Source organism: Pseudomonas sp. MYb13 (assembly GCF_002980075.1).
GTDB classification, from domain to species: domain Bacteria; phylum Pseudomonadota; class Gammaproteobacteria; order Pseudomonadales; family Pseudomonadaceae; genus Aquipseudomonas; species Aquipseudomonas lurida.
The window spans coordinates 170,732-227,436 of record NZ_PCQI01000003.1 but is presented as its reverse complement, the minus strand read 5'-3'; the positions used below and the strand labels follow the sequence as shown (position 1 = coordinate 227,436).

The window sequence follows — 56,705 nt, the reverse complement described above, 5'->3', positions numbered from 1 at the left end:
AATGGGGATGATCCTGAAATGACGATGGTGCGTTCACTGCCGTTACCCGAGCTATCAAGTGAAGAAGGGCTGTACATGGCCTTCAGTCCAGCTACGCCAGACGCAACCGTAGAACGGTTTAGGGCAGAATTGGATCGGATCAAGCAAGATGGCACATATCACGCTATCGTCAAAAAATGGCTCCAAGGTCCTTCACATTGAACGCATCGACTGCTGCCTCTCACGAAGGTCCCACATCGGCCATTAGCCGCCATTTACTAAAAGCCGCTTTCGACGCAAAGCTGGCAATGGCGATACCCCAGACTGATTCCGGCCCGATACGATAGAAGCATTTACAACACTTGGTCGTGCCCAGCCCCATTGTTCGGGAACCTTCTGGCCACTTAATAAGAACTAATGCTGATCGTCTGGAGGGACGGTAACGGGATTAAGAAAAGAGTTCCAGGCCTTGTATGCTTCATGATGCTTTTTGACTTCCTCATCCCAATCAGGCCCTGAAACTCTCTTCGAGACCACCATCATCATCATTTTGGTGTTGGCGGCATCAAGCTCAACTAGTAGCTCGTGGCATCTAAATCTAAAATCATCTATGTCTTCCATATACTCACCTTGCGACAGGTCTAGCCGGATATACCGGGTCATGCCCATTTTCGTAATGACAAGTCCCCAAAGACAAAGGTTCATTGAGCAGCCGAGTTTCTATTCGGCATGTTTTGAACAGACTGCATCGCACAGCAGCTCCAACAACTCATTCGCCAGGACCGCCGCTTCTTGTCGATAGTCGGTGTTCCAGCGGCACGACCAGTTATCAGGTTTTCCCTCATCCTCCCATTGCGCCAATGCAAGCCCGTTGAGTATTTCCAGCTCGAACCAAACACGCTGCCAAGCGACGGCGTCCTGGACTGACGCCGTGTCTTGCCATAGGAATTCTGTTTGCACGACAAATGCCGACCATGCAAACAGATCCTCTGAGGCTCGCTCACCGATCATTCGGAAGTATTTTGCGCTAGCCAATCAACGATTCCTTGTAGTCGTTTACCTGTTTAGTAAACGTCTATCCCCGGATAGAGATCCGCGGGTGGACGATAATTGGGGTTCTCAAAGCGGCTGTTCTCGTAATGGGTTTTGGCCGTCGGTCCATCGCCGTTATAGGTCACCTGCGGGTTTGGCGTGAGATGCCAACCGCTTCCTTCCTTGTCGCGCTCGATCAGTGATGCGTACAAGCTACAGTTGCCTGATGAGCCGGATGTCAGCCTGAACTGGTAATAGCGTCCGGCTTGGGGCGTGAACTTCGTCGAGACATAGCAGGAACGAGTGCGTGTCCCCTCCCAGAATAGATCCACTTGCGTTTCGATACCGGGTCGGATCTGCGTTTCGTAATAGTCCCATGTAAGGTCTTGCCCTGCCTTTGGCATGCCCACGTCCTGTGTGTGGGTGAACGGCAGGGGGCCGGTGCGAACGGCGCCGCCCGAACGTTTGCCGTTTTCGTATTGGTAAATTTCGGCGTGCTGCGTGTAGTCGACGATACGTACCCAGGCAGGGTTAGGCTCGTTTTCGGGCGCGGTAAAGTAGTTGGTATGGGGCAAAAACTGGCAGCCTGCGAACAACGGCAATACAAGCAGGCAGAGCAGAGGGCGTATCGACATGAAGCCTTTCCTTTTGCGGAGTCAGGGTTACAGACCGCAAAAGAGGAGGCGCATTGCGTAAAGGCTGAAAATTTTGTGGCTGAATCGTCGCGACGATATCGGTTTCAACCGGTCGCGACAGGCAGAAATCGGCCAAAAGCGGTCATCAGGTGTCTACAGAAACAGGGGCTATTCAGTTTACAATTGCCTGCTGACAAAAAGGATTCTGTACATGCTTTTTTCCCTGCTCGACAAATTCTTCAATCGACCGCTAACTGATGAAGCATTTGCCAAAAAATTTATGGATTCGACTCGTAAAGCTGGCTTCAGCGAGAATCTGAATTTTGAGAAGAACGAGTTCCGCATCCGCCATGGGGATGGATCGTACTTCAATCTCCATAATGCCTTTCGCGACTATCAAAATGCAGACAAAGCACAGAAATCCGCCGTTCTGACCGGATACGTATCGACGCTGTTAGAGGCGGGTAGAAAAACCGAGACTGTGTTTGATAATGTCAAAGCACAGCTGCGTCCGGTGATTCGCAACCTTGCCATGCTTGAAGAAATTCGACTGGAACACGCCCGTAAAAATGGCGACAAGCAGTACGATTATGTTTCACAGCCTTTGGGCCGAGACTGCGTTATTCTGCTTGCTGTCGATTCGCCCGAGTCCACTGCCACCCTTACCAATGGCCCCGAAGCACATTGGGGTGTGACGATGGAAGAGGCGGTAAAGATCTCCATCGAGAACCTGCGTGATACGACAAACGAAGCCTTCGGGGAGATTATTCCAGGCCTATACGCTGGGGAGTGGGCGGATGGGTACGACACCAGCAGGGTGTTGTTGCCAGATGTCCTTCAGCGCGTGCCAGTTAAAGGTCGGCCAGTGTTCATGGTGCCCAGTCGAGACGTCCTGATGGTCACTGGAGACAAGGACGAACAGGGAATTCGTCAGATGGTAGAGCTTGCTTTCCAGGCTCTTGAAAGGGGGCGTGCTGTCTCTACCGATATTTACACCTACGAAGGTCGCGATATCATACCGTTTAACTGTGATGATGAAGGGGTCAGCAGTCGGTTGGTTACACTGGAGCATTTGCTGCTGCAGAGTAATTATGCCAATCAGAAAGAGTTGCTCGACAAGCTCAATCTGGAAAAGGGCATCGACATCTTCGTCGCCTCCTACAACCTCCTCCAAATGGCTGACCAACCAAACCAGACGGTATCGATGAGCGCCTGGACAAAAGGTGTGCTGACGCTGTTGCCCAAGACAGATCGCGTCGCGTTGGTTGAACCTGTTGAGGGTGGGGACGCGACAGTCAAAACCGTCTCCTGGAGTGAACTTGAATCCGAGCTTGGCGATCTGCTGGCTACAGAAGCGGGCTATCCACGTCGCTATCGGACACTGGGATTTCCTTCGGTTGAGCAGCTTAATCGCCTGACTACCTTGTGATCAGTGCTCTACTACTCTGGCGCACTGCAATGGAGGTATCGCTGAGCTGGCAAAGCAGCAGTCGCAATTTATCATTACGATACACTTCCCATTTTGATTGCTTATCCTGGTGGGAAAATTTGGGAGTTTACCGATGTGGGGTTGGTGGCTTCTCTAGCGCTACTGAGTCGGGCCGCAAGATCTGACTGACTTACTTCAGTTGGCGAGCCGCTGTGCGCGGGCAGGCTGTGGCGAACCGAGCTCCCGCGTCCCGCCGTATCTCGGCCCTGCGGGCGTCCATCCTTCACGCCTTCGGCTGTGCCAGCCTGCGCGCTCCGCTTGCGTCGGCTACTCAGCGCTTTTCGACGTTCTGTACCCGAGCAGTTTATAGAATCTAAACATTGATACTTCTGCTTCATTCAAGTGTCTATTCTATTGTGACTTGACAGTACCAATTGCTTAGGAAACTCCCATGTCCAAACTCGCAGAATTCCGCCAGCTCGAAAAACACCTCGCCGAACAATTCCAAGCACTCGAAGCCCTCAAGGGTGATGCAGGTCTCAAGAAAGAAATTGAATTCGAGACGAAGCTGCGCGATTTGCTCGCAAAATACGGCTATAGCCTGAAGGACGTGATCAACCTGCTTGATCCGCAAGCCGGTCGACGGGCTCCAGTAGCCGAGTCCAAAGTGGGCAGTCGCAAGCCTCGCCAGTTGAAGGTTTATAAAAACCCTCACACTGGTGAAGTCGTCGAAACCAAGGGTGGCAACCACAAAACGCTTAAAGATTGGAAATCGAAGCACGGCGCCGCGACAGTTGAGTCTTGGCTGACCAAGTGACTTTAGTTTGAGTGCAAAAGGGCCCCTGGGGCCCTTTTTATTTGTGCGTTACCAGAGTGTTAGTTCCAGCAGTCAGCCCGCTGAACCCGTGAAGCTTGTGTATCGACGCGACATATCCCGCATTGGCCGGCGCTTCCTTAAAGCTCAGGCACTTTTAAGCATCCGTCTACGGCTCAGCCACTATGCTGTTGGTGGCTGCGTTCGATTTTCCATCGAACACACAGCGCCAAAGAAATGAAGCATGCGCCAACCCAGCCTATGCTGCTAACGCCCACGCGATCTACTAGCAACCCAGTGATGACTGCACCAATGCCGATGCCTAGATTTATCATTGATACGTTTATGGCGTTGATTAACTGACCAGCGTTCCCAGCCCTTTTTAGCACGTCTATTCCGATAAGCAGGCTGACACCAGCGTGGCTGCTGGCAACGATGATGATGGCGAGTGGTACAGCCCATGTGAGATTGCCAAACACTGACAGGGCGCACATGCCGGCTGCCATCGTCATCAAGATCCGCCTGAACAAGGGCTCAAGATCGTCCTTCACGCGTTTGGATAAAATGAGATTGCTCGCGATGTCAGCGATGCCGTATAGGCACAGGAATAGCGTCACGCTCATTTCGCCGAAGCCCGTTTCCTTTTCCATGAACGTAGCCAGGAAATTGAATACCGAGGCTACGCCCGCAAACATTAGGCATGAACTGATCAAGGTCATGGCGACGTCGGATCTCAAGGCGACACGGACGGTGTCGCGCAGGTTCTCTTTCTGCCGCGATTCTTCAGTAGGCCTCACCCAAATCCACACTGTTAGCAAAGCCACACTGCTCAGCGCTGTCATCATCCACATTGCCATGCGCCAGCTGGTAGCGTCTGCGATGAGTTTGCCGACCGGGACGCCAACAACCGACGCGATCGAGATCCCGACCAGAACTCTACCAATCGCCAGGCTTTCATTGCGGCCTTGCGACAGTGACTTCGCGGCCAGAGCGGCGTTTGTCCAGAAAACAGCGACACCTATACCACCGAGTACACGACCGGCGAGGATGATGTAGTAATCGTTAAACGCTGCGGAAATCCCGTTCCCGAGAACCAGTGCCACACACGCGTATATGAGAAGGGATCGTTTGGAGGCGCGGTGCGCTAACACTCCAATAATGGGCGCGCTGATACCCATGCCTAAGGCAAAAGCTGTCACAAGCCCACTCGCTGCACCGATGGTGATGGCAAGCGATGTAGCAATTTGAGGCAGTAGGCCTGCGACGATAAATTCAGATGAGAGCATTACAAATGCAGTGAAGGTCAACGCATAGACCCTGGGGTTAATCGTGCTGCGGTTTTGAGTCATTGGAAAATCTATCCTCTGAATTCAGTGGACATAACCTGCCGAGAGGAGGGGCGTAAAAGTGGCATTTTTTTGGAGGGGGCAGGGCGGTTGCTCAGGTTTTGAATAACCTGAAGAAGCTTGGTAGACGCAGCATCATCAAACCGCGACAGCCGGTAAAGCTGTCGCGGTTGGTCTGCGTTTTAGCGTTTAGCGTCGGCCAGGCCAACCTCAATGAAGCGCACGGAGCTCTCCATCGCCTGCTGACCTTCTGGCAGCATGGTGGCGTAGAAGTGCCAGGCGTGGAACATTGCTGGCCAAACTTCCAGGTTCACGCGAACTCGGTTATCAGCCAGGTGAGTTGCAAGGCGCATTGCATCACTCAACATCAGCTCGTTCTCGCCGATCTGCACCAAGATTGGTGGAAGACCGGTGACGTCCGCGAACACAGGTGAGGCCAGAGGATGATTGGCCAACGTGTCGCCCAGGAATGCTCTGGCGAGGATGTCCAAGACAGGCTTGGAGTTCAGAGGATCCAAACCTTCACGATTGCTCATGGAGGCACCGGTGTGTTCAAGGTTTGCCCATGGCGAGATGGACGAACCAACTGCAGGCAGTGGAAGCCCTTTGGATTTCGCAGCCACCATCACGCTGACAACCATCGCGCCGCCGGCTGACTCGCCAGAGAACGCGATCTTGTTAGCTGGGATCTTCTGCTCAAGCAGCCACTCGTAGGCGCGCAGTGTGTCGTCAATAGAGGCTGGGAACTTGTGCTCAGGGGCAAGGCGGTAGTCCGGCATGTACACACGAGCGCCGAGCATTTTTGCGTAGTTGCCGCCGATGCCGTGGTAGCCGTCTGGACGGCCAACAATGTACGCACCACCGTGGATGTACATGACGACTGCGTCGGTTTTGACCTCATTAGGGGTAACCAGTGTGCCCGGTACGCCGCCCATGTCGACTGCTTCGAATTTGACGCCAGCAGGCGCAGGATTTTGCGCGAGCATTTTTGCGTAAGAGTCGCGGATGTCGCTCATTTTTGTAGTGGTATCGATTCCCTTAAGAACGGGTACCAGATCGCTAAGGCTATTGGCCCAGGTTTGGACGGCTGCTTGGACTTTAGTGTTCATAATGACCTCAATTGATCGTTGGGAGTGGATTAGCTAATTGAGATACTATGCTTAGTATTGGGGAATAGGGTTCCCCATAACAGGTGCTAAGCCGCCCGAACGTTGAGACTACCGAGGCCGTATGGAACTCCATAACCTGAATGATATTGCCGCGTTTGTGAGCTCGGTAAACGCTGGAAGCTTCACTGCTGCGGCAAAACAGCTTGGCCTTACGCGCTCTGCAGTGGGGAAGTCGATAGTCAGGCTCGAGGCTCGTTTACAGGTACGTTTACTGAATCGCACTACGCGCAGTTTAAGCATGACGGATGACGGCCAGGTTCTGTATGAGCGCTGTGTGGGCGTTCTTCAGGATCTGGACGACGTGGAGGATGCCCTTGCGTTTCGTCGTTCGACACCCAGTGGGCGACTGCGGATGAGTTTGCCGGTTGCGTTGGGCAGACTTCATGTCCTTCAGCACATTGAGTGCTGTCTTAAGGATTGGCCCTCCCTGAGCGTTGATATCACCTTCTCTGACAGGCTGGTCGATCTGATCGATGAGGGATTTGACTTGGCCATGCGCATCGGGCCTCCCAAGGAAGATTCTCGGTTGCTCACGCGCACCGTGGCCTACCAACAAATGATTACCTGCGCTTCACCCAAGTATCTGGCTGAGCATCCGCAGCCTCAAACGCCTGACGATCTCTCCGAGCACCAGTGCTTGCATTTTGTGAGCGGTGGGAGATTGCTTCCCTGGAATTTTCGAGTGAATGGTCGCTCTTTGCCTGTTACTCACGGTGGAAGGCTGCAGATGGACAGTGCTGAGTCGTTGCACCAGTCGGCTGTCGCTGGCTTGGGTATAGCGACTCTGCCTTCCTACGTGGTTAACGACGATTTGCGCAGCGGCAAGCTCGTTCAACTGCTCGCGGAGTACGCGGAGGCCGCAGAGCCTATTCGGGTGATCTACCCTAGCAAGCGGCACCTATCTCCAAAAATCCGACTATTCATCGATAAGCTCGTGGAGGCTTGGTCACCATGCCCACCATGGGAGCAGCATTCTGCGGATGGTATTCACTCTGATTGACCCGTGAGCGAAGCCCGCGCGGCTAGTCGATACCTAACATATGCATCGCGTATTCATCTCTCTTGAGCATCGACTCCCAGGCGTGGGCACTGCGCCCGTATTCCGTGCATCTGCCAAAGGAGCCAGTGCCTCAGAGGCTTAGTGCGCTGGTGTTTTTCACATCCTCAATTTGATTGGCGCAGATGCTCATGACTGCGTTTCGTAGGAGCTACTGGCGCTCCTTGCGGGGGAAGTGACCGTGCAGGCAGCTTGACAGCGGTCAAATATCCGAATAAAAATGAAGCGCTTCATAAATATATCTTTCGAGAATAAATACAAAAAATAGAGTCGTGAAAAATATCATGGATTTTGTTGGCTTATGGCCGCAGGCTATGAGAATGAAACGATTCATATTTGCCGTTTTCCTAGGCAAGTCTGGAGATCATAATGGTCACTGCATCATTAGCCTTCGCTCGGTCAACGACGCAGGCTGCCCTCGCCACTCTCTTACCTACAGTCACAGACCGCTCCGGCACGGGGGCACTGACTTCGCCACGCAAATCTCCTAAAACCACCCGCCTACATGAGTCCGAAATTTTTGGTCAGCCAGCGCGGCATCGGACGCGTTTGAGCATCACCGCCTCTTGTTTCTGTTTTTTCAGTGCGGGGAATTTGGCATGACGAATCTTCGACATTCAGGACGCACAGTTCTCATTACCGGCGCAGGAGGGGGCATCGGTGCCTCAATTGCCCGGCTGTACTGTGAGGAGGGCGCGCGGGTTGCCTTGGTAGACTTCGACGAACAGTCAGTTTCCGAGCTTTCCCGACAACTCAGTGCTGCCGGACATTTGGTGGCTTGGGCTAAAGCTGACGTATCAGATTTCGCTCAATGCAGTCGAGCCTGTCTTGAGCTTAGTGAGCAGCTCGGCCCGATCGACACCTTGATCAACAATGCAGGCGTGTCACCCAAACATCAGGGCGCACCCGCACCGATTTGGGAAATGGATCCTCTGGAATGGGAAAGGGTTGTCGGCATCAACCTCACTGGCTCGTTCAACCTGGTTAGGGCAATCGCGCCGGGAATGGTTGAGCGCGCCTTTGGAAGAATCGTGAATATGTCTTCCGTCGCCGGCAGCGCCTATTTGCCTATTGTCGCGGCGCATTACAGCGCTACTAAAGCCGCGATTATCGGTTTTACCCGTCACCTGGCAGGCGAGCTCGGGCCCTATGGCATTACTGCAAACGCACTGGCTCCGGGACGCATCGAAACGCCGCTTCTTAAAACCGTTTCTGCGCAAGCGAACCAGTCAGTCGTTGATGAGACTCCGTTGGGCCGTCTTGGAACGCCACTTGAGGTAGCTAAAGCAGCATGCTTTTTGACTTCAAACGACAGCGACTTCATCACGGGCCAAGTTGTGGATGTGGCGGGTGGCTGGTTGATGCGCTGATCTATCCGGGCTCGTATTCAACGTAACGATTTATCTCACAGTTTTTCAGCAGCGGGTGGTGGCATGGTTCGAACAATGGGTTTTCCTGGCCGATACGAGCAAGGGCCAGGCGCGCTAAAGCAGCTTGGCAGAATCCTTTCCGATATGGGGCAATCGCGCCCTTTGGTCTTGTGCGACGAGTTCGTCTCGAGGCATCTGTGGCCTGAGGTAGGGAATGCATTGTCAGAGCATGGCTTCGAGGCGAACAGTATCGTTTTTCCTGGTGAATGCACTAAAGCTGCAATTGCGTCTCTCTGTGAGCGATCAGCAGATTACAGGCCAGACACCATCATCGCTTTGGGCGGGGGTAAGACAATTGACACGGCTAAAGGGATGGCTGCTCAGCTTAACGTCCCCATTGTCGTATGCCCGACCATTGCTTCCAGCGACGCCCCAACCAGCCGTTTGATTGTGCTTTACGACGAGGCGCACAAGGTCGTTGGTGTCGAGTACCTGAACATGAACCCCTCCGCAGTCGTCGTGGACACCGAAGTGATTGTCCGTGCGCCTGCAAGGTTTTTCGCCGCAGGCATCGGAGACGCCATCAGTAAAAAGTTTGAGGCGCAACAATGTCAGTCTGCCGGAGGCAATAACTCATTTGGTACTCCAGCGTTGAACACTGCATTGCTGCTAACAGAGGCAGTGTTTAAGACGCTTATGACCTACGGGTGCAGCGCTTACCGAGCAGTAGGCCGGCACGAGGTTAATGATGATGTCGAGCGGGTTGTTGAAGGAACCGTCCTTATCAGTGGCGTTGGGTTCGAGAGTGGCGGCTTGTCGCTAGCTCATGCGCTTGTGCGAGGTCTTACGGCAATTCCTGCGATTACTTCCATGCTGCATGGTGAGCTTGTCGCATTCGGGACGCTGGTGCAGATGTCCGTCGAAGAGCGCCCAGACTCAGAGATCCTAGAGGTCGCTCAGCTTCTGAATGATGTGAATCTTCCCGTCACCCTCGACGGCCTTGGCCAGACGTCTCCGTTTACCTCTGAGGAATTGGACATTGTCGTCCAGGCAACACTGGGTGCGGTGTACGCAAAAAATATGGCGCCAGCCCTTACGGCTGAACGACTCATCCGAGGACTCGCTCGTGCTGACGAGCTGGGACAACGATTTGAACGTTTCAACTAACCGCTAAATGCAGCACAGCTAATCCAAGAATAAAAGAGGCTCAGAAAATGACAGACAAGACCGTTCCGCATATTCATGACTTGCTCAAAGACTCCCCTAAGAACTGGGGTAAGTGGGGCCCGGATGATGAGGTTGGCTCACTCAACTACCTTACAGGTATCGAAGTTCTCCAAGGGGTCAAAGAGGTCAAGCAAGGCAAGACATTTACTTTGCAGGTACGGATGGCAGATCCTGCTGGTGACCCGGTCTGGCCTGGTCGCTCCCAGTCAAAACGCATGAATATCATGGATCGTGGTCACTACAACTGTGGCAAAGGCCCACATTTTCCGGGCTCTTACGAGTTCGCCGACGACGTGATGTTTTTTCATCTTCAAGGGTCAACTCAGTACGACGCCCTTGGACATGTCTGGTACGACGATCAGATTTGGAATGGCTACAGCGCCGATACCACTATCGGTTCCCTGGCCAAGGCGAGCGTTGCTCCATTGGGTGAAAAAGGCATCGTTGGCCGAGGTATTCTGATCGACATAGCGCGCCACCGTGGTAAAGACGTGCTGGATGCAGGTGAAACGTTCAACCATGAGGATTTAATGGCTGCTGCCCGGGCTCAAGGCGTCTCTATCAACAAGCGCGACATTCTCATCATCCGCACTGGATGGATCGGCTCGTTTTATAAACGCGACCCGGAAGAGTTCTACAAAGACTTTATCGAGCCAGGCCTGACCTACAGCCCTGAGCTGGTGAAGTGGTTTCAGGAGATGGAAATTCCGAACATTGTCACCGACACCATCGCTAACGAAGTCACCGTCGATCCCGTGTCAGGGGTTGCGTTGCCGTTGCACAACGCACTCATGAGGAACTTGGGCATCACTCTCACTGAGATCGCTCAGCTTGATCCTCTCGCTGAGGACTGCGCTGAGGACGGTCAGTGGACGTTTCTCTACACCGCAGCCCCTCTAAAGGTCGTTGGCGGAACCGGAGCTCCTGTGAATCCGATCGTCATTAAATAAATGTCTTTGCCTGGGGGCAGCAGAAACGCTGTTCTCAGGTTTTTCTCTCCAATTAACGGCTCCCGAACGGCAGGCTGTTGGCTTATCATCCTCTGCGCAAATCGAGGGCGTTCTTCTGATCGTCCTGTCTCCGCGCTACGATCGAGGATGCTAAGTCTCCAATGAAAAAAATCGAGAAACCGAAGCTCAAGGATGTGGCTGAATTGGCGGGCGTCTCGATGGGGAGTGCTTCAAGAGCATTGGCTGTCCCGCACTTAGTGAAACCTGCAACGCTGGCCAAAGTACAAGCAGCTGTTCAAGAGCTCGGGTACGTGCGAGACGGGGCCGCGCGTGCTTTGGCATCCAGGCGCACGCACAGCATCGGAGCCGTTTTTCCTACTTTTAACAACCCTGCGTTCGCTGAAGCTGTCCAGGCCCTCCAGTTAAGGCTAACGGAGCTTGGGTATCACCTAATCATTTCTTCCCATGAATACGACCAGGCGCAAGAACTGGTAAACGTAAGGAACATGATTGAGCGGGGCGTCGAAGGCCTACTGTTAGTGGGTACTGAACATAGTCCTGAAATTTATGAAGCACTAACTGCCGCCCAATGCCCATTCATTCTCATGTGGTCACTAGATGGTGCTCACGACCATCACTGCGTGGGGTTCAGCAATGAGGAGGGTGGTCGATTGATAGCCAGGCACTTGCTTAGCCTTGGTCATCAAAGTATCGCCATGATCAGTGGAGTTGTTTCTAACAACGAACGGGCAAAATACCGTCTGAAAGGAATCACCGCTCAGCTACTCGAGTCAGGGATAGAGCTTTCAAGTGAACGGATTATTGAGCAGCCATTCACGATTGAGGGAGGGCGCGCCGGGCTGCGGATTGCTATGGAGCTTAACCCCAAGCCTACAGCCATTGTCTGCAGCACTGACCTCACCTGTATCGGAGCGTTGGCGGAAGCGCGCTCCAATGGGATCGACGTCCCCAAAGAACTATCAGTCAGCGGGTTCGATGATATCGAGTTCGCGGCTGCCTACGTGCCAGCCCTGACGACCGTCAGGGTGCCGACTTCGAAAATTGGTATCAGCAGCGCCAACAACATCGTTGCGCTGATCGAGGGGCGCCCACTTGCACGCCGCGAGCGCATACAAATCGAACTCGTCGTCCGAGATAGTACGGCGCCACGGCCCTAGAGCGTTTCCAGGAAGGGACTAAACTCTTGGTGCTTCATTGGCATTGAACCAGCCTGGGCGGTACTCGCTCCAGGTCAGTTGCCAGAAGCCCTCATGTTTGCGACGAAGCCGCATCCGGTAATGCGCGCCATAGAGAGGCGTGCCATCTTGAGTGTGTGAGTTTCCAGGAATGACTCTGCCGACAATCATTTCCGCTACACCCTTTTCCTCGTCGGACTTGATCTCCAGCACGTCCGCGAAATGCTGCATCCACGGCCAGGGCCTGCGAAACTCTTTGAAGGAGCCGATGATCGCGTGGCGCCCTTCAATAAGGCCCATCGGTTGGAAATCACCAGCGGCGTCGTTGGCAAAGCAATGGGCAAGTAGCTGCATGTCAGCCTGATCCAGCGCCCATGAGTAACGAGCGTAGGTTTCAGCAACACACTCCTCGCTGGGTACCGAAGGCGTTGAGCTTGGGAAAGCAAGCCATGGCGCGTTCAGTTCGCTCACGATGGTCGGAGCGGGATCGCCAATCCTCCATCCGTCGTCACCTGGTGGAAGCTGCCAGTGAGTTGCAAGCGAGTAGTCCCCAGTTACCCAATTCAAGGCAATCAGCACGCTGTCGAGGTGCCAGGTGCCTGCTGTCTTTTTTAGAGAGCCCGTGACAGTCATTCCAAATCCGAGAGTGGCCGACTTTGTGGCTTTGCTGATATGGCCATAGGCGTAGAAACTGAAAGTGGCGTCGGTTTCTCCACCTCCCACATAGTGATTGGTTGCCTTCACTGAAAAGCCATCAGCCTTGGCACGGTCTTGCTGGAAAGCTCTGACAATCTTGCGTCCACCCTCATGAGCGGACATGTGGCTTGTTACCAACTGGCAATTGTCAGTGAATATATCCCCAGCAAATTCCCAATTACCGCTCTCCCAGGCTTCCAGAAAGGTGGCTATAACGCCCTTAATGTCGGTGCGATCACTTGAGCCGGTCACTGGGTCACCTGCGAGGCAGGTTGGCCTATGGGAAAGTGTGGCAGGACATACTCAGCCATCTCCTCCAGGACATCAGCGGCTGGTCGCTGCAGAGGTTTGATATTCAGTGCGACGTGTGAAACACCTTCATCCTGTTGCCGTTTCCAGAGCTCCACGAGAGCATTACGCCCGATCCTTATTCCGTTGTAGCCGCGTTCCAGCGGTGTGTTCGGATCCGTCGCCAGATCGAAAAATGTCGCGTAGCCGTATGGTTTTGCATTGCCGGTCTGGCTGGCAGAACGGAACTCGCGGATGAGGCCGGGCAAACGATTGAAGTCGCTCAGATGCCAAATCCAGGCATCGGCATTATTGGCTATCCACTCAAGCGTCTGACGGGCCCGGCCCACGACAATCATGGGGAGTCGAGCGCCAACTGGCTTGGGTACCATGTCTAGCAAGCCTTCCAGCTGGCCGAAAAGTTTGGTTGAGACGCTTGGGAAGCTGTTTTCAGTGACTGTCTTAATCAGCTCGAAGCCTTCCCGGTATCGTTCTTCTCTCGCTTCGAAATCAATCCCGAATGCTGGATATTCAATCGGGCGATCTCCGCTGGATAGCCCTAGCAAGAAACGACCGCCGGTTAGCTGGTCGACCGAAACGGACTGCTTAGCGACGATCAGTGGTTCACGTAACGGAAGAACGATGCCCGTCGTGCCCAAGGCAATGTTTTTGGTAACAGCAGCCAGATATCCCAGATATACAAACGGGTCGATCATTTGACCAGTATCACCAAAGCTCGGGTCATAGAAGGGCACATCTCTCATCCACAGACTTGCGAATCCAGCCTCGTCCGCGATGCGAGCAAGGCGTTGATGATCCTGCAGCGTGGGAAACGGTGAATTCGGATAGCCCTCCAAGGGCATGATGTATCCGAAGGTGAGGCCTTCGGGCTGGAACACTCGCGAATAGGCCGGATGAGCTGCAAGCTCGGGACTGAGCTCAAGGGAGTGGCTGAGAGAAGTCATTGCTAAACCTCATTATTTCAAGCCGATTACTACTGTGTAAGCGGCTTTCAGATGAACAGGTCTGCATGGTAGTGAAGGTATTGGGGAAAATGTGTCCCCTCTGTTGGGGCGCTGATGGTTTTCCGCTGATGACCGTTAGCCACTAATTGAAATAGCTCAGGGGGCAGGGGCTTGAACCCGTTAGTAGCTGATGCCTGACTGTATCGTTGCTTGTCGTGGGATGAGCCTAACGCGCTGTGACGAGTGGTCACAGATGGTGTGAATTTCTGAGTATTCTCCTGCGCGAGAGCATCACCTAATCTCACTCAGCGATTGAAATCCTGGCTCGCTCGCCAGTCACACGTTGAGAGAAATTATAATGAATACGCCCGTTAAACCTGATGAACTCGCCATTCCTTACGCTTTGCCGCAGGTGCCTTTCATGTCTCCAGACATGGTGCATCCAGGCGTTATGACCACTTGGCTCGAAGACGATAATCTCTGGGTGCCTGTCACCAAGTCAGTATCTTTCAAACCACTGCTGCTGAGCGTTAGCGGCGGGTACTACATCAACCTACTACGAGTGCGGCAGAGCGGGGTGTTGTCACGTCACCGCCACTCGGGTGCAGTGCATGCGATCGTGTTGAAGGGGCGTTGGTTCTACCTCGAACATGATTGGGTTGCTGATGAAGGCTCCTTTGCATTCGAGCCGCCGGGGGAGACTCATACTCTGTTCGTCCCTGAAGATGTCGAAGAAATGATTACCTGGTTCCACGTTCAGGGTGGCTACACTTACGTCGACCCACAGGGTGTCGCTGTTGGCTATGAAGACGTCTTCACCAAGCTGGAAGCTGCACGCAGCCATTACAAGACCCTGGGCTTGCCGGACGATTATATCGAGCAGTTCATTCGCTGATTTTGGGTCAAAAAAACGCGCTACGGCGCGTTTTTTTGTGTAGATAAACAGGTGGATTCAGTCGCGTAAGGAGCGTACCGAAATGGATCAATACTCTCAAATGCTAGCCTTCATCTGGTCAACAGAGTGCGGAAGTTTTTCCGCTGCCGCCAGGGCGCACGAGATGACTCCGTCGGCCATCAGTAAATTGATAGCGCGGCTAGAGGATCGGCTTCGAGTTCGACTGTTCCAGAGGGGTTCCCGAGTCCTCACTCTGACGGAGGAGGGGGCTGCTTATTTGCGCAGTGCGAAAGCTGTGGTTGAGGCGATGAGTGAAGCTGACTCTCTGGCAGAAGGGCTTCCTTCAAGGGTAAGTGGCACGCTACGCATCCACACGATGACCTCTTTTGCGAAGCAGCAGATCGTGCCTTGGTTGCCGGAATTCCTCGACACTTATCCCGGTCTTGATGTCGAGATTCAGTTAGGCGCTCAGTTCGTTGACCAGTTCGAGCAGGGATTGGACATAGCCATCCATAGCGGGATTCTTCCGAGCTCTTCCAGAATCGCAAAGAAGATAGGCGAATGTGAATGGTTGCTGTGTGCTTCACCTGACTACTTGGAAAAGTATGGAACACCGCAACAGCCACAAGACCTGATGAATCATCGATGCTTTAACTTCAGTTTTGCCAGCCCTTGGAACAAATGGGCCTTTATCCAGGACGGTCTGGGTGTGACGACCCCTGTGAAGCCCCGAGGATCGTTTACCCAAGGCGAACTGCTGAGGGACATGGCCAAATCAGGTGCGGGTATAGTCCGCCTTGCGGATTTCCACATTGGAAAAGACATTCAGGATGGATCGCTGGTGCTCCTGCTTGACGAGTACAAAGCGGAGATCTTAGAGCCTATTTACCTGCTCTACTCGGATAGAAAACATCTAAGCCCCCGCATCCGAGTTTTCATCGAGTTTTTCCAAAAAAAATGGATAGCACATCCATGGAAGGTCGTGAGAGGACTACCCGAAGCGACTTGATAGCCACTACGGCCCCGCGCTTACTTTCACTTTCCCTCCGCACAAGCGTGCAACTTTGGCTCCTGCACAAGAGAGCCAATACTCCACCTCTCTGTAATTTTACCTCCTGCTCTGTGCCCAACAGAGCTCCCAAAAAATTGAGACCTATTTCCCAGTAATTACTTAGCCAAATGCTTCGCTGGCGCCTCTCTCATTTTGTGCCACCGACCTGTTCCTGGCGGTCACAGCAGGTGTGCTTTGCCAGCTATATTCAGCCCTGAAATTGAGCCATAACCTCTGTCCATGGTGAGCAGTACGACAAGTGCTGGATCATCTCGGATGTTGAGGCGTATGTGTGCAAAACACCGATCCTCAGCCGGAGAATAAAAATAAATACCCGGAGATATCCCCATGGGATTTGCTCAAGACAAAATCGAAGCATTACCTGCGGTCAATCGTGTGCCAAAAGGAGCAGGTGCAGCCTCGTGGGGCGCGATGGCTCTTTTGTGGCTCGTGTATGCCATGGATGCCAACTCCCGCCAGATGTTCTTTATGGTATTGCCCTCCATCACCAGCGAGTTCAAGACAAGCGCTGAGCTGACTGGACTGCTTGCCGCGTTCATCACGATCGCTACATCTTTGATAGCCGTGCCTTGCATGATTTGGGCTGATAAAGGCGGTCAGGGATGGATGCGAAAATACCGCCACCTGCCAATCGTGATTGCTTACACGCTATTCACCTTTCTAACCGGCCTCAATTTCTTGACTGGCTCGCTTGGAGTGCTTGTCGCGCTGCAAGTGATGTCTCACGCATTTGGCGGTGCTGGCGAAGCCATCGAAGTCACCTCCTTGTCTGAGTGGTGGTCGAAGGAGCGCCGTGGTTTCGCCCTAGGACTTCATCACACCGGATACCCTTGGGGCACATTGATCGGTGGCTTGGCGATCAGTGCTCTACTCCACGCTTACGGCCCGGAAAATTGGCGCTTGGCATTCCTGCTGTTCCCTGTACCGATGATCATCATCTTTTCGGTCTACTGGTGGTTCAGTACGAAGAAGCGTTACGAGTCCTTTGTTGAACACGCTCAAGCCGTGGGTGAGACCCCTCCATCAATGGAAGCGGTACAGGGTGTGGTGGAGGTGCCCAAAGGCGCGTTCAAGTCTGCAATGAAAAATCCGAACATCTCCGCTATCGCTCTTATCTCGATGTTCGCAATCGTTGGCTACTTCGGCATCAGCTTCTGGCTACCTCAGTACCTGGCCTTTGTTGCCCATTACAACTTCGCAGAGGCAGCTGCTTACTCGGTGCTCTTCACTATCACCGGTGGTATCGGCCAGATCGTTTGGGGATGGATTTCAGACCGTGCAGGCCGAAAACTTTGCCTAGTGCTTGTTTTCGCGTGGCTTGCGGTGGGCATGTACCTCTTCAAATACTCATCCGTCAGCCTGACTTGGCTTATCGCGATTCAGTTGTTTGCTGGATTCGCGATGAACGCGCCCTACACGTTGCTGTACGCCATTGCGTTTGACTCTGCGAAGCAAGGCACGACTGGCCTGGCGGGCTCAATCGTCAACGTCGGTATTTACGCCGGTGGTTTTGGGCCATTCGTGATCGGGATGTTCATCGGCGCAGGTGGTGGCTTTGAGCAGGCTGCGGGCTACAACTACGCGCTCTACTTTATCTCCGGCCTCATGGTACTGGCGGCCATCATCACCATTTTCTTCACCCGTGAAACTACCGGCTGGTTCCTTAAGTACGACAAGGCGCTGGTATCGAAGTCCTCTTGCAACATGGGTTTGTAACGAACCGATCGTACCTGCACTTACAAGAAAATCCCCTTGGGGATAGCTAAAGCTAGGAGAAAGTCATGACCCTTATTAATGATGCCAAATGGTTGAGCCAATTCGCCGACGAGTTAAACGGTGATGCTGATTGGACTGCCGCTGCTCGCTATTTTGATGGGCGCATTCAATTCAAGCACAGCACAGGTTTTTCAACGCTTGCGGTTCTCGCCGGTAAAGTCGTTGCGGTTTACCCGGAAGGAAGCCCGTTGGGCGCTGACATCATCGTGTCTGGTGCTGATGATGAGTGGCAGCGCGTTCTTGACGGAAAGATCGACTGGTTTGAAGCGTTGTCCCCTGGATTGGGAAAACTTGAGCTTGAGGGCAACGTGGTCGCTGCATGGCAGTACGTAGATGTGATGGCCCGCGCGTTCGACGCAATGAAGCGTGTAGGGAAAGCCAATAATAACCCACCAGTCTCGTACTCTCCCGGGCCTAAGCCGTCGGGGAAAGAGACGGTAGGACGGTACATTACTGTTGATGGAGTTCGCGTTTACTACGAAGAATCAGGGGAGGGGCGTCCACTCGTTTGCTTCCACGCAGCATCACAAGATTCTCTGATGTACAGGCACGTCTTGGACGGTCTCTCAGATGAGTTCCGCGTCATCGCAATTGACGCCCCCGGGCACAGCAAATCAGAGCTACCCGAATCAGGCCCATTCCACAGCCTCACTCGCCATGCGGAGTTCAATGAGCACCTTATGGAGGCCTTGGGACTTGAGAAACCCGCCATCATGGGATGCTCGATGGGTGGCAATCTGGTGCTGGAATTGGGGGCACGTCGGCCCGATGCGTACAGCGCGATCATTTCAGCTGAAGGGGCAGATTTTACCCCGACGGTTTCCGAGTTCTTCCTCGATATGTTGCTCATGAATGGGCCTGAGATCATCGGTGCCTGGTCTCGTTCGATGACGGGCAATCGCACTCCACCAGATCGTGCGAGGGAGGTGGTGTGGCAGATCTCGCGAACCACGCCGCAGGTGATGAAGGGTGACCTCACAGGCTATGCGAACTTTGATCAGCGGCAACAAGTTGGAAAGATCAAAGCGCCTGTTTTACTTCTGCGCGGTGACGCGGATTGGTTGGTGTACCAAGAGAAGGTTGAGGAGACAGCATCTCGCATTCCCGGCAGTAAGATCGCCGTGCTCGCAGGTACTGGCCACTATCCAATGACTGAGAACCCATTGGAGTTCTGTGACACGGTACGCGCTTTCCTTCGTGAAGCGGGTCACAGCCACGTAGGCTGAAAGATGTGATTGAGGAGCCCGCTCGGCAGGCGGGCTTTTCAGCGTGCATTTAGTCCGAAGGCTAAAACCCGAAAAAGGCCCTTTTCAACCCCTGCCCAACGAACCTGGCTCGCGAAGGCTTGCTAACACCCGCGCTGTCTTCATCCCTCGACTCATCAGTCGCCGCTAATTCCGTTTGCCCCCATTAGGTGCCATCTCAGCCCACGAAATACGTGCATGGCCGATCGTCTGACAATCAGAAATATTTTCTTGTGATCTGTGATCACACCAGATAGCATCAATTTCAGAGCGTACATCTGAGCGGCGGCAATATCTAAAACCTCGCTCGAACGATCACTCCTAACCATAAATACAAAAGTTGGAGAACATCATGCGAAGTACAACTACCTCTGCGACTGAGCGTGGCCCCGTTGCAATCGTTGGCGCTGGCCTGATTGGCAGGGCGTGGGCGGTCGTTTTTGCTCGCGCAGGGCATCCAGTACGTCTGCACGACATGGATCTGCAGACAATGCAGAACAGCCATGCCTACATCGAAGCGAGACTTAACGAGCTCGCAGAATTCGATCTTCTTAATGACGCCCCCCTCACCGTACTGGCACGCATTACTTGCGTTCCCGACTTGGCTGATGCGCTACGTGACGTGATGCTCGTACAGGAAAACGTTCGGGAAACGGTAGAGGCGAAAATCGACATCTTCAGTCGAATGGATGCGTTGGCGCCCAAGGACGCGATTCTTGCCAGTTCAACTTCATGGTTACCGGCCTCCGAGTTCACTAAAGATCTACCAGGTCGGGGGCGCTGCGTAGTTGCACACCCTACCAACCCGCCTTACTTAGTTCCTCTTGTAGAGCTATGCCCTGCGCCGTGGACAGAATCTGAAGTGATGGTTCGAGCGCATGAGATCTACACCGCAGCTGGGCAGAGCCCTGTCGTTCTATCCCGAGAGATCCACGGCTTTTTGTTGAACCGAGTCCAAGCAGCAGTCCTCAACGAATGCTTCAAATTGCATGAGGAAGGCTTTGCTAGCTCGGAGGATATTGATCGGGTGCTCAAAGATGGACTCGCCCTTCGCTGGTCATTTATGGGCCCCTTCGAAACTATCGATCTCAATGCCCCTGCCGGCGTATCCGACTATGCCAAACGCTACGGTCAGCAAAATCGCGAGACGATCAACTCCGAAAATGCTTTTGACTGGTCGGAATCAGCGGTTGCCCGAGTACACGACGAGCGTCGCCAAAAGCTTGAGCTCGAAGGCATTGCATTGCGTTCCGCATGGCGTGACAGACGCCTGATGGCGCTCGCTGCGCACAAGCGTCAAGCACCAAATTCCTGACGGCATCACTTCATCCTGAACACCAAAATAAAAGTAACCAGGAGATCACCATGGCTCGTAAAGTCATCATCACTTGCGCGGTCACCGGCGCAATTCATACACCTTCTATGTCCCGTTACCTGCCGGTAACACCAGGTCAAATTGCGGAAGCGGCGATTGGTGCTGCTGAGGCTGGCGCCTCGATTGTTCACCTACATGCTCGTAACCCAATTGATGGCAGCCCCTCTCAGGATCCGGAACTGTTTAAGCAGTTTCTGCCGGCTATCAAAGAGGCTAGCGATGTGGTGATCAACCTGACTACAGGTGGCGCACCGACAATGTCGCTTGAAGATCGACTTCGTCCAGCACATCAGTTCAAGCCGGAAGTGGCCTCACTGAACATGGGCACGATGAACATGGGACTTTACCCAATGCTCCATCGGTTTAAGGAGTTCAAACACGCCTGGGAGGAACCATACCTCGCCGGCAGCCATGACCGCATTTTCAAAAATACATTTACCGACATAGCCCACATCCTCGAGTCATGCAGTGAGAACGGTACCCGTTTTGAAATCGAATGCTATGACATTGGGCATCTCTACACCGCTGCACATTTCATTGATCGCGGCCTCATCAAACCTCCATTTTTGATCCAATCGGTTTTCGGCATTTTGGGCGGTATCGGCGGTCACCCTGAGGACGTCCTGCATATGCGTCGCACAGCTGATCGTCTCTTCGGAGATGACTATCAGTGGTCGGTTCTTCCAGCAGGAAAGCAGCAGATGAGCATTGGTGCTCAATCAGCCACGCTTGGAGGACACGTGCGTGTGGGTCTTGAAGACTCGCTTTGGGACGGGCCGGGCCAATTGGCAAAAAGCAACGCAGATCAAGTCTCGCGTATGCGCAAAATTCTCGAAGGGCTTTCACTTGAAGTGGCGACACCCGCTGACGCGAGGGAAATCCTGAAGCTCAAAGGTGGCGATAACGTCAATTTCTAAGCGCGGGCACTCACCCCCCATAAAGTCTATCTAGAGGATATTTTGATAATTAAAGGTCGCGCACAACACCCGCGCCTTAGCAACTTATCCTCATGAGGAGAAAATGAACCATGTTAGCTACGACCCATACAAAAACACAAAAGGGACAGTCGCTGAACGCTTTAATGTTTCGCAAACTAATGCCGATGTTAATCTTTGCTTACGTTATAAGCTTTCTAGACAGAACTAACATTTCACTTGCCAAAACACACATGGCAGTAGACTTGGGTATTTCCGCTGCCGCCTACGGTTTTGGTGCAGGGCTCTTCTTCCTTACCTATGCACTCATGGAGGTACCCAGTAACCTGATCATGCACCGGGTAGGTGCCCGACTCTGGATCACCAGGATCATGATCACATGGGGGTTGTTGTCTGCCGGTATGGCCTTCATTACCGATGAGACTACGTTTTACATTGCCCGCGCGCTACTGGGCGCAGCTGAAGCCGGATTATTCCCAGGTGTAATGCTCTATTTAACCTATTGGTTTGGTCGTGAGCAAAGGGCACGAGCCAGTGGCTATTTTCTAATCGGGGTCTGTCTCGCGAATATCATTAGCGGGCCGGTTGGCGGGCTGCTGTTAGAGATGGATGGAATCTGGGGTTGGCATGGCTGGCAGTGGCTGTTCTTCTTGGAGGGAATTCCAGCTGTTCTATTCTCCGTCGTGATTTGGCGAAAGCTTCCGAACGGCCCATCTACGGCAAGTTGGCTATCAAAGGAACAAGTCTCTGAAGTAGAGCAAGTTCTGAAGAAAGAACATGATGAAGAAATCGCCTCCGGCAATGTAGGTCATTCTTTTAAGGGAGTTCTAAAAATCCCTCAGATTTGGCTTGCAATCGCGGTGTACTTCCTCCACCAAGTTAGTGTGTATTCGGTAATTTTCTTCTTGCCGGGCATCATTGGCACGTATGGAGGCTTGTCATCGTTACAAATAGGATTGTTAAACTCAATCCCATGGGTCGCAGCAGCACTCGGGGCAGCGTTTCTTCCAAAGTTTGCAACTACTCCGAAAATCTCACGCAAAATAATGTTCGGTGGGCTGCTCCTGATGTCGGCTGGATTGACCCTCGCGGCCTTTACCACTCCACTGATAGCTCTAATAGGATTCACTCTTACGGCATCGATGTTTTTCGTTGTTCAGCCTGTGATATTCCTCTTTGCCAGTTCAAGACTGGCGGGAGCAGGTATGGCGGCGGGTCTGGCGTTAGTGAATACCTTTGGGATTACTGGTGGTTTCTTCGGCCCTTCACTTCTGGGTTTCGTTGAACAAACTACTGGGAGTACGAAGAATGGACTCATTATTGTAGCGGCTCTTTTAACGCTCGCGGCATTCCTGAGTTTGAAACTACGTCAGGCACAAGAAACGATTACTACAAAAACGCGGGGCAACATTGTATTGCCCCAGGCTGCGCCGTGTATTACTGATAATGTGAGGACAAAATGAAGAGTACATCCCTGGCACTTAAACTACATCCCGATGATAATGTTGCAATCGCACGCGCTTCGATACCTCAAGGAACCGTGGTTGCGGAGTTCGGTAATATCGTGGTGCTCGCCGATGTGCCCGCAGCGCACAAGATCGCCCTTGCACACGTAAACCCAGGTGATCCTGTTCTGCGTTATGGCCAGATTATTGGGTTTGCTACTAAACCCATTGAGCCAGGCGATTACGTGCATACGCACAATCTGGAAATGGCGACGTTCGAGCGAGACTACGCGTTCGGCGAGGATGCCAAAGTCGCGTCGCCTGCAGCCTCTCCCGTGACATTCCAAGGTTTCGTCCGCGCTGACGGGCGAGTAGCAACTCGAAACTACATTGGTGTAGTGAGCACTGTTAACTGCTCCTCCACTGTTACCAAAATGGTGGTTGAACACTTCTCGCGAAACGGTGTGCTGGATGCTTACCCAAACGTGGACGGTGTGGTGCCGATCACCCACAGCTTCGGTTGCTGCATAGAGCACAATGGCGAGGGGGTTAACCAACTGCGGCGCACGCTAGGCGGTTTCATCAAGCACGCCAACTTCGCTGGCGTGGTCGTCATCGGCCTTGGCTGTGAAGCCAATCAGATGGGCGCGCTGTTCATGGCCCAGGGCATCGAGACCGGCAAGCTTATTGCTCCCGTGGTCATCCAAGACGTTGGCGGAACCCGCAACGCAGCGGATGCCGCCATTGCCGCCGTGGAATCCATGTTGCCGGTTGCCAACGAGTGCCGACGTGAGCCGGTCTCGGCGCGGCATCTGACCGTGGCGCTCCAGTGCGGCGGTTCAGACGGATACTCGGGCATCACGGCCAACCCCGCCCTCGGTGTGGCTGTCGATATGCTCGTAGCGCAAGGTGGAACTGCCATCCTTAGCGAAACGCCGGAGATCTACGGCGCTGAACACCTGTTGACTCGTCGCGCGGCTACCCGTGAGGTCGGCCAGGGTATCGTCGACCTTATCAAATGGTGGGAAAGCTACGCAGACCGCGAAAAAGGCAGCATCGATAACAACCCCACGCCTGGTAACAAGGCCGGCGGCCTGACGACCATTCTTGAAAAGTCTCTAGGCGCAGTTGCCAAAAGTGGTTCCTCAGCACTCATGGGCGTTTATCGTTACGCCGAGCCCATTACAGTCCGAGGCTTGGTGTTCATGGATGCGCCTGGCTATGACCCGATGGGAGCCACTGGCCAAATCGCCAGCGGCGCGAACCTCGTTGCGTTCACCACCGGACGCGGCTCGTGCTTTGGCGCCAAACCTGCTCCTTCGATCAAGCTTGCGACGAATACCAAGATGTACACTCGCATGAAGGATGATATGGACATCAACTGCGGGGATGTCATGGATGGCGATGCCACCCTTGAATCGAAGGGTAAAGAGATTTTCGACATGCTCATACGCGTGGCTTCTGGGGAAAAATCTAAAAGCGAGGCGTTGGGCGTCGGCAATGAAGAAACAGTGCCTTGGATGATCGGCGCTCAAATGTAATAAGCGAGCAAAAAAAAGAGGCGCCCTGATACCTGGGTGCCTCTTTTTAAAACATGTTGGTGGAATTAATCAGCTTCGACAGGCTTGTGCGCATCGGCAACGATCAGCGCCCCTGTATTCAGGATAAACTCGGCAGCACTTTTGATGTCATCTTGCAGTGATTCACAGGCGGCAACGGAGTCACCCTTCTTTAAAGCATCTACCATCGCTGCGTGATGACTGGCTTGCACTCGCTGAACCACACGCTCAGTGCCAGATCGTAGGTCATAGTTGATGATAGGCCCTATTCTCAGCCACAGGGACTCAACTATCTGGAGCAGGATGGGCATGTCCGCCTGATTATAAATTGCGAAATGCAATTCTTTGTTCAGCGTAATCAGCCGTGACTCATCGGGAGCGCCTTTAGCAAACTCCGCGCAAAATGCCTCGTGTATCTTTTCTATCTCAGCCAGCGCCTGCGAATCAACAAGCTCGGCAGCACGAGCCGCAGCTTGCCCCTCCAGATTCAACCGGATACTGGTAATTTCCCGGAATTGGCTGACTGTCAGTACAGGAACGCGAATATATCGATTAGCCGCCATTTCAAGCGCTTGCTCAGCGACCAACCTGTGAACAGCCTCTCGCACTGGCATGACGCTAACACCTAGAGCGTCCGCTATAGATCTGAGCGAGAGCTTTTCCCCTGGCATAACGCGTCCGCTTATCAGCAGGTCACGCAGTTGGGCATAAACGTCCGCACTGAGAGTCTGGCGGATCATGGGCGTTACGAGTGTGGATATGTTCATGGACTGATTATAAGCAGATTCAACCCTTGGGCATAGAACAATAAGGCATCTGTGATCACAGCGGTGATAGCGCTAAAAAAAAGCGTAAGGCGCTGTCCCGTTTTCGACTGGAAGCTGCGTCTTGCACGAGTCCGTCGTTTTCCGGGGTGCGTAAATGCCGGAGCAAGCTTATCGGCCTTCTTACCGTCGAAACAATTCTTGTGTATCACTCAATACTGTGATCACATATCACTGCGCTTAGGGTCGGCTCAGATTTAAGTCGATAGCATCGGCATAAATAAAAATAAGACTGGAGGACGGTATGAGCGCACCACAGCTGTGGGTTCGTTTGGACAGGCTCTCCCTCGTGAATAGCCTTTTCGCCACACTGCTGCGCAATTTTCTCCAAAGAATGCGCTCGCTCGACACATCTCTACGTTGCGCAACGCACTTGCACGCGTGCTATCGAGGAGAACTATCCCAGTGGTCACCAGGTTGGGTGGAGCATGAGGCACTGCCCACACAGAAATGCAGATACACAGCTTCTGTTTTTTCTGTCTGTTCAGAGCTGCAGCGGGCCCTTCCCACAGGAGATTTCAGGAAAGCACAACATTCCCCGCGCAAAGAAAAATCTTAGCTTTTGCTCATTAACCTACTTGCGTCGACAGGACTGGTACAAAAACTCATCCTTTCAATAAAAACAAAAGAGTGGTGAAAACATGCGAATCGAGATCGTAGCAGACGTAAAAACAACCCTAGGCGAAGGCCCCCTCTGGGATGTGGAACAGCAACGTTTGTACTGGATCGATAGCTTCGACGGGCGAATACTTCGCTGCACTGCCGACGGCCGGGAACTGCGCGCATGGGATGTTGGCCAGAAAATCGGCTCAATGACCCTGAGAAAAAGTGGCGACACTGCGATCGTTGCGTTGCAAAACGGCTTGCATACTCTCGATTTGAAAAAGGGAGATCTTGAACTAATCATTGATCCTGAGCCGGGACGCCCAAAAAACCGGCTGAATGATGGCAAGGTCGATCGCCAGGGGCGCTTTATCGTCGGCTCCATGGATACGCAAGAGGACGAGACAAGCGCCAAGCTCTATCGCCTGGATCCTGATCTTAGCCTGCATACGCTTGACGAAGGCATCATCGTTTCCAATGGGCCGTGCTGGAGCCCGGATGGCACAACTTTCTATTTCTCTGACACCTGGTCAGGGGAGGTGTGGGCATATGACTACGAAATTGCCACAGGAGCCGTATCCAATCGCCGTACGTTCGTCAAGATAGACGGTTCAGGCGGTGGTGCTACGGATGGATGCACCGTAGATGCTGAAGGTTGCGTTTGGCTGGCATTGGTCTACGCCGGCCAGATCGTTCGATATACCCCCGACGGCCGAGTGGATCGAGTCTTGGATATGCCCGTCAAGAAGGTGACCAGCGTGATGTTTGGCGGGCCTGACCTGGACGTTCTCTACGTCACATCAATGGCCCGTCCGCCGCTGCCGCGTTTCCCAGGTGATGGACAGGATCGGGGCGCGCTTTTTGCCGTGTACGGTTTGGGTGTCAAAGGTTTACCTGAGCGTCGATTCGGCAGCTAACTCTCACTCTTTCGATCCGGTCTCTACACAACGGTGCTCTGCATAGAGCACCGAGGATTTTCTCATGCAAAATAAAAATAACGCGTCGCTCAGCAAGATCCATCGCTACTCCTGGGTGTCGTTGTTGGTGTGCTGGCTCATATGGGTACTCAATGCATTTGACCGTGAAATCGTTCTACGCCTGGGCCCTGTGATTTCCAAACAATTTGATCTTTCTCCGGACGCCTGGGGGCAGGTAGCAACCGTCGTCCTGCTGGCTTTGGCGGTGTTGGATATCCCAGGCTCGATCTGGAGTGATCGCTACGGTGCCGGTTGGAAACGCGCGAAATTTCAAGTACCACTGGTTCTGGGCTACACGGCGCTGTCCTTTTTGTCCGGGTTCAAGGCGATCAGCCATAGCCTGACGACTTTCGTAGCCCTGCGTGTGGGGGCGAATCTAGGTTCGGGTTGGGCTGAACCTGTCGGTGTGAGCAACACCGCCGAGTGGTGGCCGGTGGAGCGTCGTGGTTTTGCATTGGGAGCACACCATACCGGATACCCCATCGGCGCAATGCTAAGCGGCCTGGCGGCCAGCTTCGTTATCTCGACCTTTGGTGAGGACAATTGGCGTTATGTGTTCTTCTTCACCTTCGTGGTCGCCGTCCCATTGATGCTCTTTTGGTCGCGCTATTCCACCGCCGACAAAATCACCACGCTATACACCGACATTGCCCGCAAGAACATGACACCACCTGATATTGCGCCAGTTCCCAAAGCCCAGAAGGGGCATGGATGGCGCACCTTCAAAGCAAGCCTGGCTAACCGAACCATTACCCTCACTGCCGGTAATACCATGCTGGCTCACACCGCTTATATTGGTGTGAACATCGTTCTGCCAGCCTACCTATACAACATCATGGGGTTGTCGCTCGCGGAATCGGCGGGTATGAGCGTGGTCTTCACATTGACCGGCATCCTCGGTCAGCTCATCTGGCCTAGCTTGTCAGACATCATTGGGCGAAAAATAACGCTTGTTATTTGCGGCATCTGGATGGCAGTCAGTATCGCATCGTTCTATTTCGCCAGCACGATGACACTGATCATCATCATCCAGTTGCTGTTTGGGCTAGTAGCCAATGCCGTCTGGCCAATATTTTATGCAGTGGCATCTGACTCAGCGGAACCCGGAGCGACATCCACCGCTAACGGAATCATTACAACCGCCATGTTCGTCGGTGGCGGGCTCGCGCCGGTCATCATGGGCACGCTCATCAGCTTAGGTGGTGGATGGCATAGCCTAACCGGTTACGTGGTCTGCTTCTTCTTCATGGCCGGCTGTGCATTGGCAGGCGTGGTACTGCAACTGTGCACCAGCGAACCTCCCCGAACAGTCAAACAAGTAGCGTTCGTTTAAGCCGAATGGGCGGTGGATAACACCGCCCATTCTTTTGAGCATGCGCTTAGAAGTTCCTTCTCAGAAGCTGGCAACATCATTGCGAGTAAGCATCAGCGTGCCGACTTCACCACAAGAAATGGGAGTGATCTATGAAGTATCGATTGAGCGACGTCAGCGTTCAGGCGCATCCACAGAGTTGGATAGCACCGACGGCCGCAGTCATTGGCCAAGTGCATTTGGCAGAAGGATCCAGCGTCTGGTTCGGTGCAGTGATTCGTGGGGACAACGAGCTGATACACATCGGCGCAGGCTCCAATATCCAGGATGGGGCAATTCTTCATACCGACCCTGGTTTTCCGTTGACGCTGGGCAAGGATGTCACTGTCGGCCACCAGGCCATGCTCCATGGATGCCAAGTCGGAGATGGTAGTTTGATCGGGATCCAAGCGGTTGTGTTGAATGGGGCAATCATAGGTGCGAACTGCCTCATTGGCGCCAAGGCACTCGTCACCGAGAAAATGGTCATCCCGGATGGGTCATTGGTGCTGGGCTCGCCTGCCAAGGTTGTGCGCACACTTAGCGAGGAACAGCAAGCTGGACTGCGGGCCAACGCACAGGGATACGTTGCTAATTCAAGTCGTTTTCTAGCAGAGCTTTCAATAGATGCCGGCGATTCGAGGTCGACAGAATAAATGGGTCTATGAGGAATTAACAAATTCCTCTGGGCATCGGGGAGGGAAGCAGATTTTATCAGTTCCACACTGCTCAATGGGGTGTGATCGGTGTGAGCCTTCTAATGTGATATGAAAGAAATTTGCCATTCGAGCATGCACATTCTTAATAAACGGCTCGACAGCTAGGCTAGTGGCGAGCCGTTATAAATCTATTGCGAAAGCTTGATCACAGGTACTCGACATTACCGTCGATGCTGATTGCTTGACCTGTCACATTGTGCGCTGCAGGAGAGCATAGAAATAAGGCCATTGCTGCCACATCCTCCGGTGGAGTCATGCGGCGTAATGATATTTTCTTCAACGTTTGTTCGAGCATTTCAGGCTCGGAGATTCCTAACTGCCTGGCGCGATCACTGATGACGCGATCCTGTCGAGGGCCTTCGACGATACCTGGTAGTAGTGCGTTGACTCGAATGTCTTTTTCACCCAACTCCGCAGCCAAAGACTTCATCAGCCCTACAATTGCCCATTTGGTCGCCGCGTAAGGACTTCGCCAAGCGTAACCTAAGCGTCCTGCAACGGATGAGATGTGAATGATGTGAGCATGTTCTGACTCCGCCAGCAGGGGAACAGCATGATGAGCGAAGCGATACTGCGCATTGAGGTTAATGTCTATCGTCTGTTCCCATTCGACATCGCTAATTTTGTCGATTCCGCCTGTTGGCCCTGCGATTCCTGCGTTGTTGATCAGCACATCGAGCCCATTCACCCAATCACACTGAGTTTCAAAAACTCGCTTAATTTGGGCTGAATCGGAGACATCGGCCAGCGTGGCCAAAGCCTCAGGATAACGCTCACGAAATTGTGCGATCGCCTGCTCACTTACATCGCATACATGGACTCTCGCCCCAATTTCGAGAAAAGCAGCAGCGATGGACTCTCCAATGCCTGCTGCCCCACCGGAAATCAAAACCCTCAATCCGGTATAGGGTGTCAGCCGCTTCATCACGTTCATAGCCATTCGTCCTGTCTTGTTCTTGTTCATGAGTTCTCCCTTGCCTACAGTGCGCGTAGACAAGAAAACCTCATCAAGTGATATGTGATCACAGTATGTTTGTCAAGGCAGACTAGCCGCAGATTGCAGGTGATTACCGGAGGGGGGGGCAGACTCCTACTCTGGCTCAGCATTGCTACCTGCGGCCGGATTAATCTGCGAGAGGCAGCTGGCGGCGACTGCGCTTACCGCAGCACTTCATCATTATCGGATCTGGGCCATGGTCGGGTAATCCGTATAACCTCGCTCCTCACCCTGGTAGAAGGTGGTCGGGTCTGCGTCATTCAGTGCGACACCGTGTTCGAATCGCTCTACCAGATCCGGGTTGGCCAAGAACGCAGTGCCAAAGGACACCAGATCAGCATTTCCTTCTCTGAGGGACGTTTCTGCGCGTTCCGCGTCATAGCCCCCATTGGCGATGTAGGTGCCTCCGAAACGACGCTTTAGTTCTCTGAAGTCGAATGAACCCGCACCGACTTCTACTACGTGAATGTAGGCTAGCCCGTAGCGACTGAGCATTTTCGCTGCATAGTTGAATGTCGCTCGCGGATCGCTGTCGCTCATGGAGAAGTAATTAAAGATTGGCGACAGGCGAACACCCACGCGGCTAGCCCCGAATACCTCGATGACCGACTCCACAACCTCCTTAAGAAACCGAGCGCGATTTTCTGCAGAGCCGCCGTATGAATCGGTTCGGGTGTTGGTGCCATCGCGCAGGAACTGATCGATCAAGTAGCCGTTCGCGCCATGTATTTCCACACCGTCAAAACCTGCACGCTTCGCGTTTTCAGCACCTTGGCGAAAATCCCCAATCACACCAGGAATTTCATCCAGACTCAGAGCCCGTGGCGACTCGTAAGGCTTCAGTCCTTCAGGCGTGTAGATCTCGCCATCAGCCTTGATCGCTGAGGGGGCTACCGGCAGCTGATTATCGAGCTGTACTAGGGAGTGTGACAGGCGCCCAACGTGCCAGAGCTGGAGAAATATCCGTCCGCCCTCTGCATGCACGGCGTCGGTCACGTGTTTCCAGCCGGCGATTTGCTCGCTGGTGAAGATGCCCGGTGTTCTCATGTAGCCTTTGCCTTGAGCCGAGACCTGGGAACCCTCAGTAATGATGAGGCCGGCGCTTGCACGTTGACGGTAATACTCGACTACTGTGGAAGTTGGAACATCACCTTGGCCAGCCCGGCTTCGCGTCAGAGGCGCCATCACCATATGATTTTTCAAGGGTAGGTTGGCGATTTGAGCGGGGGACAAAAGAAGGTTGAGATTGCTCGCTGTCATGACGTGCCTCAGTATGATTTGGGGTGTTGGATAGTTATCGTCGAGATGATTTTCACGCCGGCTTGAGCGGCGCTAGTTGAGCCGTCCTTGTTGCCGCAGCCGTGTGCCAATCCGCTGTATTTCCGTTTCACCCTGCGCCAGAGCTGCCTTGCTCGTGTGAACCGAGTAGTGACCCGTTACTAGGTCGTACGGATGCTTTACCGCCGAGCCCATCACGAAAGAGCAATCGCCTTTCGCGATGAAGTTGATGCGGTGCTCTGACTCTTCGAACACGGCTAATTCGCCGGCATTGATCAACCCACCTGCGTCCAGACTTCCAGAAGTCACAGCGAGCCAAGCAATGTTGTGACCGGATGGAGGGGTGTAATACCAGTGCTCACCGTCTTTTAAACTCACGGCGAGATAGTTCATTTCACTCGGCACTTCAATCAGGCTTTGGGCTGCCCCGTAACGTCCCAATAGCAAACGCGCGGGGCCTGCTTGAGGAACTTGCGACGGCGCAAGGTAGACACTCATCGCGGGTGCGTTTTCAAGAGATGGTGGCAATGCCACCCAGAGCTGGAATCCCTGTATTGCGGAATCGCTTGCTAGCGTAGCGTCGTGCCAAACCCCATTGCCGGCCTGCATCCACTCAACACCACCCGCGAGCAATAAACCGGTCGCCCCAGTGGTGTCCTCATAAGAGACATCCCCTTTTGTCATGAAGGTAACCGTTGCGATTCCTGAGTGCGGATGCATGCCGAAACTCGACTTACCACCACTGGCGTTAAGGCTGAAAATGTCCAGGAAAATAAACGGTTTCAACAGCTCTCCTAGATCACCTGGACTCATTAGCCTCGTTATGGGGCCATGTGTGGTTCCTTCAGTACGATGGACAATGGCGCGTGGTCGAACTACTACGGTGGCGGTCATATGCTTTCTCTTTGTTCTCCCTTGCCGACAGACGATGTCGTCGAGCGGAGTTCCGGCTGACTGGACTGGATGTGGATTAACTCGTGATGCCGAAAAGCCTTGACGGTCAGCCCGTAGGAGAATCCGGCAACTGAAGATCAGCTGCAGCAATGACTGAAGGATATGCGTCTATTGATTGCTTTATTAGATGGCATAATTGGATTGAACTGATCCATTTATGTGGTGGGTGGTAATAAGATGATCGATCTGAATGACATCGCATTGTTTGTAAAAGTGGTGCGCAGCGGCAGTTTCGCTGAGGCAGCACGGCAGTTAGGAATGCCCTCAAACACCTTAAGCCGGCGGGTTCAACAGCTTGAGGCTCAACTCGGTACAAGGCTGCTGCAGCGCTCCACGCGCAAGCTCACACTCACCCAGTCTGGCGAGGCTTTTCATGAGCGATGCTGTGGAGCCGTGGATGGACTGATTGACGCTGGTGAGCAGCTAATGACAGGAAATCAAGAGCCGAGTGGCACCGTGCGCATTGCGGCAATGGCTGATTTTTTCGACTTCTTTCCTATGGAGTGGGTAGCCGATTTTCTCAAGGCGCATCCACGGGTACACGTCGACTTTGTGCTGAGTGATGCACGCGCCGATTTGATCGCTGATCGTATCGACATTGCGTTTCGAGGTGGTGCGTTGCAGGACTCAGGATACGTCGGTCGCCAGCTCCTTGGAGCTGGTAACGAAGGTTTGGTGGCCAGCCCGAATTACCTTAAAAAAAGAGGCGTTCCTACTGAGCTTGGAGATCTGGTCAAACACGATTGCGTGAGCTTTGGCCATCCTAGCGGCTTCACCACCTGGGTTCTTCATGGGCCAAACGATGCGGCGGAAGAGGTGCGGGTCACTAGCCGTTTCAATGGAAACACCGCCCAAGCTTTGCGCAAGGCGACGTTGGCTGGGCTAGGAATTGCCTTGCTGCCGCCCGCCATGACAAAGTCTGATCTTCAGACAGGGCGCCTTGTGTCTGTGCTGCCGCAGTACCATAGAACCGGATACGGCCTGCATGTGCTTTACCCCAGCCGGCAACATTTGCCCTTAGCTGTGTCTGCATTCATTGGGTTGGTGATGGAGAAACTGGAGGGACAAGAATTTCCTGCAACGGCTCTCTCCTGATCCATGCATCCGTAAAGAGCATGGGATATGCCTAAGAATGACGCAGGCGCATGATGGCATCTGTGATGCCTTGAGCATTCTTGTCCAGCGTCTCCATCGCCCCGATTGCGTTAGCGGCTACATTCTCCGCTCCGTTATCAAGGAGCCACTTAGTCACCTCTTCAATGGCTGCGCAGATTGCATGCTGGTTGTGCAGTAGCAGTGTGAGAGCGTCTGCGGTGGCTATGTTCGCTTCAGAGCTATTTGGCATCGGTATCTTCCTTGATGATCTGGTGCGTAGATCGTAGCTGATCTCTCGCCTGCCGATTTCTTTCTGAATCTACGCGTAAGGGGGTGGCCTATGAGTGGGGAAAGTTGCTGGAGATCAGCAAAGGTCTGAGGCCATGTCGACTACTGCCATTCTGATTACATTCTGGTTATAGATTTTTTTTCAGGCTACCTCGAACGAGATCCCTACTTAAGCGCCTCGCGCATCATTTCTCAGTTGAAGTATGTTCGCAAATGCCACCAACCTGCGTCGAACGAGCTGCCTCCTTGGCCTCTTTGAGTATTTGCTCAGCATGTATCGCCGGATCGTCGTCCAGTACCAGTAGATAGCCTAATAGTGAGAGAGCCTCGGCTCGCTTTTCGATGAGCAAGCGTTCAGGATCACGATTCACTTGGTAGGCTCTTCCTGGTACACGTGGAGTTTCAGTCATTAATGGTTCCTTAGGCGCTCGTACGCTTTCCCTTCCCCGAGGATACACATTGGCTATGAGCAGAAAAGGAATCACATATCGGAAATAGCGGAGTGAAGCTATCCTGGATTCTGAAAATTCAAGCCTGGAGCTCTTCGGCAAGCGGAGCGCGCAGGCGTGCCGGATGTCCGCCCGAAGGGCCAAGACATGGCCTGCCATGGCTTGGTTTACGACAGCCCTGCGCCTCCGGCGTCACGCCCTAATCATCAACCAGCTCCAACCTATCTGCAGGAAATGACCGGCGATCAACTGCGCGAACTTGAAAGGAATAAGCGAAAAGCTTTTTGGGCTCTAGCCAACCTCCACCCTGGTGATCCCAACGCATCTGAACTCCTTATCGTCCTCGATAACCTCGATGCCCTAGAGCGAGACATCAGACCTTCCACGGATAAGGCACTCGAATCGAGTGAGGTGCGTGACGTCGTCTCGGTGAAGCGTCATAACTCCGGCATCGATATTGTCTTGGAACTCGATATCCCTCAGTCGTGGAGAGAACGCTGTAAGCGTCCGGGAAAACCACCTACATCATGTCGAGCGTTAGGATGCAGTGCATTATTCCACCCTTATCGCTCGTCATAACGCTTGCGAGCCTCATTAAACCCCTCTGACTGCTCGATCACCCACGTCCATAGCGGAATCATCTGCACCAATAATCCCATTCCAAGCTCGGTCAGAGCATATTCGACACGCAAGGGCTTCTCGCCAAAATCGCGTCGAGAGATCAGGCCGTCGCGTTCCAGTTGACGCAGTGTGTGAGTGAGCATGCGTTGAGTGACGCCGTCCAATCGGCGACGTAACTCCGCGTGGCGCAAGGGGCTACTCACACCCAGCGCATGCACCACGCCTAGTGACCATCGGTTTCCAGAATGACTAAGGATATCGCGCTTGAGACCATCCTCATCCTCGCTCAGTTCGCGACAGGCATTCTGTGAAAGGCGCACGATTTCCTGAGCATCCAGACCGCTCGGTATCACCGATGTACCTACTTTTTGCGCATCGATGTCCATGACAAGATTCCTAGCTTCAAATTAAGTACGTCAGACAGGGGCTCACCATGCAGGCTGCTATTTCAAACGTCAAACAACGTATTCTGGTATTGGGGGCAGGCGAACTAGGGCTTGCCGTATTGCAAGGACTGGCCGGCCGATCAACCGAATCGATCAACATTACCGTGCTGCTGCGTCAAGCCACTGTGCAGAACTCGTCAATGGAAAAACAACAGGATATTCAAGCCATCAGGAAGCTAGGGGTTGCTATTGAGACAGCTGACATCACCAATGCCTCCATCGAAGAGCTTGCGGCGGTGCTGGGACGCTTCGACACGGTGATCAGTTGCGTAGGGTTTGCTGCGGGCCGGGGTACTCAGCTTAAGTTGACTCAAGCCGCGCTCACATCGGGTGTGAAACGTTATATTCCATGGCAGTTCGGCGTTGACTACGACTTAATTGGTCGTGGCAGCCCTCAAGACCTGTTCGACGAGCAACTGGATGTTCGCGACCTGTTACGTGCTCAATCTCGGACTGAATGGGTGATTATTTCCACCGGCATGTTCACCAGCTTCCTATTCGATCCAGCTTTCGGGGTCGTTGACCTAAACGCCGGACAGGTTAATGCGTTGGGCAGCTTTGAAACCATGGTTACGGTGACAACACCGGAGGACATAGGCACGCTCACCGCCGCCATTGTCCTGCACAGCCCGCGCCTTATTAATCAGGTCGTTTACACTGCTGGTGACACCCTCACCTACGGCGCTTTGGCTGATTTGGTTGAGCGAGTCATCGAACGGAAAGTCGAGCGCCGAGCGCTTAGCGTGCAGCAGTTGCTAGCAGACCTTGCAGAAAAACCTGACGATAACTTACGAAAATACCGGGCAGTTTTTGCTATGGGCCGTGGTGTGGCATGGGATGTAGCGATGACATTCAACGCAATACATGGATTACCAGTGACCAGTGCAGAACAATGGGCGCAATCAAGTTTGCGTCGTAGCTAAGGTTGGCAGACGCGCGTTGAGTCGCTGAAGAAGCGCCCATTCTTATGGCAGGAGTCGTTCGATTTCGCTCACCCGCTGCATCGTCAGACGAGTCAACACACCCCTCATAAAGTAAACGCACTTTGCACAGATCGGCCAGGCGTCCACCGATGCGGAAGCAGTTGCTCGATCTCACTGGCTCGCTGCGTCGGCAACCTCGTCAGCACATCCTTGAGATAAGCATACGGGTCATGCCCGTTGAAGCGCGCCGACTGGATCAGGCTCGCGATCGCTGCCGCCCGCTTGCCGCTGCGCAGCGATCCCGCAAACAACCAGTTCGACCGCCCAAGCGCCCATGGCCGGATCAAGTTCTCGATCTGGTTGTTGTCGATGGGCACAGCACCATCGTCCAGGTAGCGCGTCAGCGCTACCCAGCGTTTGAGGCTGTAATCCAGAGCTTTGGCTGTGGCCGAACCCTCGGGCACAAGTCCACGCTGTGCCAGCATCCACTCATGTAGTTTTTCAGCGATGGGCACCGCCGTTTCCTGGCGTAGTCGCCAGCGATCTTCGTCACTCATTTCCTTGGCATGTCGCTCGACTTCGTACAGCCCACCAATCGAGTGAAGCGCCTGCTCCGCCAACTGGCTTTTATTGGCCACATGCAGGTCGAAGAACTTGCGGCCTGCATGCGCCATGCAGCCGATTTCGGTGATGCCCAGTTCGAAGCTGGCCTTGTAGCCGGCGAAGTCGTCACAGACCAGCTTGCCGTTCCAGATACCCAGGAAGTTACGCGCATGTTCGCCGGCACGGGTGAGGCTGAAGTCGTAGACAACAGCCTTGAGTGCCGAAAATGGCGTGCTGCTGTAGGCCCAGACGTAAGCACGATGGGTTTTCTTCTCTCCCGGAGCCAGCATTTGTACCGGCGTTTCATCGGCGTGAACCACGCGCTGGGCCAGCACCACTTCGCGCAACGCATCGACCAGGGGCTGAAGCTGCACGCCGGTTTGACCCACCCACTGCGCCAGTGTCGAGCGCGGAATGGCCAGGCCGGCACGGCCGAAGATCTTTTCTTGCCGGTACAGCGGCAGGTGGTCGGCGAACTTGGCCACCATCACATGGGCCAGCAGGCCAGCAGTGGGGATACCCTTGTCGATTACCTGCGCCGGCACCGGGGCCTGGATCAGTGTTTCGCACTGCCGACATGCCCATTTCCCACGCACATGCTGTTCGACGGTGAACACGCCCGGCGTGTAGTCCAGCTTTTCGCTGACATCTTCACCGATGCGCTGAAGCTGGCAGCCGCAAGCGCACTGGGTGTAGTCCGGCTCGTGATGGATCACAGTACGTGGGAACTGCGGTGGCAACGGTACACGCTTGGGTTGCTGGCGTGGTTCTGCCTGTGCGGGAGCGGGATGAAGGGCTTTTAACTCGGTCTCGATGGCTTCGAGGTCAGTATCGAGCAGGTCATCGAGCAAGCTGCCTTGCGCCGGGCTGATCTGCTCGCTGCGCTTGGCAAACTTGTGGCGCTTAAGGATGGCGATTTCGTGAGTGAGCTGTTCGATGATCGTTTCATCACGATGGATCTTTCGGCTCTGGGTGTCGACCTTGGACATCAACTGCGCAGCGAGTGTGCGCAGTTGTTCGGGGGTCATTTGGTCGAGATCGGGCAAGGAAGTCATGGGGGTGGATTTTACCAAAGCAGCCCGACTGCTTCAGTTAAAAGGCAGCATTTAAAGCAATGTAATTGCGCCGCCCGCACCGACTCGTTGCCAGGGTAATCCAAGTACCAGCGCCTGGAGTTGTTCGGGGTCGAGTTCGACCTCCGTTCCACGATAGAGGCCTAGCCAATGAAACTTACCTTGGTTCAAGCGCCGTGCCGCCAGCCAGATACCGACGCCGTCGTGCACTAGGACTTTCATCCGATTGGCCCGACGGTTGGCAAAGAGGTAAGCGCAGTGCGGCTTCGCCGCACCGAACACCGCGACCACTCTGGCCAACGCAGTCTCAGTGCCGGCGCGCATGTCCATAGGCTCGGTGGCGAGCCAAATTGCATCGACGCGAATCATTGGGCCAGGCCACGAATGAAACAGGCGCAGCCGTCCGGATCCGAGGCTGGCCATTTTACGGTGATGGATTTATCACCCAGAGGCAGCGAGATCATCACCATCTCTTCTGATGCTCGCCTTGGTACCGTTTTTACCGGAACGAAAGCCGGCAAGGTTGCAGGCGATTGATCCCGGTAAGCCGGTAGCCACTTGCGGATCACGTTAGCATTGATGCCGTGATGGATGGCTACGCTGGAAATTGTCGCTCCGGGTTGCAGGCATTCCTGGACGACCTGGGCTTTGAATGGTTTCGGGTAAGAGCTTCGTTGGCGCATGGAAATCCTTGCGATAAGGGCGATCGCGTCCGCTTAAAAATACGCGGACACCATCGCCCTTAATGCTGGAGTTCGGTAGGTGACTTGGCCGGACGCTTACTCAAAACTGCCGTATTGGAGCCCTTGAACCCGTGGTGTCCCGATCGACCTCGTCGAGCCGAGCCGAGTTTGCTGGTTTTAGCGAAATCCTAACCTCTGTCCTTGATCCCGAGCCCCTTAACTGACTTGGCACGATTCTGATCCAGCGAGTTGTAATAGGTGTTCTGAGTTGTCGACATACTCTCGTGGCGTAAGTCAGCTTGGAGATCTTTGATATCACGAAATGGCGCGTCAAATGTAGCCGCCGTGTGACGCAACCAATGTAGGGATGCCGACCGAAGCTTGTCCATCTCTAAGTCAGTTTGACCCTCGTCCTTCATGCGCTGAAGTGATTTATCGAACACCATCTGAATGAGGGCACGAATGTAACGATCTGACAGGCCAGCTCGACCTCTGACCGTTGTGACTAATGGAGTACTCTCCTTGTAAGACGGCAAGGGGGGAAGGGAGAGGGTGGTCCGATAACGCTTCAAGTAGGCTTCAATGTATTCGTCTCGCACGCTAATTTTCGCGGCCTTGTTGCCCTTACCGACAACGTTGAACCACCAGTTTTCACCGTCGTACTCGAACGAACCCATTGTAGGCTTCCAGTTGTCCCGACCGACGAGATCAGAGATTCGGAGGTAGAGAGAGAAGAGGGTGGCCACAATGAATAGCGTACGCTCGTGCCTAGGATCCTCTGCAGCCATGACTTCTGCGGTCTCGATTACATAATTCCACTGGAGCGGAGTCAGCGCCTTACCAGAGCCGATCACCGTGTTGCGCTGCTTAAAGTTGGATTTTTGTTTGACGGACCTAATAGGATTGGCGTCAGCGGTCAGGCCTTCGTCGATTGTGTACTGAAAAAAACTGCCACAAACAGCAAACACTTGACCCATCGAGCCAGCAGACATTTTGTAGGCTGTTTCATCTACATCTTTACAGTTCTCCGCAGCGACCTTGCGAATTTGCTTATCGATTTTGACGTTACAGGGCCGCCATTTGTCGTTGATGATGTAGGTGTCAGTTTCAGCAGCCTTACGACCTCCCACCCGGGTAAATCTCGATTTGACGACAGGACCAATCCACTCAGGACGAGGCTGTAAGCAAAACTCCAGGAAGCTCTCACAATCATGGCGTTTGAGTTCGAGAAGCGGCTTCTTGGCGATCAGAAGAGACCACAGCAGCAGACGTTCAACGTGGGTGCGGTAGGAATTGAACGTGGCTTCATTGTTTGAGTAGGATTTTAGAAATCCGCGTACCGCCAGGTAACCATCCTGAGCCTTCAACTCTGACGGAAAGGAGAACAGGTACTGAGAGACAAGAGGCAGTTCATCAATCACACGACTAAAATTCAGGTTTCGAAAACGGTTGTACGCTTCAAATAAAGGAATTGGAGTTGTAGCCATGTAAGCACCAAATAAGAGACGGAACAACGTGCCTCGATGATAGGCAGCGTTTGGCAGCCCTGCAATAACCGAGTCTGCGCGTTATCGGATATTACATTTCTTTGCTGAACGCATTGTCTACCTACTCCTCAGATTGTTTTTCAAACATCACGGGGCAACTGAGGAGACAAAAGCCGCGACCAATCCCGACTTAACAGATCAACACACGCATTTGGAGCTCCTCCAAAGCATCTGAGTGAGACCTTGGTCATATCGTTGCTATAAGTGATGATGTTGCTGTCCTGATCGAACAACTCGCCTTTACTCGCTCTAAGTAGTGCGTGACCAGCGGCCACATCATGAGCTGACACGGGATAAAGCGAAATACCGCAGACCCCATCACCAGCAGCTACACGTGCAAGTCGGTAGGCGATGCTAGGCATGGCATGAAACGTACCAGGGAAGCACAACTCGCTATTTTCTTCAGGTCTACCCACTGCGGCAGCGCTGACCATAACAAGCCGGTCAGTCGCTATGTTTTGTTGACTCAGATCCACTTCAAGGGGGCAACCGTTGCGAAGCAAATGTGATAGTCCCTCCGCCCACGCAATGCAATCCTTACCGCGGTCATCAGTTACGGGCGCGTAAACCACCCCTAAAACAGGCTGAGCATCGCGTAGTAAACCTACAGAAATTGATGAGCCTCTGACACCTTTCAGGAAATCAGCGGTGCCGTCATTTGGATCTATTACCCAACACCATGCATCGTTAGTTAAAGCATGCCCGGTTTCCTCACCCCAAAAATCACAGTCAAGCAACCGGAGTAGAGACTTGCGAAGCTGCTGCTCAATCTCGATGTCCACTGCTGCTTTGTCGCCATAACCACGCGGCCCTGCAGGTCTTTCCCACTCTGAAGCCAGCAGTTCTCCTGCGAGTCTTACCTCATTTACTACCTGCTCGAGCAGCGTAATTAGGTTCACGACTTTCATAAAACCTCTGACTTTAGATTCCGAATATTGAAGTCAAATCTTGGTTCGAGCACTCGTTTTAGCCAAGCTGCCGATTTCGAATCGACTCCACAAAATCGGCAATCAATCTTGCATCCTGTAGAGCATGGTGAGGAAAGACCAGGTCGGTCATCTGTGCCTGATCTGCATAGGCGATCGAACTAGATATCACTCCTTTTGGCAACCCGTCTGGACCTGCCAATCGAACTAACAACGCCCAATCCCATTGTGGCGCATCACTGATGATTTCAAGACCATCGAACTGACTTAGCCAATGCTGTAGCTCGTCCGCAGCTCGCGACTGCGTTCTTCCATACTTATCAAGGTCGAGGAGGGGAAGCACGACCTTTTGAACGAAGTTGGAGCAATCACTAAGGATCCAGCCGTCTTCTATTTCAACGTAAAATTCTGGGCCATTGGGAACGACCAATGCGAGGCTAATGAGCTCATAGTAGGGATCAAGGGAGGTGAATTCGCAATCCAGATATGCTCTTTGCATCTTAGCCACACCAAAATCGCAGGATCCGAGTCGAGGAGTTTCTCCCACATGTAGATCATTGCGAAAGGGATAATTTTCATGGATTTTCCGGCTAACTGCCAAAAGAGGGAATGTATGGATATTCCACTAAAAACTTAAAAAACCAATTAAATCAGTTGCCTATCGTGCACGAAACTAGCGGAATTTCTTCCCCCCGCACGAATTTTCCACTGAACTGATCAAAATTTACGGCCGTGGAGCTTTGAAGATTACCTTATGTAGAACAATGAGTTAACGATAGGTGCGAATATCGAAAATTCCATTATTTACAAAAACCTGACTGCAAGGAGAGTCATATCCGTTTGATTTTACGAAGATTTGTTACTGGAAAACCGTTTTCCATTTAACTGCAGATCCTTACATCAGCATTGGAGGGTATGGATTGCGGGTTTACGGTTTGGGGGTGGACAGGGTTGGTTTGGTGGATAAGCCAGATACAACATTTAACATAATATACATTATGCGTAATATCGTATTGCGCATTCAGGGGCAGTGCCCGTCAGATTTCAACAGGCAAAACCCCTGTCTTGCTCAAACCTGAGCAAAGCCTCCATCGACAAACATTTCACTGCCCGTCATGAAGCTGCTCTCATCCGACGCCAGGAACAACGCGGCGGCTGCGACTTCTTCAGGCTTGCCGATACGACCCAACGGAACCTGCGCCGTCATGTCATCAATGATTGCTTCCTTTTGTCCCGTGCCTGACAGCGCCAGGTCCAGGCCTGGTGTCGAGATCGGGCCTGGTGACAGCACGTTGATGCGAATGCCGGTGCCTTTCAGATCGAGCGCCCAGCTTCTGGCGAAGTTACGCAGCGCAGCCTTGGTGGCGCTGTACACGCTGAAGGCCGGTGTGCCCATGGTGCCGGTGGTTGAACCGGTCAGGATCACTGAGCTGCCAGCGGGCATCAGTGGCAACGCGTTTTGCACGGTGAACAGCGTGCCTTTGACGTTGATGCCGAATGTCCGGTCAAACGATTCCTCGGTGATCGATCCGATCGGCTGGAAATCCCCCAGGCCCGCATTGGCGAACAGCACGTCAACTCGGCCCTTGTCGGCTTTGACTTGAGTGAAAATGCGCGCCAGGTCGTCCAGGTTGGAAATGTCACCCTGGATGGCGATGGCTTCATGGCCAATCAGGTGAAGCGCCTTGTCCAGTTCATCCTGGCGACGTCCTACAATCACGACTTGCGCGCCTTCAGCTGCGAAGCGAATGGCGGTTGCCAGGCCAATGCCGCTGTTGCCGCCGGTAACCACTGCAATTTTCCCGTTGAGCCTGCTCATGGTGAGCTCCAATGAATAAGGTTGAGGCCCAACTGTAGATCTGCGCTATTCTTTTGAATAGTATGCACCTTTTAGTAAGTATCCCCTCGGAGCCTTCATCATCATGGCGAACAACTCATTCAACTGTGGCCTGGAAGCTGCATTGGCGGTGATTGGCGGCAAATGGAAACCCCTGGTTCTGTTCAACCTGGCGCAGAATGTTCATCGATATGGCGAATTAAAACGCGCGATTGGCGGCGTGACTGACAAGGTATTGATCCAGCAACTCAAGGAGTTGGAGCGCGACGAGATCATTGCTCGTGTGGACTTTCACGAGATACCGCCGAAGGTCGAGTACTCCCTCACGCCCTTCGGCCATTCCTTGGCCACGGCGCTGGGCGCGTTGTGCCAATGGGGTACGCAGCATATGCAAGCGGTTGAGCGCATCGCCGAACGACGCACGTCTGCCCTCTCCGGGGCGTGAGCCCCCTGCCCTGGTATCCAACTCAACTAAATGACTATTTAGTTGAGTTAAATCAATACGTTATAGCCTGAATCGGTCGACCGACTGCGACAGCTTGCCTGCCAAGCTGGACAATTCGTCCGTCGTCGACGCTGTCTGGCCGATTACGCGACTGTTACTTTCCGACATCTGCGCAATCATCTCCACCTGATGGGCAATCTCATTGCTGGCCAGGCTCTGCTCCCCGATGGTTCGGGAGATATCGTTGACCATCTCGGTGGTATTCAAGGTGGCCTGGAGAATCTCACGAATTGACCGCTCCACGTCGGCGGTCACTGCCATGCCCTTATCGACCTGCGCAACGCCCTCCTCCATGCTGGTGACGGCTTCCCGTGTGCTTTGCTGGATACGCCCTACCATGCTGGCAATTTCCTGGGTCGAGGCACTGGTGCGCCCGGCGAGGTTGCGTACTTCATCGGCAACCACGGCAAAACCGCGTCCCTGCTCACCGGCACGGGCGGCCTCGATCGCGGCATTCAGGGCGAGCAAATTGGTCTGGTCGGCGATTCCCTTGATCACCTGGATAATGCTGAAAATGGCCTCGGACTCTTTGTCCAGCGTGCGGATGACCTGGGCGGACTGTTGCGCGGATCGGGCAATGCCGTCCATGTCGCTGACCACCTGATGAATCACCCGGCCACCGTCCTTGGCCAGTGTTTCAGCCTGGTTGGCCATGGCCAATGCTCGCTCGGCATGCCGAGTGATTTCCTCGATGCTCGTGGTCATTTCACTCGCGGCAGCGGCCATGGTGCTTGCCGCCGCGCTTTGTTGCTGGCTGCTGCCAGCCACTTCGTGACAGCCGTGGCTCAGTTGCTCGCTCGTGGTATTGACGCTATGGGCGTTGCTGCGCACCACGTCGATCATGCCGCGCAAATCCCGTTGCATGGTGGCCAGGCTGCGAATCAATGCACTGGCTTCATCCTTGCGGACGGGTTCGACAATCGGTTCGCTCAAGTTGCCATGGGCAATGCTGTCGGCAATCCGGCTGGCCGTTTGCAGCGGCGCCATGATGCTGAGGATGACCCAGCGGCCCTGGGCCAACAGCAGCAACAGGCTGGCGATCAACACCACGCCAAGGGTGAAGTTGGCGGCGCTGATGCTCTGCCGAGTGCCGACACTGGCCTGCTGGGTGTTGTTTTCGATCAGTTCACTGAGCGTCGCCATCTGGTCTTCGAGCTGGCTGAAGGCGGCGTTGAACGTGCCCAGTTCGCCCCGGGCGGCGTCGGGGTCCTCCAGCGCCAGGGCGACGATGCGCTCGCCGGTACTTATATAGTTTTCCAGGCTGGGTTTGATTTTTTCCAGGTTTGCCTTGAGCGTGTTGTCCAGTGGCAGCTTGAGGTTATCGGCCAGCACTTGGCGAAAATGCTCGGCATGCTCCTTGAGCGAATCGCTGACCTGCGCCTTCGTGCTGGTACTTTTACCCAGGCCCACCAGCATGGCCGACAGCACATCCGCGCGCAGGGCGTCGTGCATCATGTCGGCTTCCATATGGTTGCGCAGCGCCGTCATGCTGAGCTCGCTGTCCTGCACGGCATCGGCCATCCGGGTATTTCCCAGGTAGCCGGCCAGGCTCATGATCAGGGCCGTAAGCAATCCGGTCGCAATCAACAGCATCAAGCGAAGTTTGATCGTCATGCTGATATCCCCGTGCCTGGTCATCCGGTTGGGAAGCCAACCGCAGAAGCCTCGCTGTTGATGTTATCGGCCACAATCGCTTGTTATTGAAGCCTAAGTTTGCGGATCTGCACGGATCCCTTAAGCTGTCCGGCCCTCGCACTGCCCGGAACTGCCCATGTCTCGAAGCATCGCCCACCTCGCCCTTCTCCTGGGCTTGATCACTGCAGTCGGCCCCTTCGCCATCGATATTTACCTGCCAGCCTTGCCGACCCTGGGCGCAAGCCTGCATGCCTCGCCAGCACTGGTGCAGATGAGCCTCACTGTATTTTTCGTCATCGTTGGCGTGTGCCAGCTGTTCTACGGGCCGATCAGTGACGTGTTCGGGCGCAAGCCACCGATTTATGCAGGCCTGGTGATTTTTGCCGTGGCGAGTGTCGGGTGTGCGCTGGCGCCGACCATCGAAACACTGATCGCCTTTCGTGCCTTGCAGGCGTTTGGTGCGTGCGCGGGCATGGTGATTCCGCGGGCCATCGTGCGTGACCTGTACACCGGGCATGAAGCGGCGAAACTCATGGCGTTGCTGATGCTGGTGATGAGCGTCTCGCCGATCCTCGCGCCGCTCGCCGGCAGCCTGGTGATCTCGTGGTGGAGCTGGCGCGAAGTGTTTGCCGTGCTGGCCGTCGTTGCCGTGGCGTGCCTGGTAATGACCATCGTGCAACTGCCCGAGACCCATCCGGCCGAACGTCGATTGGGCAAGACCCTGGGCAATGCGTTCAGCAGCTACGGCGCGTTGTTGCGCGACCCGGTCTTTATCGGTTTGTCGGTGGTGTGTGGTTTTGGCCTGGCGACCTTCTTCGTGTTCATCGGCAGCGCACCGTTCGTGTACATCGAGTATTACGGCCTGACGCCCACCCAGTTCAGCTTGGGTTTTGCCCTGAATGCTGCCTCGTTTTTCGCCATGAGCCAGCTGACCGCGCGCCTCACTGCACGCTTTGGCCTGGCACCGTTGATCCGCTGGTCGGTGGTTGCCGTGGCTGCGGTCATGACCGCGCTGGCGGCCACCACGCTGTGGGTTGATAGCCTGGCCTTGACGATGACGCTGCTGTTCGTCGGCTTCGGCTTTCTCGGCCTGCTGCTGCCGGCAGCGGGTGTGTTGTCATTAGAGGATCATGGCGCGGTGGCCGGTTCTGCCTCGGCCTTGCTCGGGGCGATCCAGATGATCACGGCGGCCGTGTCGATGACGTTGGTCGGTGTGTTCGCCGACCACACACCCGCGCCGATGCTAGTGGGTATCGCACTGTGCGCCATCGCGGCAATGCTCACCACCCTGTGGACGCTGCGCCGCCTGCCGACCCACTTGGCGAGCGCCCCGCCCTCCTCCTGACCGCAGCCCTGAGGGTGGGTCTCCACCCCCCCCCTCACCGCCTCCAATGCCAAGGGTCGACTACCGCGCAGCCGATCCGCCAGGCCCAGGGCACCGGTGGCGAATAGCGTGTGTGCATCCGCTTGAAGCAACCACTCGTCGGGCTTGAGTGGCATCCACTACAACTATCGTCCGGCGCAAAACTACTAATCCCATAGCACCTTTGGAAACCTATGGAGATTGAGATGACTGACTACCCCCGCCCACCCTTCGCGCCGCAAGCCCAGAACGTGCCGGGTTCGCAGAAGAAAATGGACCCCTACCCGGATTGCGGCGAGCAGAGCTACAAGGGCTCCGGCCGCCTCGCCAACAAGATCGCGCTGATCACCGGCGCCGACAGTGGCATCGGTCGCGCCGTTGCGATCGCTTTTGCGCGCGAAGGCGCGGATGTGGCTATCGCTTATCTGGATGAACATGAGGACGCCAAGGAAACCGCACGCTGGGTCGAGGAAGCCGGGCGCCAATGCCTGTTGCTGCCCGGTGACATTGCGCAGAAAAGCGTGTGCCAGGCGCTGGTAGACAAAACCGTCGAGCAATTTGGCCGCATTGATGTGCTCGTGAACAACGCCGCCTTCCAGATGACTCATGAAACCCTCGAGGAAATCGAGGACGAGGAATGGGTGAAGACCTTCGATATCAACATCACAGCGATGTTTCGCATCTGCAAGGCAGCCCTGCCCCACATGAAGGCCGGCAGTTCGATCATCAATACCAGCTCGGTGAACTCCGACATGCCCAAGCCGACCCTGCTGGCGTATGCCGCTACCAAAGGCGCGATCGCCAACTTTACCGGTGGCCTGGCGCAGTTGCTGGGTAGCAAAGGTATCCGAGTCAACAGCGTGGCCCCCGGGCCGATCTGGACGCCGTTGATCGTGGCGACCATGACCGATGAAGACGTGAAAAGCTTCGGCAGCGAAACCCCGCTGGGCCGCCCGGGCCAGCCGGTGGAGGTGGCGCCGATCTATGTGCTGTTGGCCTCGGATGAAGCCAGTTATATCTCTGGGTCGCGTTATGCGGTGACGGGCGGCAAGCCTATCCTCTAACCCCTGCCCAATACACCTGTGGGAGCTGGCTTGCCTGCGATTGCATCACCTCGGTACAACAGCAATTGCGAGGTGTGCGCATCGCGGGCAAGCCCGGCTCCCACAGGGGATCCCATTCACCTGACCCTACAGATCAAACCGATCCACCGCCCGCCGCCGCTCGTTGTCGTCCCGCACGTCATAGCTGGCGGTGGTCTGGATATTGGTGTGGTGCGCCAGCTTCTGCGCAATCGACAGGTCATGCTCCTCGATCACCCGTGTAATGAACGAGCGGCGGAAGTCATGGGGCATGATCTTCACCCCCACCTGTTCACCGCGCTGGCGAGCGATGTAGTAAATCGCATGCTTGGTGATGCGCTCGCGGGTGATGTGGCTCCCGCGACGGATGCGGTTGAACAGGAAGCTGTCATCCTGCTCGCCTTCCTTGAGGTGTTCGCGTCGGAACGCCAGCCACGCCTGTAACTTGGCGAACGCCCAGTCCGGCGCGTACTTGATCAGCTCTTTGTTGCCCTTGCCGATGACTCGCAGGCTGCGCGCCTGGAAATCAATCTGCGCCAGGTCGAGGTTGACCGATTCCGACTTGCGCATGCCGGAGCCATACAGAATGCCGATCACCGCGGCATCTCGCAGGCCCTGGGGGCGCGGGTCGGCGGCGCAGACTTCCATCATTTCGCGGATCAAGCTGCGCCGCAGGTTGCGGCCCTGGCCCAGGCGCGTACCCGGCGCAGCCTTGACGGTGCGCATGCGCAGCAGGTGCTCCTGGTCGATCAGGTTCAGGCGCCAGGCTTCATTCATCACCCCACGCACCGCATTGACGTATAACGAAGAGGTATTCGGCGCATAGCCGTCCTCTCGCAAGGCGGCGACCAGGGCAATGACGTGCTCGGGTTGCAGCAGGTGCCAGTCGATGTCTTCAAGGCTCATGTCCTCGAAGCCCAGGCGGTCGGCCGCATCTTGCAGCACGTAGCGCAGGGTGAGTTGGCTGGAAGGTGCCAGGCGGGTGAGGTAGAGGGTCAGCGGGTTGCGAATAGACTCAGTCAAGGTAGATCAGCCTTTGGATTAAATAACTCGAACAAGCCTTTGTTTAATCGAGCTATTTAGTGAATTGGCGAAGGCCGAGTCTAACCCAGGCGCAGCCCTCGCACAAAATCACGGCGCCGTGTCATCTTCGTCGGTGGGCTCCTGTGGCTGGACCTGGGTCTGGCTCCATTCGCTGTCCTGCTTCTGCATCAGTGCGAACCAGTGTTGACGCATGAACGCCAGGTACTCTTGCGGCGCCTTGGCGAAGTCCTTCTCGTCGCTATAACACCCTGGCAATGGCAGCTCGGTGCCTTGCTCCTTGTACTGGCTGACCAGCGCCTGCTGCCCGGCCACGCTGCAATCCTTGGGCAACGGCATGCCACGCAAGGCGCCCGCTTCTTCGTCCCACCAGGCCGCGCCGACACGGTCGACCCCGCGCAAACGGTACTTCTGCGACTTGCCCACATGCATGATCAGTTTGAATTCATTGGGGCTCACGTCACTGGTGCAGGTGCGCGAATAGCCCACGGTGGCCTGGGTGATGCCATCGCCGGCGAGGTCGGTGACCTTGGTGGCCGTCCTGTCGAAGCGCAGGGCGGCGTCGAACTCGCAATGCTGCACATCGTCGTAGAGCATCCACACGCGTTTGGGGCGGTTGCCGTCGATCAGGTATTGGGCCGCGTACACGAACGCCGACTGGGTGCCGTCGTCGTCACGCTCGCTGACCTGCTCGGCGAGCACCAGCAGGTTCTTGCCTTGTTTATCGTCCCAGGTATAGGCGGCGATCTGCTTGCCGCGCACCTCCACGCCGTCCGGCACCTGGTCGATGCTGGTGAGCGCCACTGCGTCATCGGCCTGCACTGTCGTGACCCACGTCACGCTCATCAACAACCCCATCAACGATCCCATCAACGCAGGCCGCAACTGGCCGCGTAAAAGCTGCACGCTATTCATCCGATCACCCTGGCAAGAGACGGCTTACTTTACCGGCACTTGGGGTGCATTGCAGAGAAGATTCTTCACTAAAATTCGATCACTGAACGCACACGGGCAGTTGAACCAAACGGGCTACAAACAATTCTTATTTAGCCTCCCGATTAAAGCCCGCGGCCCCTTAGTTGCTTAGCTGAACCCTAGCTGTCTACCTGTCAAATAAACGAGTTTTTCATCCGGCTTTCATATCTGTTCCACATTTTTACGCTTAATCTTGAACACAGAACTTCATAGCAAGCCGCGCTATATCGTCTAACCTCTTGATTATGCTCCACCTTTGGCGCCAACTTTTAATCTGCGGCCTGGACTTTCGCCCAATGATTGCTGCTGTTTTCACGCTCCAAGTTGCTCTAACCCCGAGGTCATGAATCTTTGAAACCCTACCCTATTCATTGCGTGTCGATCGTTATCCCGGTCTACAACGAACAAGAGAGCCTGCCTGAATTGCTGCGTCGTACCACTGCAGCCTGCAAGCAACTGGCCTACGAATACGAAATCATCCTGGTGGATGACGGTAGCCGCGACAATTCGGCCCAACTGCTGGAAGACGCCGCCTCAGAGGACGGCAGCAACGTGGTGGCGGTGATCCTCAACCGTAACTACGGCCAGCATGCGGCGATCATGGCCGGTTTCGAGCAGTGCCGGGGCGAAGTGGTGATCACCCTCGACGCCGACCTGCAAAACCCGCCCGAAGAAATCCCGCGCCTGGTCGAACAAGCCGCCCTGGGCTACGACGTGGTTGCCACCGTGCGCAACAACCGCCAGGACTCGGCCTTTCGCCGCTGGCCTTCGCGCCTGATCAACCTGGCCGTGCAGCGTTCCACCGGCGTGGCCATGACCGACTACGGCTGCATGCTGCGCGCCTATCGCCGCACCATCGTCGACGCAATGCTCGCCTGCCGCGAACGCAGCACTTTCATCCCGATCCTGGCCAACGGTTTTGCCCGTCATACCACCGAGATCCTGGTGCACCACGCCGAGCGCGAGCATGGCGAATCCAAGTACAGCGCCATGCGCCTGATCAGCCTGATGTTCGACTTGCTGACGTGCATGACCACTACCCCGCTACGCCTGTTGTCCATCGTCGGCTTCAGCCTGGCGGCGCTGGGCATGCTGTTTGCGTTTGCGTTGATCGTCATGCGCCTGGCCTTCGGTGCCGAATGGGCCGGCGATGGCCTGTTCGTACTGTTCGCGGTGCTGTTCGTGTTCACCGGCGGGCAGTTCATCGGCATGGGCCTGCTGGGTGAATACCTGGGCCGCATGTACAGCGATGTGCGCGCCCGCCCGCGCTTCTTTATCGAAAAAGTGCTGCGCAACCAACCGGCAGCACCGGCTCCCGTGGTCGTCGTCGACGGCCTGGTGTCCTCCCATACCTCTACTTCTGCTGATCAGGTCCAATCATGAGTTCAAAAGCTGTTGTATTCGCGTACCACGATATTGGTTGTGCAGGCATCGAAGCGCTGCTCGATACGGGTTACGAAATTGCTGCTGTGTTCACCCATGCCGATGACCCGAAGGAAAACAACTTCTACGGTTCCGTGGCCCAGTTGTGCGCGCGCAACGGTATTGCGGTGCACGCCCCGGAAGACGCCAACCACCCGTTGTGGATCGAGCGCATCGCCAAGCTGAACCCGGACTACCTCTTCTCCTTCTACTACCGCAACCTGCTGAGCGAGCCGCTGCTGGCCACCGCGCGCAAAGGGGCGTTCAACCTGCACGGCTCGTTGCTGCCTAAATACCGCGGCCGTGCTCCGGCCAACTGGGTGCTGGTCAACGGCGAAACCGAAACCGGCGTGACCCTGCACCGCATGGTCAAGCGTGCGGATGCCGGCGCGATCCTGGCCCAACAGAAAGTCATCATCGAGCGCAGCGACACCGGTCTGACCCTGCATGCCAAACTGCGTGACGCCGCCAGCAACCTGCTGCGCGACGCCCTGCCGCAACTGGCCCAGGGCAAGCTGGAAGAAACCGCCCAGGATGAAAGCCAGGCCACCTATTTCGGTCGCCGCACCGCCGCCGACGGCAAACTGGAGTGGAAAAAACCGGCTGAAGAACTGTTCAACCTGGTCCGCGCCGTGACCCAACCCTACCCGGGTGCTTTCTGTGCGGTGGGCGAGCACAAGCTGATCGTGTGGCAGGCTGAAGTGGTCAAAGGCAACGAAGGCCTGGCACCGGGCCGTGTGATTAGCGTCAACCCGCTGCGCATTGCCTGCGGCGTGGACTCCCTGGTGATCAAGTTCGGCCAGCGCAACGACAACGGCCTGTACCTGGCCGGCCCTTCACTGGCCAACGAACTGGGCCTGGTCGACGGTTCCGTGCTGCGCGGTGCCGAGTCCGGCCGCAAGCCGCGCCGTACCCGCGTGCTGATCCTGGGCGTGAACGGCTTTATCGGTAACCACCTGTCCGAGCGCCTGCTGCGTGACGACCGCTACGAAGTCTACGGCCTGGACATCGGCTCCGACGCCATCGAGCGCCTGCGCAGCCACCCGAACTTCCATTACGTCGAAGGCGACATCAGCATCCACACCGAGTGGATCGAGTACCACATCAAGAAGTGCGACGTGGTCCTGCCGCTGGTGGCCATCGCCACGCCGATCGAATACACCCGCAACCCGCTGCGTGTGTTCGAACTGGACTTCGAAGAGAACCTCAAGCTGGTGCGCTACTGCGTCAAGTACAACAAGCGCGTGATCTTCCCATCGACTTCCGAAGTCTATGGCATGTGCCAGGATCAATACTTCGACGAAGACACCTCCAACCTGGTGGTCGGCCCGGTCAACAAGCAGCGCTGGATCTACTCGGTCTCCAAGCAACTGCTGGACCGCGTGATCTGGGCCTACGGCGCCAAGGGCCTGAACTTCACCCTGTTCCGTCCCTTCAACTGGATGGGCCCACGCCTGGACCGCCTGGATTCGGCACGTATCGGCAGCTCCCGTGCGATCACCCAGCTGATCCTCAACCTGGTGGAAGGCACGCCGATCCGCCTGTTCGACGGTGGCGAGCAAAAGCGTTGCTTCACCGATATCGCCGACGGCATCGAAGCCCTGGCGCGCATCATCGATAACGACAACGACGCGTGCAACGGCCAGATCATCAACATCGGCAACCCGGAAAACGAAGCCAGCATCCGCCAGTTGGGCGAAGAATTGCTGCGCCAGTTCGAAGCCCACCCGCTGCGCGCCAACTTCCCGCCGTTCGCCGGCTTCCGCGACGTGGAAAGCAAAGCGTTCTATGGCACCGGTTACCAGGACGTGGCGCACCGCAAGCCAAGCATCGAAAACGCCAAGCGCCTGCTGAACTGGGAGCCGACCGTGGAGATGAGCGAAACCATCGGCAACACGCTGGACTTCTTCCTGCGTGAAGCGATGCTCGAAATCGCGGACAAAAAGTAATGGAGGCAGGTCTTCGCATCGACGTCGACACCTACCGTGGCACCCGTGAAGGTGTGCCGCGGTTGCTCGAAACCCTGGACGAAGCCGGGGTCAAAGCGACGTTCTTCTTCAGTGTCGGGCCGGACAACATGGGGCGCCACTTGTGGCGCCTGATCCGCCCGCAGTTCCTGTGGAAGATGCTGCGTTCCAATGCCGCCGGCCTGTATGGCTGGGACATCCTGCTGGCCGGCACCGCCTGGCCGGGCAAGCCGATTGGCCGTGACCTGGGGCACCTGATGCGCCAGGCCAGGGCGGCCGGGCATGAAGTCGGCCTGCATGCCTGGGATCACCACGGCTGGCAAGCCAATACCGGGCGCTGGAGCGAGGCTCAACTGGTCGAGCAGATCGGCCGTGGGGTCGACACCCTGAGCGACATCCTTGGCGAACGTGTCGACTGTTCAGCGGCCGCCGGTTGGCGCGCCGATGAGCGCGTGGTGCATGCCAAGCAAGGTTTCAACTTTCGCTACAACAGCGATTGCCGGGGCACCAGCCTGTTTCGTCCTATCCTGGCCGATGGCAGCGCGGGCACCCCACAAATTCCGGTAGACCTGCCAACCTTCGACGAAGTCGTCGGGCCGGTGGTGGCTGCCAAAGACTTCAACGGGTTCATCCTCGACCGCTTTGCCGAGTCGAAGCTCAACGTCTATACGATCCACGCAGAAGTAGAAGGGATTCTGATGGCCAATGATTTTCGCCAATTGCTCGCCCAGGCAGGGCAGCGTGGCATCGACTTCAAGCCCCTGGGCGACCTGTTGCCCGCCGACCTGACCACCCTGCCCCAGCAACAACTGGTGCGCGGCGCCTTGCCCGGCCGTGAAGGTTGGCTCGGAGTGCAGCAGGCATGATCCGCCGTTGGGCCCTGCCCCTGCTCCTGTTGGCATTTGGCGTGTTTTACCTGCTGCCGCTGGCCACTCACGGCCTGTGGATTCCAGACGAAACCCGTTATGCGCAGATCAGCCAGGAAATGCTGCTGACAGGCAAGTGGGCCTCGCCGCACTTCATGGGTATTCGCTACTTCGAGAAGCCCGCCGCGGGCTACTGGATGATCGCGCTGGGCCAGGCGATCTTCGGGCAGAACCTGTTCGGCGTGCGGTTTGCGTCGGCGCTGAGCACCGGCCTGAGCATCCTGCTGGTGTATGCGGTCAGCCGCCGCTTGTGGAATGACCCGCGCAAGCGCCTGGTCAGTACCGTGCTCTACATGAGTTTTGCCAGCGTCGCGGCCCTGGGCGGTTATGCCAACCTCGATCCGCAGTTCACCTTCTGGGTGAACCTGACCGGCGTGGCCCTGTGGTTTTGCTTTGACAGCACCACGCGCAGCGCTCGCCTGGGGGCCTGGGCATTGCTGGGCCTGGCCTGTGGCATGGGTTTCATGACCAAGGGCTTCCTGGCCTGGTTGCTGCCGGTGCTGATCGCCCTGCCCTACGCGATCTGGCAGAAGCGTTTACGTGAGCTGTTGGGCTACGGCCTGGTTGCCGTGGCGGTCGCGATTGCGGTCAGCTTGCCGTGGGCGCTGGCGGTTCATCTGCAAGAGCCCGACTACTGGAACTTCTTCTTCTGGCACGAGCATATCCAACGCTTTGCCGGCGACGACGCCCAGCACGCCGAACCGTTCTGGTATTACCTGCCGTTGCTGGTCGCGTTCAGCCTGCCGTGGGTGGCCCTGTTGCCGTCTACCTTCAAACAGGCGTGGCGCGACAAGCGCAACGTAAAAATCGGCTTTGTATTGCTGTGGCTGTTGATGCCGCTGGCGTTTTTCAGCTTGGCCAAGGGCAAGCTGCCCTCCTACATCATGCCGTGCCTGCTGCCCCTGGCCCTCCTGATGGGCAACACCCTGGCCGACAAACTGGCCGAGGGCCGCTACCGGGCATTGCGTATCAACGGCTGGCTGAACCTCGTCATTGGCGTAGTGGTGCTGCTGGCGTTGAGCTGGTTCCAACTCAAGAAGCCGGTGTACGAACACGGTCAGGAAACCCTCAGCCTGGTGCTGGTGTTCACCTTCCTGTTCGGCTGGATCCTGGTCAACCTGTTGCAGGCCGCACAGCCGTTGCGCCTCTGGGCAGCGCCGGTGCTCGGCAGTTGGCTCATGGTGGCGTTGTTGCCGGCGGCGTTGCCGCATTCGGTGGTCTACAACAAGACTCCTGACCAGTTCATCATCGACCACCTGGCGGAACTGCGCCCCGCCACTGCCTTGCTGAGCAATGACCTGGGGGCGGCATCGGCGCTGTCGTGGCGCCTGGCGCGTCCTGACGTGACGCTCTACAACACCATCGGCGAAGTCAAATACGGTCTCGCCTATCCCGATGCCGGCCATCACAAGGTGGATATCACCCAGGTCCAGCAGTGGATGAGCCAGGCGCGGCAAAAAGGCCCGGTCGGCGTGGTGATGCGCGTCAAGGGCGACGATGAGCGTGCCGAAGTCGCGTTGCTGCCCACCGACGGCCAGCGCTATGAACAAGGCAATATCGTGATCCTGATCTTCCCGCAGGTGACGCCATGATCACCTTGCTGTTGTTACTGAGTGCCTGCCTGCTGACCTGCATGGGCCAGGTCTCGCAGAAATTTGCCGTGGAAAGCTGGCGCGACCTGCCTGACGGCTGGGCGCTGAAGCTGCGTTCGCCGTGGTTGTGGTCGGCGCTGGTGTGCCTGGGCCTGGGCCTATTGGTGTGGCTGCTGGTGCTGCAACGCCTTGAAGTGGGCATTGCCTACCCCATGCTCAGCCTGAATTTTGTGCTGGTCACCCTGGTGGCGCGGTTTGTCTTCCGTGAGCCCGTCGACGGCCGTCATTGGCTGGGTGTGGCGCTGGTGATCGGCGGTGTCGTGCTGCTGGGGCGCCACGTATGAGCCGGGTCCAAGGCTTTGCCCTGGCCCTGGGCAGCGTCGGCCTGGTCAGTGTCGCCCAACTGGGCATGCGCTGGAGCATGACACGCCTGCCGCTGCCCAACGAATGGCTGGACGCGTTCACCCACAACAGCATCGACCTGGGCGCCCTCGGTGTAGTGACCCTGGCGATCCTGGCCTATGCGCTGTCGATGCTCTGCTGGCTCGGCGCGCTGAAGCACTTGCCGCTGGGTCGCGCTTATTCGTTGTTGAGCATCAGCTACGCCCTGGTGTACTTGCTGGCGGCCAGCCTGCCGGTGTTCAACGAACATTTCTCCGTTTCAAAAACCCTGGGGGTGGCGCTTGTCATCCTCGGTGTGCTGATCATCAACTCTCGTCGTGCTAGCGCTACAACTTCCAGGAATGCCCCATGAAAATCAGTGTATTTGGTAGTGGTTACGTCGGTCTGGTACAGGCCACCGTATTAGCCGAAGTCGGTCACGATGTCATCTGCATGGACGTCGACCAGAACAAGGTCAGGCTGCTGCAGCAAGGCCACGTGAGCATTTTCGAGCCGGGGCTGGCGGCCATGGTGAAGGAGAATCTGGAGAGTGGGCGCCTGCATTTCACCTTTGACGAGCAGTTGGCCGTTGAACACGGCGAAGTGCTGTTTATCGCCGTAGGGACGCCTTCGGATGAAGACGGTTCGGCTGACCTCAAGTACGTGCTGTCGGTGGGCGATGCGGTCGCTCGCCACCGTAAGCAGCCGGTGATCCTCGTGGAGAAATCCACCGTGCCCGTCGGCACCGGCGACACCCTGCGCGCCCATATCGAAAGAGCCCTGCACCTGGCCGGCCGGCACCTGGAGTTCGATATCGTCTCCAACCCGGAATTCCTCAAGGAAGGCTCGGCCGTTGCCGACTGCCGCCGCCCGGACCGCATTATCATCGGCTGCGAGCGTGAAGAGGTGCGCGACGTGATGCGCGACCTGTACGCGCCCTTCAACCGCAACCATGACCGCATCATCTTCATGGACCTGCGCAGCGCCGAGCTGACCAAATACGCCGCCAACTGCATGCTCGCCACCAAGATCAGCTTTATCAACCAGATCGCCGAGCTGGCTGAACACCTGGGGGCGGATATCGAAGCCGTGCGCCTGGGCATCGGCGCCGACTCGCGCATCGGTTACCACTTTATCTACCCCGGCTGCGGCTACGGCGGTTCGTGCT

55 protein-coding genes and 1 pseudogene (2 of these 56 running past the window's edge) are annotated in these 56,705 nt (G+C 55.3%); 31 read left to right on the top strand and 25 right to left on the bottom strand.

Annotated elements, in window-relative coordinates; genetic code table 11:
• Positions 1-201, top strand: partial view of an ABC transporter substrate-binding protein gene (locus CQ002_RS07960; protein ID WP_234010445.1) — the final stretch only. The gene continues 267 nt to the left of window position 1, outside the view; 201 of the gene's 468 nt are visible here — the last part of the coding sequence; the start codon falls outside the window, past its left edge; its stop codon occupies positions 199-201.
• A gap of 192 nt (positions 202-393) precedes the next feature.
• Here the strand turns inward: CQ002_RS07960 and CQ002_RS07955 are convergent, their stop codons facing one another.
• From CQ002_RS07955 to CQ002_RS07945, 3 genes are all read right to left on the bottom strand, one after another.
• Positions 394-600 (bottom strand): hypothetical protein, encoded by a 207-nt coding sequence (locus CQ002_RS07955; protein ID WP_234010447.1) that lies wholly within the window; start codon positions 598-600, stop codon positions 394-396.
• 99 nt (positions 601-699) lie between these two features.
• Positions 700-1,014 (bottom strand): hypothetical protein, encoded by a 315-nt coding sequence (locus tag CQ002_RS07950; protein WP_371919444.1) that lies wholly within the window; start codon positions 1,012-1,014, stop codon positions 700-702.
• Between the two features lie 29 nt (positions 1,015-1,043).
• Positions 1,044-1,646, bottom strand: a complete 603-nt coding sequence (locus tag CQ002_RS07945; RefSeq protein ID WP_099602351.1) for a hypothetical protein — start codon at positions 1,644-1,646, stop codon at positions 1,044-1,046.
• 211 nt (positions 1,647-1,857) lie between these two features.
• On the opposite strand from CQ002_RS07945, the gene CQ002_RS07940 reads away from it, so the two are divergent.
• Positions 1,858-3,075, top strand: coding sequence for a DUF1444 family protein (locus tag CQ002_RS07940; RefSeq protein WP_105162259.1), 1,218 nt, complete (start codon positions 1,858-1,860; stop codon positions 3,073-3,075).
• A gap of 451 nt (positions 3,076-3,526) precedes the next feature.
• Positions 3,527-3,892, top strand: coding sequence for a histone-like nucleoid-structuring protein, MvaT/MvaU family (locus CQ002_RS07935; RefSeq protein WP_105162260.1), 366 nt, complete (start codon positions 3,527-3,529; stop codon positions 3,890-3,892).
• A gap of 173 nt (positions 3,893-4,065) precedes the next feature.
• Here CQ002_RS07935 and CQ002_RS07930 read toward each other — a convergent pair whose 3' ends face one another.
• Positions 4,066-5,238 (bottom strand): MFS transporter, encoded by a 1,173-nt coding sequence (locus CQ002_RS07930; protein ID WP_105162261.1) that lies wholly within the window; start codon positions 5,236-5,238, stop codon positions 4,066-4,068.
• A 179-nt stretch (positions 5,239-5,417) separates the two neighbouring features.
• Positions 5,418-6,344: an alpha/beta hydrolase gene (locus CQ002_RS07925; RefSeq protein ID WP_177431156.1), complete on the bottom strand. Its 927-nt coding sequence runs from the start codon at positions 6,342-6,344 to the stop codon at positions 5,418-5,420.
• 121 nt (positions 6,345-6,465) lie between these two features.
• On the opposite strand from CQ002_RS07925, the gene CQ002_RS07920 reads away from it, so the two are divergent.
• The 5 genes from CQ002_RS07920 to CQ002_RS07895 all read left to right on the top strand — a co-directional run bounded on the left by CQ002_RS07920 (position 6,466) and on the right by CQ002_RS07895 (position 12,186).
• Complete coding sequence (locus tag CQ002_RS07920; protein WP_105162262.1) at positions 6,466-7,404, top strand: LysR family transcriptional regulator; 939 nt, start codon at positions 6,466-6,468, stop codon at positions 7,402-7,404.
• Between the two features lie 656 nt (positions 7,405-8,060).
• Complete coding sequence (locus tag CQ002_RS07910) at positions 8,061-8,831, top strand: SDR family NAD(P)-dependent oxidoreductase (protein WP_105162264.1); 771 nt, start codon at positions 8,061-8,063, stop codon at positions 8,829-8,831.
• Between the two features lie 63 nt (positions 8,832-8,894).
• Positions 8,895-9,998: a glycerol dehydrogenase gene (locus CQ002_RS07905; protein ID WP_105162265.1), complete on the top strand. Its 1,104-nt coding sequence runs from the start codon at positions 8,895-8,897 to the stop codon at positions 9,996-9,998.
• A 47-nt stretch (positions 9,999-10,045) separates the two neighbouring features.
• Positions 10,046-11,008: a cyclase family protein gene (locus CQ002_RS07900; protein ID WP_027620510.1), complete on the top strand. Its 963-nt coding sequence runs from the start codon at positions 10,046-10,048 to the stop codon at positions 11,006-11,008.
• Between the two features lie 161 nt (positions 11,009-11,169).
• Positions 11,170-12,186 carry a substrate-binding domain-containing protein gene (locus CQ002_RS07895; protein WP_105162266.1) on the top strand — a complete coding sequence of 339 codons (1,017 nt, stop codon included), beginning with the start codon at positions 11,170-11,172 and terminating at the stop codon, positions 12,184-12,186.
• Positions 12,187-12,204: 18 nt separating this feature from the next.
• Here CQ002_RS07895 and CQ002_RS07890 read toward each other — a convergent pair whose 3' ends face one another.
• Both CQ002_RS07890 and CQ002_RS07885 read right to left on the bottom strand, forming a co-directional pair.
• Positions 12,205-13,152: a nuclear transport factor 2 family protein gene (locus tag CQ002_RS07890; RefSeq protein ID WP_105162267.1), complete on the bottom strand. Its 948-nt coding sequence runs from the start codon at positions 13,150-13,152 to the stop codon at positions 12,205-12,207.
• Positions 13,149-14,153, bottom strand: a complete 1,005-nt coding sequence (locus CQ002_RS07885; protein ID WP_105162268.1) for an LLM class oxidoreductase — start codon at positions 14,151-14,153, stop codon at positions 13,149-13,151. The genes CQ002_RS07890 and CQ002_RS07885 overlap by 4 nt, the downstream gene beginning before the upstream one ends.
• Before the next feature lie 358 nt (positions 14,154-14,511).
• On the opposite strand from CQ002_RS07885, the gene CQ002_RS07880 reads away from it, so the two are divergent.
• The 8 genes from CQ002_RS07880 to CQ002_RS07840 all read left to right on the top strand — a co-directional run bounded on the left by CQ002_RS07880 (position 14,512) and on the right by CQ002_RS07840 (position 24,436).
• Positions 14,512-15,048 (top strand): 2,4'-dihydroxyacetophenone dioxygenase family protein, encoded by a 537-nt coding sequence (locus CQ002_RS07880; protein WP_105162269.1) that lies wholly within the window; start codon positions 14,512-14,514, stop codon positions 15,046-15,048.
• Between the two features lie 82 nt (positions 15,049-15,130).
• Entirely contained in the window at positions 15,131-16,057 is a 927-nt protein-coding gene (locus CQ002_RS07875; protein WP_007913178.1) for a LysR family transcriptional regulator, read from the top strand.
• Positions 16,058-16,447: 390 nt separating this feature from the next.
• Entirely contained in the window at positions 16,448-17,836 is a 1,389-nt protein-coding gene (locus tag CQ002_RS07870; RefSeq protein ID WP_007913177.1) for an MFS transporter, read from the top strand.
• A 65-nt stretch (positions 17,837-17,901) separates the two neighbouring features.
• On the top strand, positions 17,902-19,122 hold the full coding sequence (locus CQ002_RS07865; protein WP_105162270.1) for an alpha/beta fold hydrolase: 1,221 nt from the start codon (positions 17,902-17,904) through the stop codon (positions 19,120-19,122).
• 370 nt (positions 19,123-19,492) lie between these two features.
• A complete protein-coding gene (locus CQ002_RS07855) occupies positions 19,493-20,455 on the top strand; it encodes a 3-hydroxyacyl-CoA dehydrogenase (RefSeq protein WP_105162271.1) in 963 nt (320 codons plus the stop codon).
• Positions 20,456-20,505: 50 nt separating this feature from the next.
• Positions 20,506-21,432 (top strand): 3-keto-5-aminohexanoate cleavage protein, encoded by a 927-nt coding sequence (locus CQ002_RS07850; RefSeq protein ID WP_105162272.1) that lies wholly within the window; start codon positions 20,506-20,508, stop codon positions 21,430-21,432.
• A 110-nt stretch (positions 21,433-21,542) separates the two neighbouring features.
• Complete coding sequence (locus CQ002_RS07845) at positions 21,543-22,913, top strand: MFS transporter (RefSeq protein WP_105162273.1); 1,371 nt, start codon at positions 21,543-21,545, stop codon at positions 22,911-22,913.
• A complete protein-coding gene (locus CQ002_RS07840) occupies positions 22,910-24,436 on the top strand; it encodes a UxaA family hydrolase (RefSeq protein WP_027620501.1) in 1,527 nt (508 codons plus the stop codon). Before CQ002_RS07845 ends, CQ002_RS07840 begins: the two co-directional genes overlap by 4 nt.
• 65 nt (positions 24,437-24,501) lie before the next feature.
• Here the strand turns inward: CQ002_RS07840 and CQ002_RS07835 are convergent, their stop codons facing one another.
• On the bottom strand, positions 24,502-25,194 hold the full coding sequence (locus tag CQ002_RS07835; protein WP_224789372.1) for a GntR family transcriptional regulator: 693 nt from the start codon (positions 25,192-25,194) through the stop codon (positions 24,502-24,504).
• 725 nt (positions 25,195-25,919) lie between these two features.
• Between CQ002_RS07835 and CQ002_RS07830 the strand changes: the two genes are divergently transcribed.
• The 3 genes from CQ002_RS07830 to CQ002_RS07820 all read left to right on the top strand — a co-directional run bounded on the left by CQ002_RS07830 (position 25,920) and on the right by CQ002_RS07820 (position 28,865).
• Positions 25,920-26,798, top strand: a complete 879-nt coding sequence (locus CQ002_RS07830; protein WP_105162275.1) for an SMP-30/gluconolactonase/LRE family protein — start codon at positions 25,920-25,922, stop codon at positions 26,796-26,798.
• A gap of 64 nt (positions 26,799-26,862) precedes the next feature.
• The gene (locus CQ002_RS07825; RefSeq protein ID WP_105162276.1) at positions 26,863-28,191 is read left to right on the top strand and encodes an MFS transporter; all 1,329 of its coding nucleotides are present in this window, start codon (positions 26,863-26,865) and stop codon (positions 28,189-28,191) included.
• A gap of 131 nt (positions 28,192-28,322) precedes the next feature.
• Positions 28,323-28,865, top strand: a complete 543-nt coding sequence (locus CQ002_RS07820) for a gamma carbonic anhydrase family protein (RefSeq protein WP_105162277.1) — start codon at positions 28,323-28,325, stop codon at positions 28,863-28,865.
• A gap of 208 nt (positions 28,866-29,073) precedes the next feature.
• Here the strand turns inward: CQ002_RS07820 and CQ002_RS07815 are convergent, their stop codons facing one another.
• The 3 genes from CQ002_RS07815 to CQ002_RS07805 all read right to left on the bottom strand — a co-directional run bounded on the left by CQ002_RS07815 (position 29,074) and on the right by CQ002_RS07805 (position 32,097).
• Positions 29,074-29,862 (bottom strand): SDR family oxidoreductase, encoded by a 789-nt coding sequence (locus CQ002_RS07815; protein ID WP_105163132.1) that lies wholly within the window; start codon positions 29,860-29,862, stop codon positions 29,074-29,076.
• A 243-nt stretch (positions 29,863-30,105) separates the two neighbouring features.
• On the bottom strand, positions 30,106-31,185 hold the full coding sequence (locus CQ002_RS07810; protein ID WP_105162278.1) for an alkene reductase: 1,080 nt from the start codon (positions 31,183-31,185) through the stop codon (positions 30,106-30,108).
• A gap of 72 nt (positions 31,186-31,257) precedes the next feature.
• Positions 31,258-32,097 carry a pirin family protein gene (locus CQ002_RS07805; RefSeq protein WP_105162279.1) on the bottom strand — a complete coding sequence of 280 codons (840 nt, stop codon included), beginning with the start codon at positions 32,095-32,097 and terminating at the stop codon, positions 31,258-31,260.
• 237 nt (positions 32,098-32,334) lie between these two features.
• Between CQ002_RS07805 and CQ002_RS07800 the strand changes: the two genes are divergently transcribed.
• The gene (locus tag CQ002_RS07800; RefSeq protein WP_105162280.1) at positions 32,335-33,252 is read left to right on the top strand and encodes a LysR family transcriptional regulator; all 918 of its coding nucleotides are present in this window, start codon (positions 32,335-32,337) and stop codon (positions 33,250-33,252) included.
• 31 nt (positions 33,253-33,283) lie between these two features.
• On the opposite strand, the gene CQ002_RS07795 is transcribed toward CQ002_RS07800, so the two are convergent.
• From CQ002_RS07795 to CQ002_RS07785, 3 genes are all read right to left on the bottom strand, one after another.
• Positions 33,284-33,502, bottom strand: a complete 219-nt coding sequence (locus tag CQ002_RS07795) for a hypothetical protein (RefSeq protein ID WP_064053317.1) — start codon at positions 33,500-33,502, stop codon at positions 33,284-33,286.
• 223 nt (positions 33,503-33,725) lie between these two features.
• A complete protein-coding gene (locus tag CQ002_RS28115; protein WP_146117459.1) occupies positions 33,726-33,950 on the bottom strand; it encodes a hypothetical protein in 225 nt (74 codons plus the stop codon).
• Between the two features lie 602 nt (positions 33,951-34,552).
• Positions 34,553-34,996: a helix-turn-helix domain-containing protein gene (locus CQ002_RS07785; RefSeq protein WP_056845121.1), complete on the bottom strand. Its 444-nt coding sequence runs from the start codon at positions 34,994-34,996 to the stop codon at positions 34,553-34,555.
• 47 nt (positions 34,997-35,043) lie between these two features.
• On the opposite strand from CQ002_RS07785, the gene CQ002_RS07780 reads away from it, so the two are divergent.
• Complete coding sequence (locus CQ002_RS07780) at positions 35,044-35,979, top strand: aromatic alcohol reductase (protein ID WP_105162281.1); 936 nt, start codon at positions 35,044-35,046, stop codon at positions 35,977-35,979.
• Positions 35,980-36,083: 104 nt separating this feature from the next.
• On the opposite strand, the gene CQ002_RS07775 is transcribed toward CQ002_RS07780, so the two are convergent.
• From CQ002_RS07775 to CQ002_RS07745, 7 genes are all read right to left on the bottom strand, one after another.
• The gene (locus CQ002_RS07775) at positions 36,084-37,637 is read right to left on the bottom strand and encodes an IS66 family transposase (protein WP_105162282.1); all 1,554 of its coding nucleotides are present in this window, start codon (positions 37,635-37,637) and stop codon (positions 36,084-36,086) included.
• Between the two features lie 51 nt (positions 37,638-37,688).
• Positions 37,689-38,024 (bottom strand): IS66 family insertion sequence element accessory protein TnpB, encoded by a 336-nt coding sequence (gene tnpB / locus CQ002_RS28455; RefSeq protein WP_033951059.1) that lies wholly within the window; start codon positions 38,022-38,024, stop codon positions 37,689-37,691.
• Positions 38,021-38,338 carry a transposase gene (locus tag CQ002_RS07765; protein WP_079380470.1) on the bottom strand — a complete coding sequence of 106 codons (318 nt, stop codon included), beginning with the start codon at positions 38,336-38,338 and terminating at the stop codon, positions 38,021-38,023. Before CQ002_RS07765 ends, tnpB begins: the two co-directional genes overlap by 4 nt.
• Before the next feature lie 188 nt (positions 38,339-38,526).
• Entirely contained in the window at positions 38,527-39,825 is a 1,299-nt protein-coding gene (locus CQ002_RS07760; protein ID WP_105162283.1) for a site-specific integrase, read from the bottom strand.
• A gap of 140 nt (positions 39,826-39,965) precedes the next feature.
• Positions 39,966-40,793 carry an inositol monophosphatase family protein gene (locus tag CQ002_RS07755; protein ID WP_177431155.1) on the bottom strand — a complete coding sequence of 276 codons (828 nt, stop codon included), beginning with the start codon at positions 40,791-40,793 and terminating at the stop codon, positions 39,966-39,968.
• Positions 40,794-40,851: 58 nt separating this feature from the next.
• The gene (locus CQ002_RS07750) at positions 40,852-41,310 is read right to left on the bottom strand and encodes a hypothetical protein (RefSeq protein WP_105162284.1); all 459 of its coding nucleotides are present in this window, start codon (positions 41,308-41,310) and stop codon (positions 40,852-40,854) included.
• Between the two features lie 570 nt (positions 41,311-41,880).
• On the bottom strand, positions 41,881-42,630 hold the full coding sequence (locus CQ002_RS07745) for an SDR family NAD(P)-dependent oxidoreductase (protein ID WP_034105276.1): 750 nt from the start codon (positions 42,628-42,630) through the stop codon (positions 41,881-41,883).
• Positions 42,631-42,733: 103 nt separating this feature from the next.
• On the opposite strand from CQ002_RS07745, the gene CQ002_RS07740 reads away from it, so the two are divergent.
• The gene (locus tag CQ002_RS07740; protein WP_034105273.1) at positions 42,734-43,093 is read left to right on the top strand and encodes a helix-turn-helix domain-containing protein; all 360 of its coding nucleotides are present in this window, start codon (positions 42,734-42,736) and stop codon (positions 43,091-43,093) included.
• Positions 43,094-43,153: 60 nt separating this feature from the next.
• Here the strand turns inward: CQ002_RS07740 and CQ002_RS28775 are convergent, their stop codons facing one another.
• Together CQ002_RS28775 and CQ002_RS28770 are read right to left on the bottom strand one after the other, a co-directional pair.
• Positions 43,154-43,879 carry a methyl-accepting chemotaxis protein gene (locus tag CQ002_RS28775; RefSeq protein WP_371919446.1) on the bottom strand — a complete coding sequence of 242 codons (726 nt, stop codon included), beginning with the start codon at positions 43,877-43,879 and terminating at the stop codon, positions 43,154-43,156.
• Positions 43,880-44,011: 132 nt separating this feature from the next.
• Positions 44,012-44,767, bottom strand: a pseudogene (locus tag CQ002_RS28770) (MCP four helix bundle domain-containing protein); the annotation flags it as partial.
• Positions 44,768-44,924: 157 nt separating this feature from the next.
• Here CQ002_RS28770 and CQ002_RS07730 point away from each other — a divergent pair.
• Positions 44,925-46,133 carry a multidrug effflux MFS transporter gene (locus tag CQ002_RS07730; protein ID WP_098466515.1) on the top strand — a complete coding sequence of 403 codons (1,209 nt, stop codon included), beginning with the start codon at positions 44,925-44,927 and terminating at the stop codon, positions 46,131-46,133.
• A gap of 224 nt (positions 46,134-46,357) precedes the next feature.
• Entirely contained in the window at positions 46,358-47,215 is an 858-nt protein-coding gene (locus CQ002_RS07725) for an SDR family oxidoreductase (RefSeq protein ID WP_034105269.1), read from the top strand.
• Positions 47,216-47,341: 126 nt separating this feature from the next.
• On the opposite strand, the gene xerC is transcribed toward CQ002_RS07725, so the two are convergent.
• On the bottom strand, positions 47,342-48,256 hold the full coding sequence (xerC, locus tag CQ002_RS07720; protein ID WP_034105267.1) for a tyrosine recombinase XerC: 915 nt from the start codon (positions 48,254-48,256) through the stop codon (positions 47,342-47,344).
• A gap of 108 nt (positions 48,257-48,364) precedes the next feature.
• Positions 48,365-49,189: a M949_RS01915 family surface polysaccharide biosynthesis protein gene (locus tag CQ002_RS07715; protein ID WP_034105265.1), complete on the bottom strand. Its 825-nt coding sequence runs from the start codon at positions 49,187-49,189 to the stop codon at positions 48,365-48,367.
• A gap of 411 nt (positions 49,190-49,600) precedes the next feature.
• Between CQ002_RS07715 and arnC the strand changes: the two genes are divergently transcribed.
• The 7 genes in view from arnC to CQ002_RS07680 are tightly spaced (each overlapping or abutting the next) and all read left to right on the top strand, a layout consistent with a single transcriptional unit that may run on beyond the window.
• Positions 49,601-50,632 carry an undecaprenyl-phosphate 4-deoxy-4-formamido-L-arabinose transferase gene (gene arnC / locus CQ002_RS07710; protein ID WP_105162286.1) on the top strand — a complete coding sequence of 344 codons (1,032 nt, stop codon included), beginning with the start codon at positions 49,601-49,603 and terminating at the stop codon, positions 50,630-50,632.
• Entirely contained in the window at positions 50,629-52,620 is a 1,992-nt protein-coding gene (arnA, locus tag CQ002_RS07705; RefSeq protein WP_034105261.1) for a bifunctional UDP-4-amino-4-deoxy-L-arabinose formyltransferase/UDP-glucuronic acid oxidase ArnA, read from the top strand. Before arnC ends, arnA begins: the two co-directional genes overlap by 4 nt.
• On the top strand, positions 52,620-53,504 hold the full coding sequence (arnD, locus tag CQ002_RS07700) for a 4-deoxy-4-formamido-L-arabinose-phosphoundecaprenol deformylase (protein ID WP_105162287.1): 885 nt from the start codon (positions 52,620-52,622) through the stop codon (positions 53,502-53,504). The genes arnA and arnD overlap by 1 nt, the downstream gene beginning before the upstream one ends.
• Positions 53,501-55,156 (top strand): lipid IV(A) 4-amino-4-deoxy-L-arabinosyltransferase, encoded by a 1,656-nt coding sequence (gene arnT, locus CQ002_RS07695; protein WP_105162288.1) that lies wholly within the window; start codon positions 53,501-53,503, stop codon positions 55,154-55,156. The genes arnD and arnT overlap by 4 nt, the downstream gene beginning before the upstream one ends.
• Positions 55,153-55,500 carry a 4-amino-4-deoxy-L-arabinose-phosphoundecaprenol flippase subunit ArnE gene (gene arnE, locus CQ002_RS07690; protein WP_105162289.1) on the top strand — a complete coding sequence of 116 codons (348 nt, stop codon included), beginning with the start codon at positions 55,153-55,155 and terminating at the stop codon, positions 55,498-55,500. The genes arnT and arnE overlap by 4 nt, the downstream gene beginning before the upstream one ends.
• Positions 55,497-55,910, top strand: a complete 414-nt coding sequence (gene arnF / locus CQ002_RS07685) for a 4-amino-4-deoxy-L-arabinose-phosphoundecaprenol flippase subunit ArnF (protein ID WP_069023808.1) — start codon at positions 55,497-55,499, stop codon at positions 55,908-55,910. Before arnE ends, arnF begins: the two co-directional genes overlap by 4 nt.
• A protein-coding gene (locus CQ002_RS07680; protein WP_034105251.1) for a UDP-glucose 6-dehydrogenase crosses the window boundary here: on the top strand, positions 55,907-56,705 show its 5' portion. The gene runs 593 nt beyond the window's last position; the window shows 799 of its 1,392 coding nt (coding positions 1-799); its start codon is at positions 55,907-55,909; the stop codon falls past the right edge of the window. The genes arnF and CQ002_RS07680 overlap by 4 nt, the downstream gene beginning before the upstream one ends.

Coding starts and splice junctions, on each gene's coding strand:
- CQ002_RS07955 (WP_234010447.1), bottom strand. CDS start 600: ATGGAAGACATAGATGATTTTAGATTTAGATGCCACGAGCTACTAGTT.
- CQ002_RS07945 (WP_099602351.1), bottom strand. CDS start 1,646: ATGTCGATACGCCCTCTGCTCTGCCTGCTTGTATTGCCGTTGTTCGCA.
- CQ002_RS07940 (WP_105162259.1), top strand. CDS start 1,858: ATGCTTTTTTCCCTGCTCGACAAATTCTTCAATCGACCGCTAACTGAT.
- CQ002_RS07935 (WP_105162260.1), top strand. CDS start 3,527: ATGTCCAAACTCGCAGAATTCCGCCAGCTCGAAAAACACCTCGCCGAA.
- CQ002_RS07930 (WP_105162261.1), bottom strand. CDS start 5,238: ATGACTCAAAACCGCAGCACGATTAACCCCAGGGTCTATGCGTTGACC.
- CQ002_RS07925 (WP_177431156.1), bottom strand. CDS start 6,344: ATGAACACTAAAGTCCAAGCAGCCGTCCAAACCTGGGCCAATAGCCTT.
- CQ002_RS07920 (WP_105162262.1), top strand. CDS start 6,466: ATGGAACTCCATAACCTGAATGATATTGCCGCGTTTGTGAGCTCGGTA.
- CQ002_RS07910 (WP_105162264.1), top strand. CDS start 8,061: ATGACGAATCTTCGACATTCAGGACGCACAGTTCTCATTACCGGCGCA.
- CQ002_RS07905 (WP_105162265.1), top strand. CDS start 8,895: ATGGTTCGAACAATGGGTTTTCCTGGCCGATACGAGCAAGGGCCAGGC.
- CQ002_RS07900 (WP_027620510.1), top strand. CDS start 10,046: ATGACAGACAAGACCGTTCCGCATATTCATGACTTGCTCAAAGACTCC.
- CQ002_RS07895 (WP_105162266.1), top strand. CDS start 11,170: ATGAAAAAAATCGAGAAACCGAAGCTCAAGGATGTGGCTGAATTGGCG.
- CQ002_RS07885 (WP_105162268.1), bottom strand. CDS start 14,153: ATGACTTCTCTCAGCCACTCCCTTGAGCTCAGTCCCGAGCTTGCAGCT.
- CQ002_RS07880 (WP_105162269.1), top strand. CDS start 14,512: ATGAATACGCCCGTTAAACCTGATGAACTCGCCATTCCTTACGCTTTG.
- CQ002_RS07875 (WP_007913178.1), top strand. CDS start 15,131: ATGGATCAATACTCTCAAATGCTAGCCTTCATCTGGTCAACAGAGTGC.
- CQ002_RS07870 (WP_007913177.1), top strand. CDS start 16,448: ATGGGATTTGCTCAAGACAAAATCGAAGCATTACCTGCGGTCAATCGT.
- CQ002_RS07865 (WP_105162270.1), top strand. CDS start 17,902: ATGACCCTTATTAATGATGCCAAATGGTTGAGCCAATTCGCCGACGAG.
- CQ002_RS07855 (WP_105162271.1), top strand. CDS start 19,493: ATGCGAAGTACAACTACCTCTGCGACTGAGCGTGGCCCCGTTGCAATC.
- CQ002_RS07850 (WP_105162272.1), top strand. CDS start 20,506: ATGGCTCGTAAAGTCATCATCACTTGCGCGGTCACCGGCGCAATTCAT.
- CQ002_RS07845 (WP_105162273.1), top strand. CDS start 21,543: ATGTTAGCTACGACCCATACAAAAACACAAAAGGGACAGTCGCTGAAC.
- CQ002_RS07840 (WP_027620501.1), top strand. CDS start 22,910: ATGAAGAGTACATCCCTGGCACTTAAACTACATCCCGATGATAATGTT.
- CQ002_RS07835 (WP_224789372.1), bottom strand. CDS start 25,194: ATGATCCGCCAGACTCTCAGTGCGGACGTTTATGCCCAACTGCGTGAC.
- CQ002_RS07830 (WP_105162275.1), top strand. CDS start 25,920: ATGCGAATCGAGATCGTAGCAGACGTAAAAACAACCCTAGGCGAAGGC.
- CQ002_RS07825 (WP_105162276.1), top strand. CDS start 26,863: ATGCAAAATAAAAATAACGCGTCGCTCAGCAAGATCCATCGCTACTCC.
- CQ002_RS07820 (WP_105162277.1), top strand. CDS start 28,323: ATGAAGTATCGATTGAGCGACGTCAGCGTTCAGGCGCATCCACAGAGT.
- CQ002_RS07815 (WP_105163132.1), bottom strand. CDS start 29,862: ATGAACGTGATGAAGCGGCTGACACCCTATACCGGATTGAGGGTTTTG.
- CQ002_RS07810 (WP_105162278.1), bottom strand. CDS start 31,185: ATGACAGCGAGCAATCTCAACCTTCTTTTGTCCCCCGCTCAAATCGCC.
- CQ002_RS07805 (WP_105162279.1), bottom strand. CDS start 32,097: ATGACCGCCACCGTAGTAGTTCGACCACGCGCCATTGTCCATCGTACT.
- CQ002_RS07800 (WP_105162280.1), top strand. CDS start 32,335: ATGATCGATCTGAATGACATCGCATTGTTTGTAAAAGTGGTGCGCAGC.
- CQ002_RS07795 (WP_064053317.1), bottom strand. CDS start 33,502: ATGCCAAATAGCTCTGAAGCGAACATAGCCACCGCAGACGCTCTCACA.
- CQ002_RS28115 (WP_146117459.1), bottom strand. CDS start 33,950: ATGACTGAAACTCCACGTGTACCAGGAAGAGCCTACCAAGTGAATCGT.
- CQ002_RS07785 (WP_056845121.1), bottom strand. CDS start 34,996: ATGGACATCGATGCGCAAAAAGTAGGTACATCGGTGATACCGAGCGGT.
- CQ002_RS07780 (WP_105162281.1), top strand. CDS start 35,044: ATGCAGGCTGCTATTTCAAACGTCAAACAACGTATTCTGGTATTGGGG.
- CQ002_RS07775 (WP_105162282.1), bottom strand. CDS start 37,637: ATGACTTCCTTGCCCGATCTCGACCAAATGACCCCCGAACAACTGCGC.
- tnpB (WP_033951059.1), bottom strand. CDS start 38,024: ATGATTCGCGTCGATGCAATTTGGCTCGCCACCGAGCCTATGGACATG.
- CQ002_RS07765 (WP_079380470.1), bottom strand. CDS start 38,338: ATGCGCCAACGAAGCTCTTACCCGAAACCATTCAAAGCCCAGGTCGTC.
- CQ002_RS07760 (WP_105162283.1), bottom strand. CDS start 39,825: ATGGCTACAACTCCAATTCCTTTATTTGAAGCGTACAACCGTTTTCGA.
- CQ002_RS07755 (WP_177431155.1), bottom strand. CDS start 40,793: ATGAAAGTCGTGAACCTAATTACGCTGCTCGAGCAGGTAGTAAATGAG.
- CQ002_RS07750 (WP_105162284.1), bottom strand. CDS start 41,310: ATGCAAAGAGCATATCTGGATTGCGAATTCACCTCCCTTGATCCCTAC.
- CQ002_RS07745 (WP_034105276.1), bottom strand. CDS start 42,630: ATGAGCAGGCTCAACGGGAAAATTGCAGTGGTTACCGGCGGCAACAGC.
- CQ002_RS07740 (WP_034105273.1), top strand. CDS start 42,734: ATGGCGAACAACTCATTCAACTGTGGCCTGGAAGCTGCATTGGCGGTG.
- CQ002_RS28775 (WP_371919446.1), bottom strand. CDS start 43,879: ATGGCCGCTGCCGCGAGTGAAATGACCACGAGCATCGAGGAAATCACT.
- CQ002_RS07730 (WP_098466515.1), top strand. CDS start 44,925: ATGTCTCGAAGCATCGCCCACCTCGCCCTTCTCCTGGGCTTGATCACT.
- CQ002_RS07725 (WP_034105269.1), top strand. CDS start 46,358: ATGACTGACTACCCCCGCCCACCCTTCGCGCCGCAAGCCCAGAACGTG.
- CQ002_RS07715 (WP_034105265.1), bottom strand. CDS start 49,189: ATGAATAGCGTGCAGCTTTTACGCGGCCAGTTGCGGCCTGCGTTGATG.
- arnA (WP_034105261.1), top strand. CDS start 50,629: ATGAGTTCAAAAGCTGTTGTATTCGCGTACCACGATATTGGTTGTGCA.
- arnD (WP_105162287.1), top strand. CDS start 52,620: ATGGAGGCAGGTCTTCGCATCGACGTCGACACCTACCGTGGCACCCGT.
- arnT (WP_105162288.1), top strand. CDS start 53,501: ATGATCCGCCGTTGGGCCCTGCCCCTGCTCCTGTTGGCATTTGGCGTG.
- arnE (WP_105162289.1), top strand. CDS start 55,153: ATGATCACCTTGCTGTTGTTACTGAGTGCCTGCCTGCTGACCTGCATG.
- arnF (WP_069023808.1), top strand. CDS start 55,497: ATGAGCCGGGTCCAAGGCTTTGCCCTGGCCCTGGGCAGCGTCGGCCTG.